The organism is Pradoshia sp. Z6_59 (assembly GCF_058267515.1).
On sequence record NZ_JBZCPP010000010.1, the window covers coordinates 115,344 to 167,319 of the forward strand.

Here is a 51,976-nt window from a genome sequence, read left to right on the forward strand (position 1 = left end):
ATCTTCTGTTACAGCATATCGTTTAAAATAACTTTTATCAGCAGGCTCTGGTAAATCCTCGGAAATTAATTTACCTCTCCTAATCTCAACCCTGCTAAAATCTAAAGGCTCAACGGTTTGTTTACCCAAGGATAATTGTAAATCGGAAAGGATAATAACTGGAACCTGATATTCTTCAGCTAAATTAAATGCTTCTACTGTATCGTAGAATGCTTCCTCCACTGTACTTGGTGCAAGAACAATTTTTGGAATTTCTCCATGAGTTCCATAAATCATTGCCATTAAATCGGATTGTTCCTGTTTTGTAGGCATACCTGTCGAAGGGCCTCCACGTTGAGTATCGACAATTACAAGAGGAGTTTCTGTAATTCCTGATAATCCGATTGCCTCCATCATCAGCGATAAACCTGGACCAGCTGAAGCTGTTAAACTGCGTACACCTGCATAATTTGCGCCAATTGCCATTGTACAAGCAGCAATCTCATCTTCTGTCTGTATGACGGTTCCACCAAACTTTGGCAGTTGCTTAATTAAATACTCCATTATCTCAGAGGCAGGCGTAATCGGATAGGCAGCCATAAAGCGAGTTCCACCAGCCAGAGCACCCATGGCAATCGCATCATTACCAATCATGAATAAACGTTTTTTTCCATCAGCTTCTACTAGCTGCAGCACTCCAGCCTTGTTACCCATTTGTTCCATTAAAAAGTCATAGCCAGCTTGAATCGCTTCTAAATTCTTTTCTACGACAGCGGCTCCTTTTCTTCCGAATATTTCATCAACCACTTCTGTAAAAACCTGAATATTTAAACCAAGTACAGCACTGGAAGCGCCGATAGCTACCATGTTCTTCATTAAAGATGTTCCTAGCTGAGAGGCTATTTCTGTAAATGGGACGGAATAAAGTACAGCTTCGGTATCTAAAGGAGCTTTGGGATCAAACTTGGTGTCAGCCAAAATAATACCGTCTTTATGTAATTCTTTATAATTCACATCAATAGTTTCTTGGTCAAATGCCACTAACACATCCAAATCGTCAGCTATTGATCGAACCTGTGTTGTGCTTACTCGAATTTTATTATTTGTATGGCCTCCTTTGATACGGGAAGAAAAATGGCGATAGCCATACAAGTAATATCCCAGACGATTTAATGCAATAGAAAAAATTTCTCCAGTACTTTCTATGCCTTCACCTTGCTGCCCTCCAACTTTCCATGAAAGTTGTTTAATCATTTCCTTTACACCCCTTCGATTCCCTTATATGAAATATTGGTTTTTCATGTCAGCTATAAAACTATTAACAATAATTTTATTATTTACTAGAATATACCATAATGTCTACACTATTAAGCTTAAGATTCTAAAAAAATACTATAAATAAAGAAATGGCCTATTCAGTCCAAACCCTGCTGGCCATATCTTGATGCAAAATTATCAAATAGGAAGTGCTTTACATCCTCTTCCTTATAATATTTCAGCAGCTCGTTAACCAGATTACTATACTGTTCCACTCTCCTGAGAGAATGTACGCTTGTTGTCGTACCATCAAAATCGGATCCAAATCCGACATGGCGGGTACCGCCAAGTGAACATACATGGTCCAGATGCCTTAATATATCAGTCAAGTTTGCCTGATCTGTACCTGTCAAAAACTCAGGAACAAATGTAAGTCCCACAACCGAATTTTTTTGTATTAAAGCTCTAATTTGATCATCTGTTAAATTTCTTGGATGAGGAACTAGCGCTCGGCAATTTGAGTGAGAAGCAATTGGCCGGTTATGTAACTCCATGCAATCCCAAAATGCTCTCTCCGATAAATGAGATACATCACACCAATTGTTCGTACCATTCAACAACTCAACTACCTTTTTCCCAAAGGCAGTTAGACCGGCTGCGCGTTTTTCCAACGCACCATCCGCGACCAGATTAGCCCAGTTCCAAGTCAACCCGACAACAGTAACACCAAGCCTCAGTAATAGCTTCAGCTTCAACATGTCGTCGCCAATACAGTCACAACCCTCCAACATGAGAATCGCACCTGTTTCTCCCTCTTTAAGTCTGCCAATATCCTTATAGTTTTGAATGAATTTTAACTTCCCTTTGCCAATTATTTGGTCATAAAAAATATCCACCATGGCAAGAGCTGCATCAAAGCGGATAGAAGGATGTACTTTTTCCGGTACATAAATAGCGAAAACTTGTACTTGTATATTAGCTGCTTTCAAACCAAGATTTGTTACCTCTAGCTCCTTGCTATGGTAAAAGTCCAATTGTGGATTACAAAATAGCTTCATCAACACATCACAATGTGCATCAAATATTCTCATTAATGCGAATCCCCCATGTTTTGTTAGCTTCGGTTAACAAAAAGGAGCATCCTCCCAATCGGAGAATACACCTACCGATCCTTAATCAGAGTCAGCTCCAGTTTCATTACTGCAGTTTCATTTTACCGTGGTTCTATAATTAGTTTTATGGCGGTACGTTCCTCACCATCAATTAAGATATCTGTAAAAGCAGGAATGCATATAAGGTCCATCCCGCTGGGTGCGACGAATCCCCTTGCAATCGCTACAGCTTTTACTGCTTGGTTTAATGCACCTGCGCCTATTGCTTGGATTTCTGCTGCTCCTCTTTCTCTAAGTACTCCAGCCAGCGCTCCAGCCACAGAGTTGGGATTAGATTTTGCTGAAACCTTTAATATTTCCATTTCTGGTCCTCCTCATCTTATTCCAGGACATGTCCCCTAGTGAGTATGTTTTTTCTGTTAACTATATTCATGATGAACAAAAGATATACCATACAAAAAAGCCAACCCCTTATAGGTTGGCTACTCTCAATCATTCTTAATAAAAAAATGGATGATCTTCATTAATTAAAATTCTCTCGGTTTTTTTCGCTTTGCCCGTTTTAGGATCCAAATCGATTATTAACCCACTAAGTACCGCTCTACCCTCTTTTGGTACTTCAAATCTCACAGGCAGGCTTGTTAAGAATTTCTTAATGACAGCATCGCGTTCCATTCCCAGAATACCATCATAAGGCCCTGTCATTCCCACGTCAGACATGTAAGCAGTTCCTTTAGGCAGAATTCGGTTATCAGCTGTTTGGACATGTGTATGAGTCCCAACTACCGCTGATACTCGTCCATCCAAATACCATCCCATTGCCTGTTTTTCACTGGTTGCTTCAGCATGCATATCAACAAATATAAATGGCGTTCGCTTACTGGCCTCTTCCACCAATTTATCTGCACATAAAAAAGGATCATCAAGCGCAGGCATAAAAGTTCTGCCCTGCAGGTTAATAACAGCCAATTCAAACTGATTCATCTTAACAAATGAAAGTCCCGTACCCGGGGTCCCCTCTGGGAAATTTCCAGGGCGCACCAGATATTTTGCTTCCCCTATGAATTCAAAAATATCACGATTGTCCCAGGAATGATTACCAAGTGTAATGATATTAGCACCGTACTCAAGCAATTCTTTATAAATTTTTTGTGTAATCCCTCTTCCGGCTGCTGCATTTTCTCCATTAATAATGACAAATTGCGGTCTATATTTTTCCTTTAACTTTCCTAAGTATTCTTTCACCATTGCTCTTCCAGGTGATCCGACAATATCCCCAATAAATAATAACCTCATTTTCGCTTTCCTTTCTTTGAAACTAATCCAAGATTATCTTTGGTATAGTTTAACTTTTTTGCTTAAAAAAGTTCCGATCTCCAAAAAAATAAAGCGGTGACGAACACCGCTTTATTTTGCATATTCAACTGCTCTGGTCTCACGAATAACCGTCACTTTAATATGTCCCGGATAATCCAGTTCATCTTCAATACGTTTTCTGATATCTCTGGCTAAACGGTGTGCCTCTAAATCATCAATACTTTCAGGCTTAACAATAATACGAACTTCTCGTCCAGCCTGGATTGCAAATGATTTTTCAACACCTTCATAGGATTCAGAAATATCCTCAAGTTTTTCAAGGCGACGAATATAGTTTTCAAGCGTTTCACTTCTAGCCCCAGGTCTAGCTGCAGATAATGCATCAGCTGCTGCTACCAGGATGGCAATTATAGATTTTGGTTCCGCGTCTCCATGGTGAGAAGCAATACTATTAATGACAACAGGGTGTTCCTTGTACTTCGTAGCAAGTTCCACTCCTATTTCCACATGGCTTCCTTCTACTTCATGATCAATCGCTTTACCAATATCATGCAATAATCCGGCACGCTTTGCCAATGTAATATCCTGACCAAGCTCTGCTGCCATCAAGCCTGATAAATAAGCTACCTCCATGGAATGTTTAAGCACATTCTGACCATAGCTTGTACGGTATCTTAAACGGCCTAGGATCTTTATTAAATCTGGGTGTAAGCCATGAACCCCAACTTCAAATGTTGTTTGCTCACCGATTTCACGGATATGCTCATCGACTTCCCTTCTTGCTTTATCAACCATTTCTTCAATACGAGCCGGATGGATACGCCCATCCTGAACAAGTTTTTCAAGGGCAAGTCTCGCAGTTTCACGTCTAATTGGGTCAAATCCAGATAAAATGACAGCTTCAGGTGTATCATCAATAATTAAATCGATTCCTGTCAACGTTTCAAGTGTTCGAATATTACGTCCTTCTCGACCGATAATTCGACCTTTCATTTCATCATTTGGAAGATTAACAACAGAAACGGTCGTTTCGGCCACATGATCTGCTGCACAACGTTGAATCGCAAGTGACAAGATTTCACGTGCCTTTTTGTCCGCTTCTTCCTTCGCTCGGTTATCGCTCTCTTTCATCATGATTGCAATATCATGTGATAGCTCTTTCTCAACACGATCAAGGATAATGGCTTTTGCTTCTTCTCTAGTCAGGCTAGAAATACGTTCAAGTTCAGAACTTTGAGCTTGAATTATCTCGTCCACTTTGCTTTCCATCTGTTCAATATGCTGTTGTCTTTGGTTCAGAGAATCTTCTTTCTTCTCCAATAAAGCCTCACGTTTATCTTGAGAGTCTGCTTTACGGTCCAGATTCTCTTCTTTTTGTAGAATTCGATTTTCCTGTCTCTGTAATTCAGTTCGTCGATCACGAACTTCCTTTTCAGCATCAGTCCGAAGCTTATGAATCTCATCCTTTGCTTCAAGAAGGGATTCCTTTTTCAAGGCGTCCGCTTCACGCTTTGCGTCCTCAATAATTTTTTCAGCTGCGTTCGTTGCGCCGGATATTTTAGATTCAGCTATAGATCTTCTTAACAAATAGCCAACAACTGCACCAACAATTAGGCCAAGCAAAATGGAGATGATAGCGATTGGATCCATCATTACACCTCCTCTTGCTATTAACTTTTTTAATCTCTTTTACTACATTGTTTTCAATTCTGGCATGTACATCATCTAAAAATATACAGCACAATCGCTTTTAGGCATGTCATAAAAAAAGATATTAATACATTTCTATTGTAAAGTTATGAAAATTTGTTGTCAAGAGCAAGTCCCGACGCTCTTTTAATCGTTTTTAGAAAATACAGACATATAAACAAATTTTGTGAACCTATCCACCTAATTCGTAGATTCCAATTAAGCCTTCCACTTTTACCATAGCTGCTTCCTATTAAGTTGTGTAATAGTACAAAATCCATAGAAATTTTTAAGTATTTCTCATCTTTGCTAATGAAGTTGCTGAATAATTTCTCTCCAGTAACAACACTTACTGATTGGATTCTTAGCTAGACACTAACTAAATCATGATTCTCTTCAGAAACAGATTAATTTTATATAAAAGCATGCCCTGAGGTCCACCTATAGAAAGGGCAAACCCATAACCAGGTTTGCCCATTACAAACTACTTATTCAGGTAAATCAAATTTATCCATTTCCTCTGCTGGTTCAACCACTTTCGCTTCACCGTTTAATCCATATGCTGAGCGAATTTTAATGGAAATTTCATCACGAACATCTGGATTCTCTTTTAAGAAGAGTTTCGCATTCTCTCTTCCCTGTCCTAAGCGATCACCATTGTATGAATACCATGAGCCACTCTTTTCAACAATATCCAACTCAGAGCCAATGTCGATGATTTCGCCTTCTTTGGAAATGCCCTCACCATACATAATATCAAGTTCTGCCACTTTGAACGGTGGAGCCACTTTATTTTTAACAACTTTAACTTTGGTTCTGTTCCCTACAATATCATTGCCCTGTTTCAGTTGTTCAGCACGTCTTACTTCAAGACGAACCGTAGAATAGAACTTAAGGGCACGACCACCTGGAGTTGTTTCTGGGTTACCAAACATAACACCAATCTTCTCACGGATTTGGTTGATAAAGATTGCTATTGTGTTAGATTTATTAATGGATCCAGAAAGTTTACGAAGAGCCTGGGACATTAAACGGGCTTGTAGACCCATATGAGAATCTCCCATTTCACCTTCGATTTCAGCTTTTGGTACTAAAGCAGCCACTGAGTCAACAACAATAATATCAATTGCACCACTTCGTACAAGTGCCTCAGCAATTTCCAATGCCTGTTCACCTGTATCTGGTTGGGAAAGTAATAATTCATCTATATTTACGCCAAGCTTTTGTGCATATGCCGGATCTAAAGCATGTTCTGCATCAATAAAGGCTGCTTGTCCACCCTTCGCCTGTACTTCAGCAATTGCATGTAAAGCTACTGTCGTTTTACCGGAGCTCTCCGGTCCATAAATCTCGATTATTCTACCTCTTGGATATCCACCCACACCGAGGGCTGAATCAAGAGCAAGCGAACCACTTGGAATGGTAGAAACCTTTCTGTCTGCTCTTTCCCCCAGCTTCATTACTGAACCTTTACCAAATTGCTTTTCAATTTGTTTTAGCGCCATATCGAGCGCAGCTTGACGTTCACTCACAGTTTATTTCCTCCCCATATCTATATAAAAACATTACATGTATAATTTAGAACTTATTTATACTATACCTCATCTGTCCCCATTTAACAAGTAAAAAAGCGAACATTTATTCGTATCATTTTAATGGTAATTTTGCTGATAAATTTAAAGAAACTCTCTAGCAAATAGGATGCTTTTAGCAGTAATTAGTGTAAAACTGAAATTATCTCGATTTTATAAACAATAGAAATCCCCAACCATATAAGTTGGGGTTTTCCATTATGCATATAACTCTCTCAGCTTTCTGATAAGAAAATGACAGCCATACTTCATGCTTCTAACCCGATTAACCTCACGCATACCGCCTAAGTCTAATCTCTTTGCGTACGTTTTCTGACCGGAAATGGCTATACCGATAAAAACAGTTCCTACCGGATGGCCTTCCAATTCATCTGGTCCAGCAACACCAGTAAAGCTAATCCCGATATCAGATTGGAGCATGGCTTTAATATTATCAGCCATTTCCATAGCACATTGCTCACTGACAACCCCATATTGGTCTATCGTTGATTGTTCGACCTTCAGTAGCTTTTTCTTTGCTTCATTGGTATAAACAACAATACCACCCTTAAGGATTAAACCTGCTCCCTGTATATCGGTCATTTTTTCCTGAAACATTCCGCCGGTTAAACTTTCTGCTGCCGATATTGTAAGCTCATTTTCTTTTAAAAGATTGATAAGTTCAGTCATGATGGTCGCATCATCATATCCGTAAAAATATTCTCCCACACGTGAAAGAATTTTTTCTTCTGTCTCTTTTAATAGTTTGTCAGCTTCTTCAATAGATTCATGTTTAGCTGTAATCCGAAGAGTTACCTCTCCATCCGAGGCAAGAGGCGCTATTGTCGGGTTACTTTGCTGATCCAGCAAATCTTCTATTTCTGTTTCAAGCTGTGATTCCCCAATACCGAAGAAACGGAGGACTCGTGAATCTATCCGCTCCACCCTGTCCATTAATCTCAACAGATAAGGAACTACAAAATTTTGGTGCATTGGCTGCATTTCACTTGGAGGTCCAGGCAGTAAAATATGAAGAATATCTCCATGAGACACCGCCATTCCGGGTGCCATCCCATTTTGATTAGGGAATACTTCTGATCCTCCAATAATCAACGCTTGCTTCCGGTTGTTTTCTGTCATCACACGTTTTATTTTCTTGAAGTACTCCTCAATATTTTCCATGGCTTTTTGATCTGATATTAATGTTTTACCGATATGGTCGGCTACAACTTCTTTTGTTATATCATCCTTTGTAGGTCCCAAACCACCAGTGTATATAATAAGATCAGCTCGGGATTCTGCAATTTTGATAGCCTTTTTTAATCGTACAGGATTATCCCCAACTACTGTATGGTAATATACATTAATACCTATCTCTGCCAGGCTTTTTGATATAAACTGAGCATTGGTATTTGCAATCTGTCCAAGTAATAACTCAGAGCCTACCGCTATTAATTCTGCATTCATTCTGTCACCCGCCAATTTAACAAGTTATAGTAAGAATGATACCCTTATTTAGAATTTAAAAACGCGTCTTTATTCTTAGCAAAGTAATCCCAGCCAGACCATATAGTAAAGAATAAAGCTACATAAAGAGCTATATCAGCAAACGGAAAATTAATCCACGCAAATGGTAGATTGTGCAATAGTAACGCAGATATAGCGATGATTTGAGTCCAGGTTTTAATTTTGCCCAATTGATTCGCTGCAACAACTTCCCCTTCACCAGCCAGAACCAGGCGAAGGCCTGTTACCGCAAATTCACGGCTGATAATTAAAATAACAATCCAAGCAGGCGCTAACTCGTATCCTACAAGTATAATTAATGCAGCAGATACAAGAAGTTTATCTGCCAACGGATCAAGAAACTTTCCAAGGGTTGTGACCAGATTATGTTTTCTAGCATAGTATCCATCAATCCAATCAGTTGTAGAAGCAATGATAAAAATAAGAGCTCCAACAAAATGAGAGACAGGCAGCTCCACATCGTTAATCATCCAGGTTCCCCAATCAATAGATGGAAGCATGATAATCATAAACACAGGGATCATGCAAATTCTAGAAATTGTTATCTTGTTCGGTAAATTCACTTGATGTTCCTCACTTTACTTTTAAATTTTATTTATAAAAGGATAGACGAGAGAAGGCCATCCATTGATGACCTTCCAATCTTACTCCTTCGTGTAATCAATCGTTATGTTTTGGACAATCAGTTCACTTTCATACTCCAGTTTTTCATCATTAACATAAATTTCAGTATCTGGAGTTTTCCCTATATTCATGACAATTTGATTATCATCTGAAAGATCAAAATCCTGGCTTTCTCCATTTTGAATCACGCCATTGAAGAGATTTTCTCCCTTGGAATTTTTAACAGATACCCATGTCTCGCCGGTAGATTTTACTGATACCTTAAATTCATCTGTATTACTTAATTCATATATTGTATTTTTTCCATTAGCAGAAGTCACTTTCAACTCAGCAGAACCTGCTTCTTCCGGTTCTTTAGAATCTTCCTCAGCATTCTCTGGATTACTTTCTTTTTCTGTTTCTGTTTCTTCTTTCTCTTTGGTATTTTCTTCTTGGTTTGTGGATTCACCCTGTTCAAGTCTTACAGGATCACCGTTTTGATTAACTGTTCCTGTGTCTTCATTATTACCAATCGCTTTTGCAACAAAGTAATAAATAATAGCCACTACTGCAACAAGGAACACAGCTATCAAAATTTTAGGAAGTACTTCCATCCACTTGGAATGCTGTACTGGCAAAGTTTTTTTCGATTGCACTCTAGATAGTTTTTGAGGAAGCTCCTCCTGCTGAACTGCCGCAGGAATATCCGTTTGATGCTCCGCAAAAAGCCGTTCAGGATCTAATCCAACTGCTTCAGCATATTGTTTAATAAACGCTCTGACATAGAATTTGCCCGGCATCATTTCATAATTGCCTTCTTCTATACCAACAAGATAACGCTTTTGTATTTTGGTTATTTGTTGAAGGTCATCCAGAGTTAATCCTTTAGACTCTCTGGCTTCCTTTAATACTTTACCTAATTCCGTCATATAAACACCTTCTAATCACTAAAAATCAAACGATCCAAATTCGGATCCTCCAAATAAAGAGGACTGTTGGTCTACTGCTTCATATGTGATCTCTTCGTTCGGGTCATTACGTAGTTCAATAATATAATCAAAATCGTTCATTGTATACTCTGAATTTTGTACAAACACGTCAGGATGTTCAACAACTTTAATCGAATCAAGTCTCATGATTTCATGTACAAGCTGCCAGTGCCTTTCATTGGCTCTGCGAGTTGAAACAATCCCATCCAGAATAAATAAGTTATCTTCATTGTATTCATCTTCAATTAATTGATTTCGAACAGTTTGTTTTAATAAGGTGGAAGAAACAAATAACCAACGCTTATTCGCACAAACACTTGCAGCAACAATCGATTCTGTTTTACCAACACGGGGCATACCCCTGATTCCAATTAGTTTATGGCCTTCCTGTTTAAAAAGCTCGGCCATAAAATCAACCAGAAGTCCAAGATCTTCTCTTACAAATCGGAATGTTTTTCGATCATCTGCATCTCTTTGTATGTAACGACCATGTCTGACTGCTAACCGATCTCTTAATTTCGGCTCTCTAAGTTTAGTTACTTTTATCGTATCCATTGTTTGCAGAATTGATTCCAGGCGTTCAATTTGGCGATTATCCTTCGCCAAAAGAAGCATACCTCTTCTTCCCTCATCCACACCATTGATGGTTACGATATTTATGGAGAGCATTCCTAACAAAGAAGAAATATCCCCTAACAACCCGGGACGGTTAATTTTAATTTCATATTCAAAATACCATTCCTTCTTGTCCATTCCGTTCCCCCTAAGAGAAATATTTGACAAATTCCTTCAATATTTTCCCTATGTCCTATCATATCTGATTTCCAGACGAGTGAAAAGCAAAATACATAGTGTAGCAGTAAATACCTATGTATTCCATCCGCCATTTACACTGATAATCTGTCCGGTTATATAACTGGAGTCTTCTGAGAGGACAAAGGAAACAACTCCAGAGATATCCTTCGGAAGCCCCAGCCGCCCCATTGGGATTTCATCTTCCAAGTCTTTAAGCTCCTCAGAATCGAATCGATCGAGCATAGGTGTAGAAATTACACCCGGCGATACAGCATTTACACGAATTCCAGAAGGTGCAAGCTCCTTCGCAAGTGCCTTGATAAAAGAATTCTGTCCACCTTTTACCATTGAATAAAGGACTTCACAGGAAGCACCCACTTCTCCCCAAATAGAAGTAATAGCAATGATGCTGCCAGCTTTTTTTTGTATTAACTTAGGAACAAGCCCCTTAGTTAATAAAAAGGGAGAGGTAATATGTAATGAAATCATCTGTTTGGCTCGGTCATCGGTTATATCTGTTATAAGACCAAAATGACTGTCACCGCTATTTAGTATAATCGTATCAATTTGATTAATTTCGTCAATAATTACTTGATGTCCGTCATCTTTACTTAGATCAGCCTGAATTACTTTAACCTGTATTTGATATGGCTTTAACTGATCCAAAAGCGAATTAATTCCGCTAAGATTACGGTTATAATGGAGATATAGATTCCAGCCCTCCTCAGCCAAACGCAATGCAATAGCTTGGCCAATTCCTCCGCTAGCACCCGTAATGAGTACATATTTTCCATTCATGATAAAAACCCCTTGCCGTAAATAACACTTACAATACTTTTCATTATAAAGCTTGAAGATGAAAAGTAAAACCACCAATTGAAAATAGTCAATAGTTTCTAATAAAAGCTTCTTAAATCCTATTAAATACTTATCGTAAAACAGTGAATCAGTTACAGCTGGATAATTGTCCGTTTTGCTTGCATATAAAGAAATTTCTATATAAAAAGAGCCAAAACCATTCCGGCTTGGCTCTTACCCATTCAGGATGGAAGTATTTGGAATACTGACATTCTATCCTCATCTATTAATTCTTGTACGGCTTTATTCACTTCATCATAAGTCAAAGATTCTAATACAGTCACAACATCAAACAGCTTCATGTTATTAAAAGCATATCGTGTAAATTGATTGGCTATTGATTCAGGTGAATTCAATGACCTGAGGAAGGCACCAATCTTTTTCTTACGAATTGAATTCAGTTTTTCCTCTGTTAAAATTTTTCCGTCCCGGGCCGCAAAAAGAATATTTTTTAATTCTTCCTCTAAACGATCCGGCTTATCTGTGTCACTACCGACCATTCCAAAGCCAAATCCATATTCCTGTGTATAATCATAGAAGAATGAATGGTCAATTAACCCTTCAGAATATAGTTTTTCATAATACTCGGAGCTTTTTCCAAACGTCATATCCAGAAAGAGGTTGATAGAAAGCTCTTGTTTTAATAAATCAATCCCCTGGAGAGTTGGATTGTTTGCCTTTAATCCAACCACACACTTAGGCGTTTGGACATGCATATTGGCTGATCGTTTTTTTGTGGCCACATTAGCCGGCTCTGCATCAAATTTCCGTTCGATTTCCCCACGGCTGTCGAAGTTTTTCTTAGCCTGATTGTCACGAACTTGCTGCATGATTGTTTCCGGATCTAATGGCCCTGTAATAAACAGAAGCATGTTGCTTGGATGATAAAATGCATTATAGCACTGATAGAGTAGTTCTTTTGTTATTCCTGAAATCGACTCAATGGTACCAGCTATATCAATTTTCACGGGATGATTATGATAGAGATTTTCAATAATACCGAAATATAATCTCCAATCAGCATTATCATCATACATGGTAATTTCCTGGCCAATAATCCCTTTTTCTTTTTCCACACTCTTATCCGAGAAATATGGTTCCTGGACAAAATCAATCAGTGTTTCTAAATTTTTCTCTACATCCGTTGTACTGGAAAAAAGATACGCTGTTCGTGTAAAAGATGTAAAAGCATTAGCCGCTGCACCTTGCTTACTGAACTGCTGGAACACATCACCATCTTCTTTTTCGAACAATTTATGCTCCAGGAAGTGGGCAATGCCGTCCGGAACTCTGGAATATTCATCTGCACCAGGCTCTTTAAAATGATTATCGATGGATCCATATTTAGTTGTAAAAGTGGCATAGGTTTTATTAAATCCTTTTTTAGGGAGGATATATACAGACAAACCATTATCCATTTTTTCGAAATATAATTCTTCTTGAAGCTGGTCAAATAGTAGTTTCTCCATTACTCACTCACCTCATCTCCACTTAAAAAATAGATTGTATCCATTTGAATTTTTTCTCCACAGGCCACTATTTCATCCTTTGTTACCCTATCAATCGAAGACAACCAATCATCAAGTGGCGTATCAACAGCGGCAACTACATTATGATAGAGAACTTCTGTCAGACCACGGGAGGTGTCGATCGTTTCGAGCAATTGATTTTTAATAATTGCTTTTGTTTGTTCCATTTCCTGATCCGAAAATTCGCCCTTTTTCATAGCTTCCATTTGTTCTTTTATAATCGTTACTGCCTGATCATAATTTTTATTATCAATGCCGGACATAACCATTAAAAGACCTTTATGACTTTCAAGGCGTGATGCAGCATAATACGCCAAGCTTGCTTTTTCACGAACATTTATGAAAAGTTTAGAGTGTGAAAACCCACCAAATATCCCATTAAACATTTGCAGAGCAAAATAATCTCGATCGCCATAAGTGATATTTGTACGGTAGCCAATATTCAGCTTACCCTGTTTGATATCCTGCGTTTCTTTCAGTTCTTTCACTTCAACAATATCATGTTTATTATGCAGAACTCGTTCCGGTTTTCTCTCCGTGAACTGAAAGTATTCACTAGACATTTGCGTTACCCTGTCTTCATCCAAATCTCCAATCACATAGAGGTCCAATTCATCTTCGGCAAATGCTTTTTTATAATAATTGTATAAGGATTCAGGAGTGATTTCATCGACTTCGCTTAAAATCCCGTTTGCTTCCAGCCGATAATTTTCTTCCATACACATTTCCTGAGTTAAGCGTAATGAAGAATAACGCATTTTGTCATCATATACAGCCTGAAGCCTTTGTTTCAGAGCACGTTTTTCCTTTGTAACTGTCTCCGAATCAAAAGCATTTCCCTTTACATTAGGATTAATTAAAACATCATGTAAAAGCTTAAATGCTTGTTCCAACAGCGGCTCAGGCTGGGATAAAAATCGTTCATTTACCATTTCCATTTGAAAACTCATAATATGATATTCGCCTTTTTTACTAACATCTGTAAAAAGACTAGCTCCATATAATTGATCTAGATGGGAGCGGAAAGCTGTAGATGTGGGATATGCAGCTGTATTACTTTGCAGGACATTGGGCAACAAAGCTCTATATGTAACGGTTTCTTCCTTTAAAGGTGCTTTCATCTTCCAAACAAGCGTCGTTGTTTTAAATTTCTTAGTTGGTACAAAATGAATAGTAATGCCAGCTTGTTTTAGTTTAATCTCATCAATAACTGCCATATTTTTGACCTCCCTTTACTCAATGTTATGCAGGTTCTTATCCATATTGTTCGTCTCAAGGATTTTTTTTAAACCTTTAGTTTGAATATACAGGTTAAATGGAAGGTAAATCAAGGATCTGACCCTGACCTTCTTTCATTCTCTCTTCTACTTTCAAGCTAAATAAAATTGACACCGATTAGATCAGAAATAAAAAAGACAAGGACTGCTCGTATAATAGAACAGCACTTGTCTTTGTTTAAATCATGAATGAGTTTAGCTTTTAACGTTTTCCTTTGATATACGGCGTACCGGATGCTTTCGGAGCATCTGCACGTCCAATAAATCCTGTTAAAGCCAGAATTGTTAATACATATGGCAAAATTAACATATATACATTCGGAATGTCACTAAAGAATGGAAGCATTGAGCTTACGATACTTAAACATTGCGCAAATCCAAAGAATAATGCTGCGCCCATTGCACCAATTGGATGCCATTTACCGAATATCATAGCTGCAAGTGCCATAAAACCTTGTCCGGATATGGTCGCATGAGTAAAGTCTAGAGCAATAGTCGAAGCATAAATAGCTCCACCCAAAGCTCCCAAGATTCCACTTAAAATAACACCAATATAACGCATTTTATTAACGTTTATTCCCATTGTGTCAGCGGCCATTGGATGTTCACCAACTGAACGAAGGCGTAACCCAAACGGTGTTTTATAAATGGCATACCAGCAAATCACAGCTATCACGATCGCCAGGATCGAGGTTAAATAAACATCTGAGAATAAAATTTTACCCAATACAGGTATATCACTTAAACCAGGTATATCAAAACTGTAAAATGGTTCAGCAATTTTATCAGTTTGTCCTTTTCCGTATACTAATTTCACAAGGAACATACAAGCTCCAAGTGCCAACATATTAATGGCTACCCCACTGACTGTTTGGTCAGCCCTGAATGTGATTGAAGCAACTGCATGCAATAGTGAGAAAATCCCACCAACTACCATAGCTACAACTAATGAAATCCAAGGAGTCCATTCATGAAATGTATCCGCAAATGATAAGTTAAATACAATGCTTGTAAAAGCACCAACTACCATTAAACCTTCTAATCCAATATTTACTACACCAGAACGCTCAGAAAATACACCACCGAGGGCTGTCAGAATAAGTGGAGAGGCGTAAACAAGTGTAGAAGGGACAAGTATCGCTAGTATCTCTAAAAAACTCACTTATTCCACCCCCTTTTTCTTGCTAAACTTTCTCAGCATGAGACGAATAATATAACTGGATGCAACGAAGAATATGATTAAAGCTATGACTACATCAATGATTTCAGTTGGTATTCCAGTTTCCATTGGCATATTCAATGAACCATATTTCAATCCACCGAATAATAAAGCAGCAAGCACAACTCCAATCGCTGTATTGGCACCTAGTAATGCAACTGCGATTCCGTCAAAACCTACTCCTGTATGTGCTCCTTTTACACCAATATACTCGAATGTTCCAAGACCTTCCATAGCACCGGCAAGTCCTGCAAAAGCACCAGAGATCAGCATGGCATATACAATATTGCGATCTACACTGATACCTGCGTATTTAGATGCATGCTGGTTAAAACCAACAGCTTTTAATTCGTAGCCTCTTGTTGTTTTTTCTAATAAAAACCACATAATAATTGCTCCAAGAATTGCTATCGCAAATCCCCAGTGTAATCTGGAGTTAATCGTCATTTCGGCTAAAAAGTCAGAACGTAAAGATGCTGATGGAGCAATCTTTTCTGTTTTGTCCATGTTATCTGTTAAAACGTAAGAGATGATATAATTGACTACATGAAGAGAAATGTAGTTCATCATAATGGTTGTTATAACTTCATGCACCCTGAATTTAGCTTTTAAGAGACCAGGGATGAAAGCCCATAAAGCACCTGCTAAAGCAGCAACAATGACTGCAAGCGGCAAATGGATGATTTTAGGAAGGTCAGTAAATAACGTTCCGATCCATACAGCACCTAACCATCCCATTAAAAACTGGCCCTCAACACCAATATTAAAAAGTCCTGTCCTAAATGCAAAGGCAACGGCTAAACCTGCAAGAATATAAGGGCTAACCTGACGAATTGTCTCACCTATTGCATAGGAATCATAGAATATACCATCCCATAAAGCACCATAACCAGCTATCGGATCATAACCGCTGACCCACATCACAATAGCACCTGCGATTAAACCGAGCAAGACAGCTATAACAGGGATTAATAAGTTCGATAATCTTTTATACATTAGCTTCGTTCCCCGCTTCCTTAACCTTACTTCCTGCCATTAATAATCCGAGCTCCTGTTCTGTCGTTTTCTTAGGATCAACAATAGCCACAATGGAACCTTCATATATAACAGCAATACGGTCACTGACATTTAAAATCTCATCCAGCTCAAAGGAAACAAGCAATACTGCTTTCCCATGATCCCGTTGCTCAATCAAACGTTTGTGAATGAACTCAATGGCTCCTACATCAAGACCGCGTGTTGGCTGAGCAGCAATTAACAAATCAGGATTACGATCTATTTCACGAGCAATGATCGCCTTTTGCTGGTTTCCTCCAGACAAAGCTCTTGCCGGAGTATACTCACTTGGAGTACGAACATCAAACTCTTTAATTAATGTACGAGCTTTATTAAAGATATTTTTATAATTTAAGATTCCCCATTTTGAAAGTGGTTGTTGATAATATGTTTGGAGAACCATATTTTCGCCAATTGAATAGTCCAATACAAGACCATATTTATGTCGATCCTGTGGAATATGCCCAAGTCCTGTTTCTGTGATTTTCCTTGGACTTTTCTTCTGAATTTCAGTCCCGTTTATGGAAATAGTACCGGATTCTGGTTTTTTCAGGCCAGTAATCGCTTCAATCAGCTCAGATTGTCCATTTCCATCCACACCTGCAATCCCCAGTATTTCTCCTGCACGGACGGATAGGTTAAGGCTTCGAATCGCTTCAACACCACGGGAATCCTTTACGACAAGATCTTGTATATTCAATACCTCTCCACTTGGTTTTGCATCCTTCTTCACAGTTGTAAAAACGACTTCGCGCCCTACCATCAAACTCGCTAATTCATTAGGATTCGTTTCACTGACATTTACAGTACCGATTCCTTTTCCTTTACGAATAACAGTACAACGGTCACAGACTTCCATAATCTCTTTCAGTTTGTGAGTAATCAGTATGATGGATTTACCTTCAGTGATCAAATTTTGCATGATCTGTATTAACTCTTTAATTTCCTGTGGTGTTAATACGGCTGTTGGTTCATCAAAAATAAGAATGTCAGCTCCGCGATACAGAGTTTTTAGAATTTCAACCCTTTGCTGCATACCAACAGAGATATCAGAAATCTTGGCATCTGGATCAATTTTCAATCCATATCTTTCTGATAACTGCCTAACTTCCTGGGCAGCCTCTTTTAAATCAATTTTTCCACCTTTGGTGGGCTCCTTACCAAGAATAATGTTTTCTGTTACTGTGAACGTATCAACAAGCATGAAATGCTGATGCACCATTCCTATGCCCAAGTCATTTGCAATATTTGGGCTTGTAATTTTTACTTCTTTACCATTTACACGGATTTCCCCTTGTTCTGGCTGGTAAAGACCGAACAAGACATTCATTAACGTGGATTTTCCTGCACCATTTTCTCCTAACAAAGCATGAATCTCACCTTTTTTTAATTGTAAGGTGATATCATCATTTGCGACGATGCCAGGGAACTCTTTACGGATGTGCAACATCTCAATAACATAGTCCACAGTTTTTTCACTCCTTTTTCCAGAGAAGATTCATAAGTAAGATGACAAAAGAAAAGTTGCCAATCTTGTTTTAGCAACCTTTCCTTTACCATATTGCTTAAAGGTCTGATGTCAGACTGACATAAGCCAGGGTAATCGTAAGGGATAAGGAACACATCCTCATCCCTTACTAGGAAGTGCTTATTTTTTTAAGAATGTTTCTAAATCTTCACGAGTAGATGGTACTTTAATTTCTCCACTCTTAATCTTTTCTTTGTATTCTGCAACTTTAGTTTTGATATCATCTGACAAGTTTTCTTGTGAAGGTGCGATATCAACCGCATCATTTTCTAAACCAAATTCAACATTTTCTCCGCCTGGGAATTTGCCTTCCTTAGCAAGATTGGATACTTCCATAACTGCCAAATCAACTCGTTTAATCATAGATGTTAATGTGACATTTTTGTCTGTACCAGGTACATCACCTAATGCTGCTTGGTCAGAGTCAACCCCAATAACCCAGATTTCTTTGCTTGGATCATTTTTAGTGATGTTAACTGCTTCTGTAAATACGCCTTTACCTGTTCCGCCGGCTGCATGGTAGATAATATCAATACCGGATTTATACATTGCTTGTGCTGTAGCTTTACCAATATCAGCTTTATTAAAATCACCTGCATATTTCACCTGAACATCTGCCTCAGGTTTAACTGATTTAACACCTGCTATAAATCCGCTCTCAAATTTTTTAATAAGTTCACTTTCTACTCCACCAATAAATCCAATTTTATTAGATTTAGTTTGCATCGCGGCTACTACACCTACCAGGAAGGATCCTTCATGCTCTTTAAATGTAATACTTGCCACGTTATCAACATCTACAACAGAATCAATTAACGCGAATTGGCTCTTAGGATTTTGCTCAGCAACTTCTGTAATGGAATCAGACAATAAGAAACCTACCCCATAAATAAGGTCAAATTTTTGTCGTACCAGCTGATTTAAGTTAGTAGTGTAATCAGCATCAGATTTGGACTGAAGGTAATCATAGCCGTTTTTGCCTTTTTCAAGATTGTTATCTTTACCAAACTGTTGTATACCTACCCAAGCAGATTGGTTAAAGGATTTGTCATCAACTCCGCCTGTATCTGTTACCATAGCAACTGTGAAATTGTCCTTACCTTCTGTTTCACTGCTGTTGCCTTTCTCTTCTTTGTTTCCACAAGCACCTAAAATTGTGCCCGCAGCCAGAACTAGTGACAATGCTATTCCAAATTTGCGTTTCTTCAAGGTCTTAACCCCCTATATTTTTTTTGGCAGTAGTTCCCTTATTTTGCGCATAAATTATGTTCTTTTGCGCAAAATATGAAAGCGAAATGTATCCGCTTTAAAGAAGTTCGCCGAGTATAGATATGGTTTGTCCTTACTATCATAGTGAGTTTGTTTTAGTAAAAGCAGAGCAGTGTCTAACTTGCAATTTAAAATAGGCGAAATCTTTTCGTGATAGCCATGTGGTTCGATATCAGCCACAGCGTATGTAATTTGTATACCGGCAGTTCTTTCCAAGACATGAAGTAATGATTCCTCTTGATAAAGAGATGGATCCGGTAACACACGAACAGGTATCTTGTCCAAGCAATAAACGACAGGTTCCCCATTAGCAGTTCTGACTCGCTCGATTACTAAAAACTTATCTTCAATTTGACAGTCGAACCTTCGCATATCTTCTTCTGTTGCACCCTCTATGAATGAGTTTAAAAAAATTGTTCCTGGTTTCATGTTTGCTTCGCGAATCATGTCTGTCACACTCTTTAATTGTTCAATTCCAGATGAGAATAAAGGAGTGGAATTCACAAAAGTACCTACCCCATGCCTGCGTATAATCACATTATCCTCTTCCAGTATTCTGAGTGCTTCTCTTAATGTCGCTCTACTCACACCGAGTATTTTGGCCCATTCAGACTCAGATGGCAATTTTTCATGCTCCTTATAGATACCGGTTCTTATGTCCTGTCTAATCTTGTCGATTACTTGCAGATATAATTGTCGGTTGTCGTGTCTGATAGACATACTCTTTTCCCCCAGGAAATTTCCCACTCTCATTCTATTGATGTTATCTACTAACCACTCATAATTTATCATGTATTACCAAAGAAAGAAATAGCTATTCACAAAAATATCATATTTTGGAAGCGTTACCTTATCCGTTTTTTTCCACAAAAATGTTGAAAAAACCACGGTATACCTGAGTTTTATTCATATAAGTCTTTTTTCCTACTAAAAAAAGTTTATATATTATAAATATTCTGTTAAAGCATAAACTGACAAAAAATTTAAAAACTACCCAATTTCCACCTAATCGTCAATCTGACCGTTTGTACATGTATCTGACTTTTACTATTTTACTAAAATACCATTCATATTCTTCTTGTCTAATTAAGAAAGACTGGCTTTCATGGTCCATCCAGAAAACTATTAGCCCTTTGCTAAGCTCCTAATACTAATAGGTCCTTTAGAGATAAAGGGATAAGGACCCAAGGCCCTTATCCCTTTATCTTATTTTTAAAATGCATCAAGTTCTTTTTGAGTAGATGGTACTTTTATGTCACCGTTCTTAATTTTCTCTTTATATTCATCAACTGTTTTAAGTATATCGTCAGATAAGTTATCTTTAGTCGGTGCAATATCAACACCGTTATTTCCAAGACCAAACTCTACGTTTTTTCCTCCTGGGAAGGATTCTTCCATCGCTTGTTTTGAAACTTCTTGTACAGCTAAGTCAACACGCTTAACCATGGAAGTGAGCGTTACGTTCATGTCTGTGCCGCTGATTTCACCTTCATCAGCTTGGTCTTTATCTACACCAATTACCCATATATCCTTTTCAGGATTACTTTTCTTAATGTTTTTTGCCTCAGTGAAGACTCCCTTACCACCATTTCCTGCCGCGTGATAAATGACATCAATACCTGATTTATACATAGCTGATGCTGTTGCTTTACCAAGAGACGCATCACTGAAACTTCCTGTATATTTCACTTGTACTTCAGCATTAGGATTTACTGTTTTAACACCAGCAATAAAGCCCTTTTCAAATTTTTGAATTAGCGGGTTCTCTATTCCACCTACAAAGCCAACTTTATTGGATTTTGTTTGCATACCAGCAATAACACCTACGATAAATGAACCTTCTTGCTCCTTGAATGTGATACTTGCAACGTTATCAGCTTCAACCACTGAGTCGATAATAGCAAATTTCCCATCCGGATTTTGATCAGCTGCTTCTTTAATCGCATCCTCCATTGTGAATCCAACACCATATATTAAATTATACTTTTGGCGTACAAGCTGGTTTAAGTTTGTGGTGTAATCAGCATCTGATTCAGATTGCAGGTAGGTATAGCCGTTTTTACCTTCTTTTAATCCATTCTCTTTACCAAAAGCTTGAATACCTTCCCATGCAGATTGATTGAAGGATTTGTCGTCAATACCACCTGTGTCACTAACCATTGCGACAGTGAAATTATTTTTCTCGTTGGCCGTGCCGCCTTCATTGCTCTCCTCTTTGTTTCCACAAGCACCAAGAAAGGTACTAGCAGCTAACACAAGAGACAAAGCCAGTCCAAATTTACTCTTTTTCAACATAACAACCTCCAAAATAATTAGTCGGTGCTCCATATAGTATGAGCTTTTCACTATCCTTTTACACATAACATCGTTTTAGATGAATCTGTTAAATGATTATAGAAAATACATACTTAAATGGTGCATTGTGTAGATGGGTACAATTTTTCGCTTTTGTATTATACAAATATGTACAATAAATCTTCTTATCCGGAAAAATTATTTCCTGATAATTATATATATGTTTCTAATTCAATTTTAATTTAACATGAATTTAAGTAAAAATAAATAAATTATCCTAATATAAAATTATTAATAACTTTTTGAAAAAAAACTCACTTATAAACTTTCTTTACAGTTTAAAATTTATTTATTTAACATACAAAAAAACCCAAAAGTTAGTTTTTAATCTAACTTTCGGGTTTGGTACCTATACTGCTCTTTTTATGAATTACTAGCCTGATCGAAGTCCTTAGGAACAAGCACAGTTCTTGGTTTGCTTCCTTCATACGGACCAACGACACCGCGAGCTTCCATCTCATCGATCAAACGTGCAGCCCTTGTATATCCAATCCTGAATCGTCTTTGGAGCATCGAAACAGAGGCGGTTTGCATATCAGCAATTAATTTGACGGCTTCATCATATAAGTCATCTGTTGATTCACTTACTGTTTCCTGAACTTCATCCGGGATCATATTCTCTTGATATTGGGCTCTTTGCTGAGAAATCACGAAGTCTACTACATCTTCCACTTCCTGATCTGATAAAAACGCACCTTGTACCCGTACCGGCTTTGACGCACCTACAGGCAGGAATAACATATCCCCGCGACCGAGAAGTTTTTCTGCCCCGCCCATATCTAATATGGTTCTCGAATCAATTTGGGAGGAGACACTAAAAGCAATCCGTGAAGGGATGTTGGCTTTTATAACTCCTGTAATAACATCTACAGATGGCCGCTGGGTTGCAATAATCAAATGTATGCCTGCAGCCCTTGCCATTTGTGCAAGCCTTGTTATTGCATCCTCCACCTCACTCGACGCAACCATCATAAGGTCTGCCAACTCATCCACAATGACAATAATATATGGCAATAAAGGATTTTTTTCGCCTTCTTCTAAATTTTGTCTCGTCACTAAGTCATTGTACCCCTCAATATTTCGAGTTCCTGAATGAGAAAACAACTCATAACGCCTTTCCATTTCCATAACAACTTTCTTTAATGCCTGAGCTGCTTTTTTTGGATCTGTTACAACTGGAGCCAATAAATGAGGGATTCCATTATAAACATTTAACTCCACCATTTTTGGATCAATCATCATCATTTTAACTTCATGTGGTTTTGCTCTCATGAGTACACTAGTAATGATTCCGTTAATACAGACACTTTTCCCGCTTCCGGTTGCTCCGGCTACGAGTAAGTGAGGCATTTTATTCAGTTCAGCAGAAACTGCTTCACCTGATATATCTCTACCTAAAGCAATTAATAGTTTTGAACCGCTTTTTTCAGAAGGCTGTACCTCGAGAACCTCTCTTAATGACACTACCGCCACATCTGAATTAGGCACTTCTATCCCAATCGCTGATTTACCTGGGATTGGTGCTTCAATACGTATATCCTTGGCAGCGAGCGCCAATGCCAAATCATCTGATAATGACACAATCTTACTAACCTTTACACCTACATCAGGATGCACCTCATATTTCGTAACTGCAGGTCCCAGATGAACTTGAGTGACCCTCGCTTTAACTCCAAAGCTTTTAAAGGTACTCTCTAATTTCTCAGCATTTGTATGTATTAATTCATATTCTCCACTTTGATCTGCTTTTTTTGGTGACTTCAATAGCGATAATTTTGGCAGTTTATAGTCCACATTTTCAACTTCTGTAAAAGTCATATGTGGCACAGATTCAGCAGGAGCTTCAGTACTATCATTTGGTTTACTGATCTGATCATCAGTTTTCTTTTCATCAATTTCCTCATCCAAATAGGCACGATCAGCAAAATTCGAAATAATTCTTTCTTCAAGTGTATCTTCTTTTTCTGGATTATTTCTCTCATCTTCCAGTACTGGAGATGCAGCTTGTACAGATTCACTTTTACTTTTCATCTTTTGATTTTTGTTTTTATTCTTTGTTGTTTTAGGCTCTCGAAGTTCTGCCATAAACGATTTCCACTGGCTGACGATAAATCTTCCAATCGCACCAAGTACTTTGCCAATTGAATCACTTAAACCTTTACCTGTTATAAGAATTAAACCTGCAACAATCAATAAAAATGAAATAAATTTACTGCCGGCATCTGCAAATAAAAAATGGAAGACGGCATAAAGGATGGCACCAATCATCCCACCGCCAAGATCAATGGTACTCGCAGTTCCCTGTAATTCCATCCAAAAGATTTCCCAGGTATTTAAAATGACACTTGGCTGGGTAAATCCATTATTAGAAGACAAATTCTCAAATAAAATAATATGTGAAGAGAGTAAGATTGCTAAAATAATGAAGTATATACCTACCAGCTGGCGTTTAAAAAAGAATGGAACCTCTCTTTTCCACATTAGGAACACACCGAAGGCCATTAAGCCAAGCAGAAGTAAAATATACCACTCCCCCATAAAGAACCTAGAAAGAAACACGAATGAAGTTCCTACTGCCCCAAGCTTTGCCATTGCAATCGCAGAAAACCCAAATATAGAAAGTCCCGATATTTCATATTTTAAGGTTGACTTTATTTGGTCACCTTTTTTGGAACGAGATTTCTTTTTTTTCTTACTCATTCAACCACCCGTATTTCATATAGAATTAAAAACGAAAAGAAAGCAGCCAACCTGGCTGCCTTTACCCCGTTCACCTTTATTATAGCATAAATAATACACACTGACCGCTATTACAGGTTGTTAATTACCGCTCCTGGCGCAAGTGTCTCAGATAAGTAATCATTTGGATCTGTACTGATAATCCGGTTAACCTTTACTGCTCCATTAGGTAATCTCTCTCCAATAAACGGGATACCATCCTTCTTAAACATTTCATGACTGGCTTGATATAATTCTTCATACATCAAAGTATCCAAAGGCATAATTGTATAAAAAGTCATACTTAATCTCCTTTCGAAGAGTCACTTTTTTCTCTTATCATTTCGTTAAGCTTGGCAATTGCAGCACCGATACCGCCAACCTCATCAATTAAGCCTGTTTTCACAGCATCTTCCCCCACTACATTTGTTCCAATATCTCTCGCAAGATTTCCTCTCGCAAACATCAAATCCTTAAAGGTGTCTTCATTGATGGCTGAGTGCTTGACCACAAAATTCACGACCCGGTCCTGCATTTTATCAAGATATTCAAATGATTGGGGTACTCCGATCACAAGTCCGGTAAGACGAATAGGATGGATTGTCATGGTAGCTGTTTCTGCAATGAAAGAATAATCACAGCTAGTTGCTATAGGGACACCGATACTATGACCTCCTCCTAAAACGATAGATACAGTTGGCTTTGATAGAGAAGCAATCATTTCAGACATAGCAAGCCCAGCTTCCACATCACCTCCAACGGTATTTAAGATAACCAATAACCCTTTAATATCAGGATTTTGTTCGATTGCCACCAACTGTGGAATAACATGTTCATATTTTGTTGTTTTGTTTTGCGGTGGCAATTGTACATGACCTTCTATTTGTCCTATAATCGTTAAACAATGTATGGTTGAATCTTTTGGTAACTGCGGTACATTGGTTTGTCCCAAAGCTTGTATCTTATCTACAAGAGCACTGGCAGCTCCCTTAGTATCATCCACTGTCTTTTCCTCATGAGGTACCTCTGACTTTTTATCCACTCTTAATCCCCCTCTACAAAAACACTCTCCCCTTTAGTATGTACAGTGGAATCTTTTCCATTCAATTTACGGGGCACTAATACATTCTAAAAAACCAAAAAAAAGAATCCTATTTTTAGGATTCTTCAGGAGAAACAATCGTTTAACACCTTAGGAGACTCAACCATGCATCAGCTGATTAAAACTTTATTACTGCCCGGTACTTCTGGTTCAAACTTTTTCAGCTGAAGTGTGTTAGTTCCGCATTATAAAGGTTTCTTTACACCTTTTACGTTACCTTAAAAACACACTGCATATTCAATTTTTATTGGTTACTCATACCCGATTTTCTATTTCGATCAATCCTGATTATGTGGAACAAAACAACCATTCCACTCTTATCCAATTGTGACCATCACCTTGCCTTTTTTTGGTTTTTCATTGGTAAGACTCCTACTATTAACTCCACCCTTTTGAAATATATCCGGTGAAAGGCTTTTGGTTAAACATATCTGGACTTTTTTATACTGAAAACTGTTTACTATCAGCATAAATCGGTCTTTCAATCCTTCCCCATTTGAGTTAATTTCTTTTAGAAGTTACCTTTAGAATTAAACCACATTATCACATTTGTTTAAGATTCACATAATCTTGTTAGAAATAGTTTCGATCATATATCGTTCACTCTTAATACTTAAGCTTCCTTCTACGGAACGAACACTATATGATTGAGTCACCTGAAGTGTTAAACTTTTTTGTTTCCTCCTTTCTTATTTATATAATACCCATTTTCAAAAGAATAAACCGCTTTCATTTAATTTTTTTTATTTTTTTTGATTGGTGTAATTACTTCATCAGTCTTAAATGTGAGCAGAAAATAAAACAAGGCGGCTTTTCAATGACAAGCCGCCTGTAACATTAACACTAAACAAGATACTTTTCATAACGTACCCTATCTTCCCCATTACTTGTATCTTGTTCACTGGCTGTATACCCATTTCTTTCCCAAAATGATTTGACTCTGTTGTCTTCACTGCTCACATTCAATCTGATTTTCTTTAATCCATGCTTGATAAACTGATCTTCCAATTCAAAGTAAGCTGTTGTACCATAACCAAATCCCTGGTAATCTGCATGAATGATTATCAGATTAATCGTAACGAACTGCTCCACTTTATGCTCCCTAAAAACAGTTAGTCCAATATACGTATCATCGGCTTTAATCAAATAATTACCTTGGTTTAGAGACAATGATTCTAATATTTCCTCCCTATTTTGCGATATACCGTACTCCTTAAAATAGGAAGAATTAGAATCCATCATTTCTTTTGCTATATATAAATTCTCTTCTGTTACTTGTTCAAATGTAATCACTATATATCACTCTCATTCTTTTTTAATTCAACCAAATAACGCTGGATTAGATTTGATATTCTTTAAGCTACATCTATCATCATTTCCAACTGATACTTAGCTGGATAAGAAAAATGGCTATCCGCTGGATAGCCATTTACGTCCTATTTATACTTCCATAATAATTGGTAAAATCATTGGGCGTCTTTTTGTTTTATCAAACAAATAATGATTTAAACTATCACGGACTTCCTGTTTCATTCCGGCCCAGTCAAAATGGTCTTTAGAAGTATTTTTAATCACAATCTCACGTACAATATTTGTTGATTGTTCCATTAATGATTCTGATTCTCGAACATATACAAATCCACGTGAAATGATTTCAGGACCTGCTACTATACTCTTGTCCCCCCGGCTTAAAGTCACAACAACAATTAGAATACCGTCCTGAGATAGTAATCGTCGGTCACGCAAGACAATATTTCCTACATCACCAACGCCGCTTCCATCTATCAAAACATTCCCAGCAGTCACTTTACCAGCGCTTTCGATTGAGTCATTTGTTATTTCAATAACCTCACCATTTTCCGGTATATGAATTTGATTTTGGTTAAAGCCAATCGATTTCGCAATGCGCATATGGGCAATTAGCATTTTATAATCACCTTGGATAGGTATAAAATACTTTGGTTTCATAAGATTAAGCATCATTTTTAGCTCTTCCTGGCTTCCATGGCCCGATACATGGATTTGGTTTTTACCAGCTACTACCTTTGCACCTGCTCTAAATAACAAATCGATAGTCCTGGACATAAGCAGTTCTCCGCCATGGACAGGGTTAGCTGCCAATAATACCGTATCACCCTGCTTAATATTAACTTGTTTATGACCATGCTTGGCCATTTTTTGCAACGCTTCAAATGGCTCTCCCTGCAATCCAGTAGCAAGGATAATAATTTCACGATCTTCATATTGGTCGATTTCAGTTATCGGAATCAACACATCCTCATGGACATCCAAATAATTAAATTCCAAGGCAATTTCCATTACTTTTTCCATAGATTTGCCGACAACCGCTACTTTTTTATGATTATCAAACGCGGCATTGAACACTTGCTGAAGACCGTTAAGATTAGATGCATAGCATGCTACAATAATTCTGCCTTTTGCATTGTAAAATTCATCAGACATATTTCTTGCAACAAGGGATTCAGAAGGTGTAAATCCAATCCGTTCTGCTCCTGAACTATCTGATAATAGACAGAGAACTCCTGACTCACCGATTGCTGCCATTTTGCCAATTTCCGCTTTGTAAAGTCCTTGGGCAGCCTGATCAAATTTAAAATCACCCGTATAAACTATTGCACCATCTTTTGTTTCAATACAGATTCCAACAGAATCAGGAATGCTGTGATTCGTTTTGAAAAATGTAATTCTTGCAGAAGAAAAACGCAGGGATGTGTTTGAATCTATTACTTCAAAGTCAACATTTAAATTTTCGTTAATTTCTGCGATTTTGGATTTTGTTAATTCTATGCTCAATCTTGTACCATAAACCGGTGCATCCAATTCCTCAATAATATAAGGTAGTGCACCAATATGATCCTCATGACCATGGGATAGAAAAATTCCCTGAATTCTTTCTTTATTTTCGATAAGGTAAGAGATATCCGGAATGACTACATCAATTCCAAGCATTTCGGTTTCCGGAAACATTAACCCGGCATCAAGTACAAAAATATCTTCGTCTACTTCAACGAGATACATATTTTTTCCGATCTCTCCTGCTCCGCCTAATGCAATTACTTTGATCTTCTGTCTAATTTGTTTAACCAATTTATTGTTCCTCCTGTTATCAACTACTCGTCCATTTTCCAGTTGAATCCATTATAACCGATAGTGTATCGGCATGCCACTGACATCATCTTTTTAGATTTATCTATGAATTCTGACTATCGTTCTTTAAGCTTTTCTTTAGGTTCATAATGTATATATACGCTATTTGTTTCCCATATGTATGACAAACAAGCAGATATCTTCAATGCTAACTAAAACATGATATATAAAAAATGAATATGTATAAAATAGTGCTAAAAAGATAGATAAGCCAATCGCATTGGATTGGCTTATCCTCAGGCAGACTCTAAAAATAGACATACTTTAATTAAGCATTATTTTAATGTATTTAATAGATTTATCAATGTGTTCCGTTCAACTTCATTCATAGGCACAAGAGGCAAACGAACAGACCCAACGCTCATTCCCTTGATTTGCAAGGCAGTTTTTAAAGGCGCTGGGCTTGGTGCCATAAATAACCCCTCAATAACTGGCATTAATCTCTGATGCATTTGGGCTGCCTCAGCCATTTCACCAGCATAGAAATGTTCTATCATTTTTTGGATGTCACGTCCGATTATATGGGATGCCACCGAAACCACACCTGCCCCTCCAATTGAAAGTACAGGCAGAGTTAAACCATCATCTCCACTGTATAAATCGAAATCATCCGGTGTATTGGCAATAATTTTTGTCATTGCATTTAAATTACCGCTGGCCTCTTTTACAGCAACAATATTCGGAATCTCTGACAGGCGAATAACGGTTTCCGGATGAATATTCGTTGCCGTTCTGCCTGGTATATTATAAATCATGCACGGCAGAGTAGTAGCCTCCGCCACAGATTTAAAATGTTGATAAAGCCCCTCTTGATTCGGTTTATTATAATAAGGCGCTACAAGCATAATTGCATCTACACCGGCCGCTTCCGCCTTCTTTGTTAAATGGATGGACGCATACGTATTATTTGAGCCAGTTCCCGCTATCACAGGTATACGTTTGTTTACAATTTTCACGACATATTCAAACAATGCCACTTTTTCTTCTGTAGATAAGGTTGGAGATTCACCAGTAGTTCCTGATACCACCAGTGAATCTGTGCCTGTTTCAATTAAGTAATCTATGAGTTTTGCTGTCTTTCCAAAATCAATATTTCCTTTATTATCAAAAGGTGTAACCATCGCGGTGGACACGCGCCCAAAAAGACCCATATTTCCACTTCCAATCTTCTATTTTTTTATTCCGCAAGTTCTTCCCATTCATACAGATCATCATCCATTAAATGGAGATTAAAGGCATTATGAAGAGCATTTACAGCCTTCACCAAATCTTCTTCTTTAACTAATACCCATATTGTTGTGTGGCTATCTGCAGATTGCAGAATCTGTATGCCTCGTTCTGATAATGGAGTGACAATTTTTGCTGTTACTCCTGGCACTCCAGTAATCCCAGCTCCAACGACAGACACTTTGGCACAGTTTGATTGGATACGAGGTTCATATCCTAATTCACGTAATACCGAAATTGCCTTATTGGCATCGTTGTTGGAGACTGTATACACAGCACCATTTGGATAAATATTAATAAAATCAACGCTTATGCCTGAATTGGCCATTGCAGTAAAGACTTCCGCCTGCAGATCATATTGATCTTCCTTAGCCTTTACTTTTATCTGAGTGATATTGCTTACATGGGCAATACCAGTAACAAGACGTTCCTGTATATCACTGCCTCGACGGTGTTTCGGATGACCTGTAACCAGCGTTCCCTCACCTTCAGCATAGGTTGAACGGATTCGCATCGGCACCTTTGCCTGCATCGCAATTTCAACAGCACGGGGATGAATGACCTTAGCCCCCTGGTAGGCCATATTACATACCTCTGTATAGGTTACTACTGACAGCGGTCTGGCTTGTTCCGCAATACGGGGATCAGCTGTCATAATTCCTTCTACATCCGTAAAAATGTCAACATACTCCGCCTTTAGTGCCGCTCCGAGGGCTGCAGCAGATGTATCACTGCCGCCGCGCCCTATCGTTGTTATATCACCGTTTTCAGCAACACCCTGAAAACCGGTCACAACGATAACGTCTGATTTTTCTAGCTCATCAATCAGTCTATCGGTCTTCATTTCCATTATTTTCGCATTTGTATAGTCATTATTTGTCCTGAAACCGGCCTGTCCGCCAGTTAAAGCAGTCGCACGAATTCCTTTTTCTAAGAGCATATTGGTAAATACAACCGCTGAAATTATCTCTCCACAAGATAATAGCAAGTCCTGCTCTCGTTCACCCAAGTACATTCCTTTTTCATTAACAAGTGAAAGTAAGGAATCCGTTGCATATGGATCACCTTTTCTGCCCATTGCAGATACTACAACTACTATTTTGTACCCTTTATCTATCCCTCTTTTTATATGTTGAAACGCATACTCTCTGCTTTCTGCATCCTTTACAGAGGTACCGCCGAACTTTTGAATGATGATCTTCACTTTTTACACCCCAAAATGAGCCTTCCTACTTTAAAGAAAATAAGAAGGCCAAGATATCTATCATTTCAATGATTATACTAGACCTAATCGAATAAGACTCTCTGCAATTTGAACAGAATTCCAGGCGGCCCCTTTTAATAGGTTATCGGAAACAACCCACATATGGAACCCAGTATCTTCGTCCAAATCTTTCCTTACTCTCCCAACAAAGACTTCATTCTTCCCAACGCAATCTGCAGGCATTGGATAGACTTGATTGGCGGGATCATCCTGAAGGACAATTCCAGGAGCATTTAGTAATAATTCTTTTACTTGCTCAGCACTGACACCATTATTTTCAATTTCAATATACACAGATTCTGAATGGCCTACTGCGATTGGAAGGCGAACACACGTTGCTGCTACCTGCAGTGACGGCAAATGCATAATTTTCTTCGTTTCATTTACCATTTTCATTTCTTCAAATGTATACCCATTCTCACCAAAAACATCAATCTGAGGAATAGCATTAAAAGCTATCTGATAATGTTTTTCCGCACCTTTAACAGGTAATATAGATGGATTAACCGTTTTACCGGCTAAAATATCGCTTGCTTGCGTATTTAATTCCTCAACAGCTGCTGCACCCGCTCCAGAAACAGCCTGATAGGTGGAAACAATAATTTTTTTAAGTCCATAGGCTTTTCTGATTGGTTCAAGCGCTGCAACCATTTGGATTGTCGAACAATTAGGGTTAGCTATGATTCCCTGATGCTTATGAAGATCATCCTCATTCACCTCAGGAACTACAAGCGGAACATTTTCGTCCATACGAAAGGCACTCGTATTATCTACAACGATAGCACCCCTTTTAACAGCCTCAGGAGCTAATGCTTTAGATATACTGCCGCCAGCACTAAACAGGGCAATGTCTACCCCTTCAAAGCTCTCTGGCTTTGCTTCCTGTACTGTTATGGTCTCTCCATTAAATTCGATTTGTTTACCTGCTGAACGAGAAGAGGATAACAGGCTTATCTTCCCAATAGGGAATTTCCTTTTTTGAAGAGTGTCAATCATTTGCTGTCCAACAGCACCAGTAGCCCCGACTACAGCTACGTGTAATTTTTTTTCATTCATGTTTGTTACCCCTTCCTATAAAATTAGGTATTTATTTTCATGTAAACTACTAGAAATAATAAGATATGCTGTCATAGCTATTTATATATTTTTTATAAAAGGAGCAACCTTCTTTTCAGAACAATGAATATATTCTTCTATAAAATATATCATAAGATATCTTTTTTTTAAATCATGCACTTTAATCTCTGTATTTTTCAATGACAATAGGCTGGATTTGTTTTGCCTCTAGAGCATATTCCACCGTTTCCACTAGACTTTCCATTCTGGCTACCATAGAGTTTGGTTTTTTTTCAGGATCATCCTGGCCAAATGGAATGAAGTATATATCCTTAGTGCTTAGGAGTCTCATTAAATTTACACCATTTAAACCTAGGGCATCATTTGTCGAGATACCGAGAACAACTGGGCGATGATTCCGAAGTGTGGCTTTTGCAGCCATTAAAACAGGGGAATCATTTTGTGCATTTGCGAATTTACTCATCGAAACACCTGTCAGGGGTGCAATCACCATGCAATCCAACGGATACTTAGGACCCAGGGGCTCTGCATCGACGATGGTATCAATCGCTTTTCGGTTTGTCAGTTTTTCTATTTTAGCTATCCAATCCTCTCCCTTGCCAAATCTGGTGTCGGTATTTTTAACTGTATAACTGACAACAGGGACAACCTCGGCTCCTGCAAGTACCAGCTTTTCAATTTCTGGATATACTTCATCATACGTACAGTGCGATCCTGTTAATCCAAACCCTATTCGCAATCCCTTAACATCCATCATGGTGTCTCCTTTCCATTTCCTAAATCGTCCAGCAGTAATTGCCCCAACACATTTGCTATAATCTGTCCGGCTGTCTTAGGCGCCACTATCCCAGGTAACCCGGGCGCTAATATTGCTTTAACCCCACGTTTTTCTGCATATCTGAAATCTGTTCCTCCCGGTTTCGATGCTAAATCAATAATTAATGTTCGGGACGGCATCCTTGAAATAATTCCTGCGGTAATGATTTTGTGAGGAACTGTATTAATACAAATATCCACATTTTCAACCACAGATTCCAAAGCGGATAAATGGAAAGGAGTTAACCCCATTTCCTCTATTCTGGCTATATGTTCTGATTTACGGGCACCTACAAGGACTTTGGCTCCCAGCCCATGGAAAGCACGCGCCACACTCATTCCCACTCTGCCTAAACCAAGAACGACCACATTTGATCCGTGTATCGTAAAATCTGTATGCTGAATGGCCATCATAATGGTACCTTCTACCGTGGGAATGGAATTATAAATCGCTACATCATCTCGTTCAAATAATTGGACTAGTTTACGGTTTGCCTGTTTCGTTATATTTATTAAATACTCATTGCTTATACCGGAATAGATTGTACAATGTGCCGGTGTCTCCTTTAAAAAAGCTTCCGTCAGGATGACTTGCATATTTGAAAAAATGGTATCCAGCTTACCTTCCATATTTGTGCCAGCAACAGGCAAAATAATCGCATCCAGCTCTTTTACCGGCAAATCTTCCAGTTTTTCCTTTACTGCTCCCGTGTATGCATGTGCTAACTGTTCAAACCCTGTCAAATATACCTTTGCGTCTAACTCCGTTAATTTCCGAATCACTTCAAGCTGTCTGGCATCTCCACCAAGAACGGCAATATTCATTCCTGTGAGCATGGAAGATTTTCACCTTCTTTATTTTTTAAAGATCAATTTATACAACTCATAGTATGAAATGCCGGAACTATCCGTGATAAAAACGAGGTAAACAAAAAAAACGCCCTGCGGCGTTTTTTACGGTTCCTTTATTGAATTTCCATCAGGGATATCAATGATGACCATATCCGTACCAATCTTTTTTATTTGACTCCATGGCACACGGACCTCATTACCATTCTTTCTAAAACCAAACCATTTTCCAGATGGAATTAAAAGTGCGGTTATTTGTCCGGTTAACTCATCGATCTCAAGGTCTGTTTGGCCTAGGACCCCTAACCGTTCTGCTTTTTTCACATCCACAATTTCTTTGCCACTTAATTCGCTCAGCTTCATTTGAGGACACCCCTATCACATTCTGCTTAATCTCACTATATGAATGGGTGACATCATTTTAGAAGAAAAAGTTGTTCCAAATAAACAAAAAACAAGCCGGCGCAAGATCCAATGGATGTTCACGCCAGCTCGCCAGAGATTTATTTTTTAATCTAAGTTCCACTTATCTTGCGGACCCAATAAAGCTGCTGCATAGGAGTCTGTAAAGATATCTTCTATACACTCATTTACGCTGTTAAGTGAAACAGTATCAATTAATTCAACTATATCATCAAGAGTTCGATGTCTACCCAATAACAGCTCATTTTTACCGTTACGGCTCATTCGGCTGTTTGTGCTTTCTAAGCTTAGCATCAAACTTCCTTTCAGCTGCTCTTTACAATTATCAAGCTCTTTGGCAGTAATGCCATCATTACGCAATTCAGCAAGAGTTTCCTGTATCGTATCATAAAGCTGATGAACTTGATTTGCCCCTGTTCCACCATAAATAACCACCATACCATTATCCTGATAGGAGGTATGATAGGAATAGACACTGTAAGCAAGCCCTTTTTCTTCTCGAACATTTTGGAATAGACGGCTGCTCATAGAGCCTCCCAGTACATTGTTCAGAGTGATTAAGCTATAAATATTTTCATTGCCTATATCATAACCGTTATACCCAAGACAAAGATGGGCTTGCTCGGTATCTTTTTTTCTGACAATCTTATTGGTATGGAAAGTTGGTTTTTCCAATTCAGGGCGCGCTGTACCGCCTTCATAGCTTCCAAATAAACCTTCAACCTGCTTGATAAAACTCTCATCCACATTTCCTGCAATCGAGATTACCACTTTATCAGGAGTATAGTGATTATAAACATATTGTTTTAATGTCTCTGAATTGATGGTATCAAGAATTTTATCCGTACCTAAAATTGGGTAACCAAGCGGATGTTTTTCGTAAACAGCCTGGCTTAGAATATCATGAACAATATCATCAGGTGTGTCTTCATACATCTTAATCTCTTCGCAAACTACATTTTTTTCTTTTTTCAATTCCTCTTCAGCAAATGTAGAATTAAAGAACATATCACCAAGAACATCCAGTGCATAAGGTGCGTGATCGTCCAATACTTTGGCATAGTAGCACGTATATTCTTTTGAGGTGAAAGCATTTACCTGACCGCCAATCCGATCAAATGATTCAGCTATTTCTTTGGCAGACCTTGTTGTGGTACCTTTAAAAAACATATGCTCCAGGAAATGCGAAATACCATTATTTAAGGAATCTTCATTTCGGGAACCGGTTTTAATCCAAATACCAATCGCCACTGACCGAACAGTAGGGATTGTTTCCAATACGATACGGACCCCATTTTGACATGTATATTTTTTTATCAACAAATGTTCCTCCTATTCATGATGCCCCTCTTTATTACCATACCCAATATGTATACATTTTTATAGCATAGAGAAACTTTCCCGCCAAAATAAAGGCAGGAAAGTCTTCAGGGACTTATACGTTCTTCTTTGAATGCCTCACTGACAGGTACAATTTTATATTCTTTCTCAATGTTCTTGATTAATATATCCATTGATTTTGATGTTGATTCTGTTGGGTGCATAAGAATAAGTGCACCTTTATGTATATGGTCAAGGACCCTTTTTGTTAAAACTTCCGGTGTCGGTTTTTTCCAATCCACTGTATCAACTGTCCATAATATTGTTTCCATTCCAAGACTTGCTGCAACCTTAACTGTACGATCATTAAAACTTCCACTCGGAGGTCCAAACAGCTGAGGAGTATGGCCCGTTACCTCCTGAATGACCCGGTTTGTTTCGCTGATTTCTTTCTCGACAGCCGCAGCTGATAATTGTTGCATATTCGGATGAGTATATGAATGATTCCCTAGTTCATGGCCGGCTGCTGCGATCCGCTTGGCTAGATTCGGATTATTTTTTACCCAGCGTCCTTCCAAAACAAATGTAGCATGCATCTTATGTTTATTTAAAGTGTCCAACATTCCTTCGATATACTCATTACCCCAAGCTACATTAATAATAAATGATACAACAGGTTTATTTGGATTCGCACGGTATATTGGCGATGGAGACAGGTCTTGTAAATGGACCTCAGGGCTGATTTCTTTAGTAATAAGTTGAGTTTCCTGGAATTTACCCTTAGTTTTCATCTTTTTATAAGATTTTTCAATGTCGACCTGAATGCCATTGTATCCAGGTGTTTTCTTCCACACCCTATCAATAACAGCGTCTACAGGCTCTTGATTATACGTTTTAGCGGCTTCTTCAATTTGTTGGTACAATTCATCATTTGTATTTGTAACATAAGCGACCGTTCCATTGGGAATACCTTTTACATATTGATCCATAAATGAGCTTTGCACCAACACCCATGATATAACGCAAATGGTACAAAATGCAAGAAATTGCAACAATTTTTTATCCATCTCTTCTCCTCCTCACACAAAATGTATGAGCGGGTAGGACAGGTTAGAACCGCTAGGCTCCATAATTAGAATTGAACATTATTAAAAGACTAGGAAACCAATGTCTCCTAGCCGACCAAGTTATGTTTATTTCTGTTCTGCTTTTTCTTTTTGTTCTTTTAGAACCGCTTTACGAGAAAGGTTGACTCTTCCTTGTCTGTCTATTTCAGTTACCTTAACAAGGATCTCATCACCAATTTTCACTACATCCTCTACTTTACCAACACGTTCTTCTGCCAGTTCAGAAATGTGGACAAGACCATCTTTTCCTTTGAAGATTTCAACGAAGCAACCAAATTTTTCAATACGTTTAACTGTACCAAGGTAAATTTGACCAACTTCAACTTCGCGTACCAAATCTTCAATAATCGTTTTAGCCTTTTCATTCATTTCCTGATTAGTGGAAGCGATGTAGATTGTACCATCCTGTTCGATATCAATTTTTACACCGGTTTCTTCAATAATTTTATTGATTTGTTTTCCGCTTGGTCCAATAACGTCTCTGATTTTATCAGGTTTAATAGCCATTGTTAAAATCTTAGGCGCATATTGTGAAAGTTCTTCTCTTGGTTGCTCCAATGTGCTTGTTAGGTGATTCAGAATATGATTCCGTCCTTTTTGAGCTTGCATCAATGCTTCCTCTAAGATTTCACGAGTCAAGCCTGCAATTTTTATGTCCATTTGAAGTGCAGTTACACCTTTTGCTGTACCTGCCACTTTAAAGTCCATATCTCCCAAGTGGTCTTCCATTCCTTGAATATCAGAAAGAACTGTATAATGTTCTCCCTTTTTAATGAGACCCATTGCAATTCCTGCTACCGGTGCTTTAATTGGAACACCCGCATCCATTAATGCCAATGTACTTGCACAAATACTTGCCTGAGACGTAGAGCCATTAGATTCAAGTACTTCTGATACAAGACGAATCGTATATGGAAAATCATTTTCATTTGGAATAACCGGCTCAAGCGCTCTCTCACCTAATGCACCATGTCCGATTTCACGTCTACCCGGTCCTCTGATAGGTCCAGTTTCACCAACGCTGAAATGTGGGAAATTATAATGATGCATGAAACGTTTAGATTCTTCAAGGCCAAGCCCGTCCAATATCTGAACATCTCCTAATGCACCCAGTGTAGCAATAGAAAGGGCTTGAGTTTGTCCACGAGTAAATAATCCGGAACCATGAGTACGAGGCAATAAGCCAACTTCAGAGGATAAAGGACGAATTTCTTCAGGGCTTCTTCCATCAGGACGGATTTTCTCTTCCGTAATTAAACGGCGGACTTCATCCTTCACCAATTTACTCAAGATTTCATTTACTTGCTTAAGCTTCTCTTCATCAGCTTCTTTTTCTTCAAAGACAGCAATAACTTTTTCTCTTACTGCTTTAATTGCATCTTCACGAGCATGCTTTTCTTGAACTTGCACAGCAGTGTTCATTTCTTCTAAACACATACCTTTAACTTCTTCGATTAATTCTGCATCTAGCTCATAAAGAGTTATTTCACGTTTTTCTTTACCAACTGCAGCCACAATTTCATTTTGGAATGCAATTAGTTTCTTGATTTCATCATGTCCAAACATAATTGCTTCGAGCATGGTTTCCTCAGGCACTTCCTGTGCTCCTGCTTCAACCATGTTAATAGCATCCATTGTTCCTGCAACAGTTAAATGAATATCACTGTTTTCAAGTTGTTCGATCGTTGGGTTAATGACAAACTTACCATCAACACGGCCAACAATAACACCGGCAATCGGTCCTTCAAACGGGATATCAGAAACACAAAGTGCCAATGAAGATCCGAACATAGCTGCCATTTCAGTTGGGCAGTTTTGATCTACACTAAGAACCATACTGACTACTTGTACATCATTACGGAATCCATCTGCGAACAACGGGCGAATTGGACGGTCAATTAGACGACTTGTAAGTACCGCTTTTTCACTTGGTCTTCCCTCACGTTTAATGAATCCTCCAGGGATTTTACCTACTGCGTATAATTTTTCTTCATAGCTTACTGTTAATGGGAAGAAATCTAAATTCTTCGGTTCCTTTGAAGCTACAGCTGTACTTAATACGGCTGAATCGCCATAACGAATCAAAGCAGCACCATTAGCCTGCTTTGCTAATTGGCCGATTTCAACCGTTAATGGACGTCCTGCCCAATCTAAAGAAAATGTGCGTTTTGTTTGCTCCATTTCTTCATTGCTCCTCTCTACTTACAATAATCTTACAAAATTTATCCTGTTTCTCATCATTTTGACAAGATCTGTTGGATTTCAATCAAATTAATATTAGTATACTCCATAGTTGTCGAGTTAAAAAGCGACATTACCCTTTAACTTTCCTCTTTCTCCTCTATGTATAACAAAAAAGCGGGAAAAATCCCGCTTTTTCTGAGTAGTTTATCGACGTAAACCAAGCTTGTTGATTAATTCGCGATAACGAGTAACGTCTTTATTACGCAGGTAAGTAAGTAAGTTACGACGTTTACCTACCATTTTCAAAAGACCGCGACGTGAGTGGTGATCTTTCTTGTGAGTGCGTAAGTGTTCGTTAAGTGTGTTGATTTGTTCAGTAAGGACAGCGATCTGAACTTCTGGAGAACCAGTGTCGCTCTCATGAGTTTTGTACTCATTAATGATCTCATTTTTACGCTCTTGCGTTAATGCCATCCTAATTCACCTCCTAAAATTTTCAAATCCCCTATTCCTGAGCGAACGTTGGTGATGCGCTTAGCCAAGGAAAGGTTCTTTTCATACGATATTAAGAATACTACTTCTCGGTTAAAAAAGCAAGTACTTAATTCACTCCAAAATATTCTATTGCGAATTGTTTATCCTTTTCAAGCTGAGTAACCAAATGTTCCACAGAACTGAATTTCTGTTCACTCCGTATGCGTTTATGCCACTCAACTACGACTCTCTCTTGATAGATATCAGCCTCAAAATCTAATAGATGTACTTCTATAGTGGGAATCTCTTCTTTTTCCGTATGAAAAGTAGGTTTATAGCCTACATTACATATACCATTATACCAATTACCGCGTACTTTCATACGTACGCAATAAACTCCGGTACCAGGAAGATAATAATCGGGGTCCACTTCTATATTGGCAGTAGGAAACCCTAATAACCTCCCGCGTTTCTCTCCATCTACAATACATCCTTTAACAGTGAAATACCTGCTTAATAATTGATTAATTGTTTCAGTATGGCCGTTAATTAATTCCTCTCGAATACGAGTTGAACTAATTTTTTCCTCTCCAAGATCCTGCTTTGACACGGTTGTTACATCAAACATACCCTTTGCATGATGCGGAAGAGTTTCCATAGTTCCTTTTCCGTATTGTCCATATGAATAATCAAAGCCGGCAACCACATGCTGAATATGCAATGAAATCAAATAATCATCCACAAATTTTTGTGGTGAAAGACTTGAAAAATCAGGTGTGAATTGGACAATAAAAAGATAATCCAACCCCATGTTCTTCATTAATTCAATTTTATCCTGCAATGGTGTTAAGAGCCTCACGTGCTTTATATGTTTATTCAAAATGACAGATGGGTGAGGATCAAATGTCATCACCGCTGTGGCCAGCCCTTTTTCTTCACCAATTTGTTTTACCGTTTCAATAACCTTTTGATGGCCAATATGAACGCCATCAAAATAACCAAGAGCTACTGCTATTGGCGGAAAGTCCCCCCGCTTATAGTCATGGGGATGTGCAATATTGATTATTTTCATCTCTATTCCCCTCTAATTTCAATCTCCATCCATATCATACTATATAAATGGAATAACTTTAACCGGTTTACACAATCCTTTTTTCTCTGGATGATGCTGATAAATTGCCATTAGTTCTTCCTGATCATTAAAAATAGCAAAAGGACTCTCCGTATTTTCGGCAGATAGGTTGTCAGAGGTTAGTACAGCACCATTACGGACTTTTTCTGCAATTTCACTGGAAACTTTAATAATTGGCAGATTTGGAACCCCTTCTTCTATAGGCTTCAGTACGTCGCTTACAGTGCCCTTCTCCGCAAGTAAAGCTAGCTCTTCAAGTGTAATTGCCTCTTGAAGGGTGAAAGCCGCTGAACGTGACCTGATGAGCTTAGACATATGGGCTGGATAGCCTAATTGGTCTCCGATCATACAGGAGAGCGTTCTGATATATGTTCCTTTCCCACATGAGACACGAAAAGAAAACGAAATCGATTCACCCTCAAAGAGTTCTCTATCGTCTAAAAGCTCGATTTCATAAATATTCACCTTACGCGAGGGGATGTCTACCTTTTCTCCCTTCAATGCGTACTCATACAGCCGCTTTCCATTTACTTTAACAGCTGAGTAGATTGGAGGTGTTTGAACAATCGTTCCTGTGAGTGAGTTCAAAATCTCGATAATTTCAGCACGCTTGATCGGCTTCTCAATTATCTTCTTATCCACTAATTCGCCCGAAGCATCTTCTGTAGTTGTGGACCAGCCAATAGTTACTTCACCTATGTATTCTTTACCAGCATCCGTTATGTACTCCGCAACCCTGGTTGCTTTTCCTAGACATATAGGCAGTACACCTGTGACATCCGGATCCAACGTTCCTGTATGTCCGACTTTTTTCATCCTCAGTATTTTTCTGACTTTCATAATACAGTCATGAGAAGTAAATCCTGCCGGTTTATTGAGAATCAGGATTCCATTTAACTCTTCCATCACTATCACCCTGTTCTCCTAAATTTTTATATAAAAAGGGGATAGACATAACGTCTATCCTAGTCCTTATTCATTGGGTTCTTTATTTTCCTGATGAATTTGATGCAATAGATTTTCAATTCTGTTTCCATAGTCAATCGACTCATCAAATTCAAAAATAATTTCCGGAGTTTTTCGCAATCGAATACGCTGGCCCAGCTCAGAACGAATAAATCCAGTTGCTTTAGCAAGACCTTTAAGTGTATCTTCTCTTTTTTCGGCATCGCCGAGAACAGATATATAGACTTTGGCTTGCTGAAGATCACCAGAAACTTCGACATCTGTGACAGTCACAAATCCAACTCGTGGATCTTTGATTTTTCTGCCAAGTATTTCACTGAGTTCTTTTTTCATTTGCTCTCCCACACGGGTAGCTCTAAGGCTCATATTTTTCACCTCTTTTAAAGCCATTCTATATTTGTCGCAATTCTCTCCAATTCAGGGAAAGAATCGAGGTAGGATAATGCTTTTTGCAATTCCCTTTCAGAACTGGTTCTGGACGATGAGACAACCACGATTGCGATAACCGTGCGTTGCCACATGTCCTGATAGTCAACCTCTGCAACAGAAACATTAAATTTTTGTTTTAATCGCGTCATAACGCGCTGCAGAACCGCTCTTTTTTCCTTTAAGGATTGAGCATTAGGAATCAAACATTCACATTCTGCCGCAGCAATCATGCTCTTTTAATTTCTTCCATTACATATGCTTCAATAACATCGCCTTCTTTAATATCATTAAAGTTTTTGATCGTTATTCCACATTCATAGCCTTGAGCTACTTCTTTCACGTCATCTTTGAAGCGTTTAAGTGTATCCAGTTCACCTTCAAAGATTACGATGCCTTCACGGATCAGACGGATTCCACTGTTACGTGTAATCTTACCATCTGTTACATAGCTTCCGGCAATTGTTCCAACTTTGGAAATTTTAATCGTTTGACGAACTTCAGCCTGACCGATGACTTTCTCCTCATACTCAGGATCAAGCATCCCTTTCATCGCTGCTTCGATTTCTTCAATTGCTTTATAAATAATTCTGTGCAGACGTACATCTACTTTTTCAGCTTCAGCAGCACGTTTAGCATTTACATCCGGACGCACGTTGAAACCAATTACAATCGCATTAGAGGCAGTTGCTAAAATAATATCGGATTCAGTAATAGCACCAACACCCGCGTGAATAATTTTAACTTTTACGCCTTCAACCTCAATTTTTTGCAAGGAAGCAGCTACCGCTTCAACAGAACCTTGAACATCACCTTTTACAATGATATTAATTTCTTTTACTTCCCCTTGTTTTAATTGATCAAACAGGTTTTCAAGTGTTACACGGGAGCTTTCATTACGTGAAGCTAAGATATGTTTTTGAGCACGAGCTTCCCCAACCTGACGTGCTGTTTTTTCATCTTCAAATACAACGAAGCGATCGCCTGCCTGAGGCACCTCGTTTAATCCGGTAATTTCAATCGGAGTGGATGGACCCGCTTCTTTAACACGGCGGCCTAAATCATTTACCATCGCACGTACTTTACCGAAAGTATCTCCAACAACAATTGGATCTCCTATGCGCAATGTTCCGTTTTGGACAAGTAAAGTAGCGACAGATCCACGTCCTTTATCCAATTCTGCTTCAATAACAGTACCAATTGCTTTACGTTTAGGATTTGCCTTATATTCATTTACTTCACTTACAAGTAAAATCATTTCAAGCAATGTCTCAATGCCTTCCCCTTTTTTCGCAGACATTGGTACAAAAATAGTATCCCCGCCCCACTCTTCTGGTACTAGGCCATTTTCAACCAATTCCTGTTTTACGCGATCAGGGTTAGCTCCTTCTTTATCCATCTTGTTAACTGCTACAATAATTGGTACCTCTGCAGCTTTAGCATGGTTAATCGCTTCAACTGTTTGTGGCATTACTCCATCGTCAGCAGCTACAACGATAATCGTAATATCCGTTACTTGAGCACCACGCGCGCGCATCGTTGTGAAGGCGGCATGTCCCGGTGTATCAAGGAACGTGATTTTCTTACCATCAACCTCAACTTGATAAGCTCCGATATGCTGCGTAATTCCGCCTGCTTCGCCTTCAGTAACTTTTGTATTTCTGATTGCATCCAACAATGTTGTTTTACCATGGTCAACGTGACCCATAATCGTAACTACTGCTGGTCTTTCCACTGTATTTTCATCTGGATTTTCATCATCCGCAATGACAGCTTCAAGATCTGTTACATCAATTTTAATAATTTCTTCTACTTCTACGCCATAATCAGCACAAATAAGTTCAATTGCATCTTTATCTAATTCTGCATTAATGTTTGCCATGACTCCAAGCATAAATAGTTTTTTGATGATTTCACTTGGTTCACGATAAATCTTTTTACTTAACTCCTGCACAGACAGAGATTCGGTGAATGTAATTTTCTCCGGTAATTCTCTTTCTTTTCTAGGTGTTGGTTGATATGTTGACTTACTTTGATGACGTTGGTTATTTTTTTTATTTCGATTATTTCTGAAGTTACCTCTTTTTTGATTATCTTGCACGCTTTTTTTCCCTTCATTACCCTTAGATGCCGGTTTATTCTTTGTATTTTGATTAGTTCCCTGGTTATTCCTCGTTGCTGTTACACCAGGATTAGGTCTTGTAGAACTTTGAGATTGCCTTGAAGCTTGCTGGCCACCTCTTTGCTGGTTATTATTTGGTTGCTGTTTTTGTTGTTGCCCGTTTATATTTCCTCGGTTTTGGTTCTGGTTCTGATTTTGACTAGTTCTAGTTTGGTTAGTATTTTGAGGTTTTTCGGTATTTATCTTTTCCGATTTAGGATTAAACAGTTTTTCTAATTTTTCTACTGCCTGATCCTCTAGAGCCGTCATATGATTATTGACGTCAATCCCCATATCTTTAAGTTTATTAATTACCACTTTACTAGAAACATTGTTCTTCTTCGCATATTCATATACACGTACTTTACCCATTCCTTCACCCCCGAATTAGTTAATCGAGCAAGGAGATTAATTTCTTTGCAAATCCATCATCCAGTACAGCGACTACCACTCTTGAATCCTTGCCTATTGCTTGACCAAGCACGGTTCGGTTTTCAACTCGGCATATCGGTACTTTGTAAAAATGACATTTGTCGGTGATTTTCTTTTCCGTATTTAAAGAAGCATCATTTGATAATAAAACTATTTTCGCTCGACGAGAGCGTATTTCTTTTATAACCAATTCTTCCCCGGAAATAACTTTTCTCGCTCGATATGCGAGTCCCAATAGGGACATCCATTGTTTTTGCATCATGGTCGTGACTTGTTCTCCTTAGCAGCCAGCTTTAAAAGTTCTTCGTATATAGAAGAATCTACATCTGCCTCCAGATGATTAGATAGGCTATTCTTCTTTTTGGCAGCGTTAATGGCTTCCTCAGATAGGCTTAAATAGGCCCCGCGGCCAGATTTCTTGCCGGTCGGATCTATAGAAACCTCTCCTTCCTTGGAGCGAACAATCCGGATCATTTCTTTTTTTGGTTTCATTTCACCGGTGCCGATACATTTTCTCAGCGGTACTTTCTTTCGGTTGTTCACCATTTTCACCTCACCAATAGGATCATTCTTCTGTTTCATCATCAAGTCCGAATGTAAAACCTTTAAATTCGAGCTCGTCTTCATCACTTTCTTCAGTCAGGCGATTAACAGGATAGATTCCCGCTTCACGCGCATCTGTTTCACTCTTAATATCTATCTTCCACCCAGTAAGCTTTGCAGCAAGGCGAGCATTTTGCCCACGTTTACCAATTGCCAGGGAAAGTTGATAGTCAGGTACAATAACTGTTGTTGCTTTCTCTTCTTCATTCACAATGACTTCAAGTACTTTTGAAGGACTTAAAGCATTAGCTACGAAAACAACAGGGTCATCTGACCATTTTACGATATCAATTTTTTCACCTTTTAGTTCGTTAACAATCGCTTGAACACGTTGGCCTTTAGGACCTACACAAGCACCTACCGGATCCACCTCATGATTATCGGTATGAACTGATATTTTAGAGCGGTCTCCTGCTTCACGGGCAACAGATTTAATTTCAACTGTGCCGTCAAAAATCTCAGGCACTTCAAGCTCAAATAATCTCTTTAAAAGGCCTGGATGCGTACGTGAAACGAAAATTTGTGGACCTTTTGAGGTTTTTTCCACTTTAGTTAAGTATACTTTGTAACGTTCATGCGGTTGGTAGGATTCATTCGGCATCTGCTCACTAGCTGGCAGCAATGCTTCTGTTTTACCGAGAGCTACATATATATATTTAGAATCACGGCGTTGGACAATACCAGTCATAATGTCTTCTTCACGGTCAATAAACTCATTGTATACGATGCCTCTTTCAGCTTCACGAACCCGTTGAGTTACAACTTGCTTAGCTGTTTGAGCTGCGATACGACCAAAGTTTTTTGGCGTAACTTCAAGCTCTAGAACATCTTCTACTTCATAGTTTGGATTGATGCTTTTTGCTTCTTCCAAAGAGATCTCAAGGCGGGAATCAAAAACTTCATCAACAATTTCTTTACGAGCAAATACACGCATGGATCCATTCACCAAATTAAAATCCACACGGACATTTTGAGCCTGGTTAAAATTTCTCTTATAGGCTGATACAAGAGCGGCTTCAATCGCCTCAACGAGCACATCCCTTGAAATTCCTTTTTCCTTTTCTAAAATGGTCAGTGCATCGAGTAATTCATTACTCATTTTACTAATCCCCTCCTTACAATCTTAAACCCTTATGAAAAACTTATCGCTAATCTTGCCTTGGCAATCTTATCATAAGGAATAGTTATTTCCTTTTTACGTGTTTTAATTTTAATTTCGATTATAACGGTGTCACCATTAAAATCTTTTAAGATACCTTCAAACTCTTTTTCGTTATCAATCGGTTCATATGTTTTAATATGTACATTTTTACCGACTGCCTTCATAAAATCGCTATCTTTTTTTAATGGGCGTTCAGCACCCGGAGAAGAAACCTCCAGGAAATAATTATTGGAAATTGGATCTTTTTCATCGAGCTTTTCGCTCAATCTTTCAGAAACAATACCGCATTCTTCAATGTCCACACCGTTTTCCTTATCGATATACACTCTAAGAAACCAGTTTCTGCCCTCTTTTACATACTCTACTTCAACGAGCTCGAGGTTTAATTCTTCGAGGATCGGGGCAGCCATTTCCTCGACAATCTCAGTGACTTTCTTGCTCATGCTTTCACTCCTTTACGTCTATGTAAACGACTGAATATCATCCTAATACAAACGAAAGAGTGGGTTTCCCCACTCTTTAGCACATACGTATCAGCAGTAATTCTTACTTGAATATAACATAAAGAGTTGGTTTTTGCAAACAAGCGATTCTGTATCAGAATAAAGAAAGTTGGTTTTGATCAGGCATATCGCCCAAGCAACCGTGATTATCCAAGTATTCTAATATAGTTTTGGAAACTTTACCTCTTTGCTGCAAATCTTCTTTAGATAAAAATTCGCCGTTTTCTCTAGCTTTTACAATATTGAAAGCTGCATTCGTTCCAAGTCCTGGGATTGCATTGAACGGTGGAATTAAAGTATTTCCATCAATAATAAATTCATTTGCACTGGATCGATATAAATCAACTTTTTGGAAGCTGTATCCACGCTCACACATTTCAAGCGCTATTTCGAGAACGGTCATCAAGTTTTTCTCTTTAGTAGAGGCTTCAAGACCCTTTTGATTGATTTCATCAATGCGGGAACGAATCATTTCTGATCCTTTCACCATCGCATCAAGATCAAAATCATCTGCACGAACCGTAAAATAAGCTGCATAATACAAGAGTGCATGATGCACTTTAAAATAAGCAATTCGGACAGCCATTAATACATATGCTGCCGCATGGGCTTTCGGGAACATATATTTAATCTTTTTACATGAGCCAATATACCATCCAGGTACATTGTTCTTTAGCATTTCTTCTTCCATATCCTCGGAGAGTCCTTTCCCCTTACGGACAGACTCCATAATTTTGAAGGCAAGTGATGGATCTAGGCCCTGATAAATTAAATACACCATAATATCATCACGGCAGCCAATTACCTGGCTTAGATTACAGATATTATCCTGAATCAATTCCTGAGCATTTCCAAGCCACACATCCGTACCATGTGAGAGTCCGGATATTTGAACAAGCTCTGCGAAAGTGTTTGGCTTAGTATCCTCAAGCATTTGCCTTACAAAACGAGTACCAAATTCCGGTACACCCAGTGTGCCTGTTTTACAATTGATTTGTTCTGCAGTAACACCAAGCACTTCCGGTGTACTGAAAATCTTCATCACTTCAGGATCATCTGTAGGAATCGTTTTTGGGTCAATTCCGCTTAAATCCTGCAGCATCCGGATTACGGTTGGATCATCATGACCCAGAATATCAAGCTTCAAAATATTATCATGGATGGAATGGAAGTCGAAGTGAGTCGTTTTCCATTCAGAGTCACTCGCATCAGCCGGGAACTGGATAGGCGAGAAATCATAAATATCCATATAATCAGGAACTACAATAATTCCGCCCGGATGCTGTCCGGTTGTACGCTTAACACCGGTACATCCGCTTACTAAACGATCTGTTTCTGCTGAACGGAAATGAAGATTGTTTTCCTGAGCATATCCTCTAACATATCCATATGCCGTTTTTTCAGCTACCGTACCAATCGTTCCTGCTCGATATACATAATCTTCACCAAACAGAACTTTTGTGTAATTATGAGCCTGCGGCTGATATTCACCTGAGAAGTTTAAGTCGATATCTGGAACTTTGTCCCCCTTGAAGCCAAGGAATGTTTCAAACGGAATATCATGTCCGTCTTTCACATAGCTTACTGCACAGTCCGGACAATCCTTATCAGGGAGGTCAAAACCTGATCCGACAGATCCATCATTAAAGAACTCAGATTTCTTGCACTTAGGACATACATAATGAGGAGGTAATGGATTTACTTCCGTTATTTCAGTCATCGTTGCCACAAAGGACGAACCGACGGAACCACGGGACCCAACCAAGTATCCATCATCAAGTGACTTCTTAACTAACTTATGCGAAATTAAATAAATAACCGCAAATCCATGTCCAATGATACTCTTCAGTTCTTTTTCAAGACGAGCTTCCACAATCTCCGGCAAATTTTCACCGTAAATCATCCGTGCTCTTGTATAGCTCATTTCCCGGATATCCTCTTCGGCACCCTCTATTTTTGGTGTATATAAATCATCTTTAATCGGTTTGATTTCATCAATTAAATCGGCAATTTTATTTGTGTTTGTTACAACAATTTCTTTTGCTTTTTCTTGCCCAAGGAACGAGAAGCAATTCATCATCTCATCTGTTGTACGGAAATGTACATCGGGTAAGCTGTGGCGATTCAGAGGGTTTGCTCCCCCCTGTGAGTTGATCAATATTTTTCGATAGATTTTATCATTCGGATTCAGGTAATGAACATTGCCTGTCGCCACGACTGGTTTGTTTAATTTCTCTCCCAGCTTTACAATATTGGCGATTATCGATTCAAGAGCCTTATCGCTTTGAACCAGTTCCATTTCAATGAGAGGAGCGTAAACTTCTTTTGGATGCACTTCAAGATAATCATAGAATTCAGCGACATCCTCTGCCTCTTCAAATGATTTTTGCATCATATTTTCAAATACTTCGCCGCGATCACAGCCGGAACCAACCAAAATCCCTTCACGATATTGCATTAGGACGGATCTTGGAATCCTTGGGACACGGTAAAAATAATCAATATGAGCAATGGAAACAAGCTTAAATAAATTCTTTAAGCCTTCCTGTGTTTGCGCGAGCAAGGTACAATGATATGGACGCGCTCTCTGGAATGCCTTTCCTTTTCCCATATTGTCATTTAATTGATTATGATTCTTAATACCTTTTTCATCGGCATCCTTTAACATTTTCATTAACAGATGACCAGTTGTTTCAGCATCATAAATCGCACGGTGATGCTGAACAAGCTCAACATCAAATTTTTTCGCCAAATTGTTCAGGCGATGATTTTTCATATCCGGATAGAGGAAACGAGCCAGCTCCAATGTATCTATGACCGGGTTGGTAGCTTTACCAAACCCAAGCTTTTTATAACCCATATTCAAGAAGCCCATATCAAAGCTCGCGTTATGTGCAACAAAAATTGCATCCTCAGACCAATCCCTGAACTTCGTCAAAACTTCATCGACTTCAGGAGCATTCTCTACAAGGTCATCGGTAATCCCTGTTAAATTAATAGTGGTCGATGATAATTTATGATGTGGATTAGCAAAAGACTCAAAGCGATCTATAATCTCACCATTCTTCATCTTAACTGCCGCAAGCTCGATAATGGTGTCATATATGGCAGAAAGTCCTGTTGTTTCCACGTCAAATACAACATATGTGCTTTCTTCCAAATTTAAATCTGCCGTATTGTAAGCAATCGGCACACCATCATCCACTAAATTTACTTCTACACCATATAAGATTTTAATATTATTTTTCTTTCCGGCAGCGTAAGCCTCAGGGAATGACTGTGCGACCGCATGATCTGTTATAGCAATCGCTTTATGCCCCCACTTAGCTGCCTGGGACACTAATGTAGAGACAGGTGTAACAGCGTCCATTTGGCTCATTGGTGTATGCAAATGTAATTCAACACGCTTTTCATCTTCAGGGGCTGTATCCTTACGATTTTTACCTGCTATCTCATTAATATCATTTGCAATCATTACTAAGTCACGGACGAATGTATCATTTTGTACACTTCCCTGTACACGTACCCACATACCTTTTTTCACACGTGCTAATTGGCTTGCATCTTCTCTGTCGCGTGAAAACATTTTAACAAGAATGCTATTTGTATAATCCGTAATTTTAAAGGTTAATAAGGTACGTCCGCTCTTTAACTCTCTTGTTTCAGCATCAAAGACATATCCTTCAACCGCAATTCGGCGTTCTTCTTCAACAATCTCATCGAGTGTCTTAAAGTCAGCATCTGGCTTGATTTTGTACCCAATCACCAATGGGCCTTCAGGTACTCCGCCATCATCTTTAGCCTCCGCAGCCCTCTTCATATCCTGAACTGCCTGCAGAGCTTTTTCTTCATCCTCTATTTGCTTTTGCTTTTTGAATGTCTCCATTGCCTCACTGTATGCATCCTTATCCACAATGGCATCAAGCTGCAATGGCGGAAAACCAAAACGCTGATAAACTTCCGAAATTAAGCCGGTATATTTCCGTTTAAGCTGGCCAGCCTCTGCATCGTTACGAGCAGTTACAATCAGCTTATTTCCTTCTACTTTTGGAGCTTGTCCATGCAATAACCCGAGGATCGCCGGAGAAATTCCATCAATTTCGCTAATACAGTTTTTCCAGTAATCCATAATCAGTTCATTCGTGATGATTGGATTCCTGACCTCAATCGAATACCCGACAGTCGCGATTGGAGAAAAGACCTGCATTAATTGTGTCGTGAATCTGGTCCAAATACTGCAAGGAATTATATGTTCAAATCTGAAAAAGAAATGCCACTTGCGGGCAACTTTTTCAATGACTACTTTATCGATTTCCGCATTGGAAAAATGCACAACAACCGCATCTTCCGTCAGCTGAAGTTGCTGGAGCAACGTTCTGAATTTATCTTGTTTAATACGAGAATTCTCTTCCATTTCTATCTCTCCCAAACGTCATTCTCCTTTTCCGTCTTGTAATTATAACACAACTCTTTTTTATTCAAATCCCTTCTTGCAAAGATTAATGCTTTTATCAATTCAGAAAACACCTTTAGGCCATACCTTTTAAAGACTGTAAAAAGGAAGTAAAAAGCATTAACAAAATTTCAAACAGCTTGTCAGGAAAATTTGTCACGTAAAAAACAAGCTCTCCCCATTGCAAAAGGGAGAGCTTGTACTTTTATCATTTACAGGATTTCTTTTAATCGATCAGCAAGTTCAGCAACAGGTACTTCAAAACTTTCGCCTGTCCGTCTCACTTTAACTTCTACGATTCCATCAGCAGCTTTTTTACCAACTGTTACTCGAACAGGAAGACCAATTAAATCAGAATCAGCAAATTTTACACCAGCACGTTCATTACGATCATCCATTAATACATCATATCCAGCTTGCATAAGCTCGTCATATAATTTCTCACCAAGATTCCGTTGA

Annotated in this window: 45 protein-coding genes (1 of these 45 running past the window's edge); all 45 read right to left on the bottom strand. The window is 38.5% G+C overall.

Going from position 1 to position 51,976, the window contains the following annotated elements:
• Positions 1 to 1,233: the 5' portion of a 2-oxoacid:acceptor oxidoreductase subunit alpha gene (locus AC4D4B_RS12250; RefSeq protein ID WP_491000027.1), read on the bottom strand. It extends 504 nt beyond the left edge of the window; the window shows 1,233 of its 1,737 coding nt (coding positions 1–1,233); it begins with the start codon at positions 1,231 to 1,233; its stop codon lies beyond the left edge, outside the window.
• Positions 1,234 to 1,394: 161 nt separating this feature from the next.
• Positions 1,395 to 2,327, bottom strand: coding sequence for a dipeptidase (locus AC4D4B_RS12255; protein WP_491000028.1), 933 nt, complete (start codon positions 2,325 to 2,327; stop codon positions 1,395 to 1,397).
• 122 nt (positions 2,328 to 2,449) lie between these two features.
• Positions 2,450 to 2,710 (bottom strand): stage V sporulation protein SpoVS, encoded by a 261-nt coding sequence (spoVS, locus tag AC4D4B_RS12260; RefSeq protein ID WP_066100252.1) that lies wholly within the window; start codon positions 2,708 to 2,710, stop codon positions 2,450 to 2,452.
• A gap of 136 nt (positions 2,711 to 2,846) precedes the next feature.
• Positions 2,847 to 3,644, bottom strand: a complete 798-nt coding sequence (locus AC4D4B_RS12265) for a TIGR00282 family metallophosphoesterase (protein WP_066100255.1) — start codon at positions 3,642 to 3,644, stop codon at positions 2,847 to 2,849.
• 111 nt (positions 3,645 to 3,755) lie between these two features.
• Positions 3,756 to 5,315, bottom strand: a complete 1,560-nt coding sequence (rny, locus tag AC4D4B_RS12270) for a ribonuclease Y (RefSeq protein WP_066100258.1) — start codon at positions 5,313 to 5,315, stop codon at positions 3,756 to 3,758.
• A gap of 527 nt (positions 5,316 to 5,842) precedes the next feature.
• Positions 5,843 to 6,886 carry a recombinase RecA gene (gene recA / locus AC4D4B_RS12275; RefSeq protein ID WP_491000029.1) on the bottom strand — a complete coding sequence of 348 codons (1,044 nt, stop codon included), beginning with the start codon at positions 6,884 to 6,886 and terminating at the stop codon, positions 5,843 to 5,845.
• A gap of 258 nt (positions 6,887 to 7,144) precedes the next feature.
• Entirely contained in the window at positions 7,145 to 8,392 is a 1,248-nt protein-coding gene (locus AC4D4B_RS12280; RefSeq protein WP_491000030.1) for a competence/damage-inducible protein A, read from the bottom strand.
• 44 nt (positions 8,393 to 8,436) lie between these two features.
• Positions 8,437 to 9,015, bottom strand: a complete 579-nt coding sequence (gene pgsA / locus AC4D4B_RS12285; protein ID WP_490995825.1) for a CDP-diacylglycerol--glycerol-3-phosphate 3-phosphatidyltransferase — start codon at positions 9,013 to 9,015, stop codon at positions 8,437 to 8,439.
• Positions 9,016 to 9,096: 81 nt separating this feature from the next.
• Positions 9,097 to 9,984, bottom strand: a complete 888-nt coding sequence (locus AC4D4B_RS12290) for a helix-turn-helix domain-containing protein (protein ID WP_490995826.1) — start codon at positions 9,982 to 9,984, stop codon at positions 9,097 to 9,099.
• Between the two features lie 18 nt (positions 9,985 to 10,002).
• Complete coding sequence (locus AC4D4B_RS12295) at positions 10,003 to 10,797, bottom strand: DUF3388 domain-containing protein (RefSeq protein ID WP_491000031.1); 795 nt, start codon at positions 10,795 to 10,797, stop codon at positions 10,003 to 10,005.
• A gap of 114 nt (positions 10,798 to 10,911) precedes the next feature.
• Complete coding sequence (gene ymfI, locus AC4D4B_RS12300) at positions 10,912 to 11,637, bottom strand: elongation factor P 5-aminopentanone reductase (RefSeq protein WP_491000032.1); 726 nt, start codon at positions 11,635 to 11,637, stop codon at positions 10,912 to 10,914.
• A 242-nt stretch (positions 11,638 to 11,879) separates the two neighbouring features.
• Positions 11,880 to 13,166 (bottom strand): EF-P 5-aminopentanol modification-associated protein YfmH, encoded by a 1,287-nt coding sequence (yfmH, locus tag AC4D4B_RS12305; protein WP_491000033.1) that lies wholly within the window; start codon positions 13,164 to 13,166, stop codon positions 11,880 to 11,882.
• Positions 13,166 to 14,443: an EF-P 5-aminopentanol modification-associated protein YfmF gene (gene yfmF / locus AC4D4B_RS12310; RefSeq protein WP_490995830.1), complete on the bottom strand. Its 1,278-nt coding sequence runs from the start codon at positions 14,441 to 14,443 to the stop codon at positions 13,166 to 13,168. Before yfmF ends, yfmH begins: the two co-directional genes overlap by 1 nt.
• A gap of 262 nt (positions 14,444 to 14,705) precedes the next feature.
• Complete coding sequence (locus AC4D4B_RS12315; protein WP_490995831.1) at positions 14,706 to 15,665, bottom strand: ABC transporter permease; 960 nt, start codon at positions 15,663 to 15,665, stop codon at positions 14,706 to 14,708.
• Complete coding sequence (locus AC4D4B_RS12320; protein WP_490995832.1) at positions 15,666 to 16,718, bottom strand: ABC transporter permease; 1,053 nt, start codon at positions 16,716 to 16,718, stop codon at positions 15,666 to 15,668.
• Complete coding sequence (locus AC4D4B_RS12325) at positions 16,711 to 18,246, bottom strand: ABC transporter ATP-binding protein (protein WP_490995833.1); 1,536 nt, start codon at positions 18,244 to 18,246, stop codon at positions 16,711 to 16,713. The genes AC4D4B_RS12320 and AC4D4B_RS12325 overlap by 8 nt, the downstream gene beginning before the upstream one ends.
• A gap of 180 nt (positions 18,247 to 18,426) precedes the next feature.
• Positions 18,427 to 19,515: a BMP family lipoprotein gene (locus AC4D4B_RS12330; protein WP_490995834.1), complete on the bottom strand. Its 1,089-nt coding sequence runs from the start codon at positions 19,513 to 19,515 to the stop codon at positions 18,427 to 18,429.
• A 54-nt stretch (positions 19,516 to 19,569) separates the two neighbouring features.
• The gene (locus AC4D4B_RS12335) at positions 19,570 to 20,295 is read right to left on the bottom strand and encodes a GntR family transcriptional regulator (RefSeq protein ID WP_490995835.1); all 726 of its coding nucleotides are present in this window, start codon (positions 20,293 to 20,295) and stop codon (positions 19,570 to 19,572) included.
• A 492-nt stretch (positions 20,296 to 20,787) separates the two neighbouring features.
• The gene (locus tag AC4D4B_RS12340) at positions 20,788 to 21,867 is read right to left on the bottom strand and encodes a BMP family lipoprotein (RefSeq protein ID WP_491000034.1); all 1,080 of its coding nucleotides are present in this window, start codon (positions 21,865 to 21,867) and stop codon (positions 20,788 to 20,790) included.
• 426 nt (positions 21,868 to 22,293) lie between these two features.
• Positions 22,294 to 24,630 carry a DNA translocase FtsK gene (locus AC4D4B_RS12345; protein WP_490995837.1) on the bottom strand — a complete coding sequence of 779 codons (2,337 nt, stop codon included), beginning with the start codon at positions 24,628 to 24,630 and terminating at the stop codon, positions 22,294 to 22,296.
• A 110-nt stretch (positions 24,631 to 24,740) separates the two neighbouring features.
• Entirely contained in the window at positions 24,741 to 24,950 is a 210-nt protein-coding gene (locus tag AC4D4B_RS12350; RefSeq protein WP_139891216.1) for a YlzJ-like family protein, read from the bottom strand.
• A 2-nt stretch (positions 24,951 to 24,952) separates the two neighbouring features.
• Positions 24,953 to 25,651 carry a ClpP family protease gene (locus AC4D4B_RS12355; RefSeq protein WP_490996021.1) on the bottom strand — a complete coding sequence of 233 codons (699 nt, stop codon included), beginning with the start codon at positions 25,649 to 25,651 and terminating at the stop codon, positions 24,953 to 24,955.
• Positions 25,652 to 26,593: 942 nt separating this feature from the next.
• Positions 26,594 to 27,043, bottom strand: a complete 450-nt coding sequence (locus AC4D4B_RS12360; RefSeq protein ID WP_491000035.1) for a GNAT family N-acetyltransferase — start codon at positions 27,041 to 27,043, stop codon at positions 26,594 to 26,596.
• Between the two features lie 147 nt (positions 27,044 to 27,190).
• Complete coding sequence (locus AC4D4B_RS12365; RefSeq protein ID WP_491000036.1) at positions 27,191 to 28,858, bottom strand: ribonuclease J; 1,668 nt, start codon at positions 28,856 to 28,858, stop codon at positions 27,191 to 27,193.
• A gap of 335 nt (positions 28,859 to 29,193) precedes the next feature.
• Positions 29,194 to 30,069, bottom strand: a complete 876-nt coding sequence (gene dapA / locus AC4D4B_RS12370; RefSeq protein WP_491000037.1) for a 4-hydroxy-tetrahydrodipicolinate synthase — start codon at positions 30,067 to 30,069, stop codon at positions 29,194 to 29,196.
• Positions 30,070 to 30,095: 26 nt separating this feature from the next.
• Positions 30,096 to 31,349, bottom strand: a complete 1,254-nt coding sequence (gene dapG, locus AC4D4B_RS12375; RefSeq protein ID WP_491000038.1) for an aspartate kinase — start codon at positions 31,347 to 31,349, stop codon at positions 30,096 to 30,098.
• Positions 31,350 to 31,421: 72 nt separating this feature from the next.
• Complete coding sequence (gene asd, locus AC4D4B_RS12380) at positions 31,422 to 32,465, bottom strand: aspartate-semialdehyde dehydrogenase (protein WP_490995842.1); 1,044 nt, start codon at positions 32,463 to 32,465, stop codon at positions 31,422 to 31,424.
• 181 nt (positions 32,466 to 32,646) lie between these two features.
• Entirely contained in the window at positions 32,647 to 33,240 is a 594-nt protein-coding gene (locus tag AC4D4B_RS12385; RefSeq protein ID WP_490995843.1) for a dipicolinate synthase subunit B, read from the bottom strand.
• A complete protein-coding gene (gene dpaA / locus AC4D4B_RS12390; RefSeq protein WP_491000039.1) occupies positions 33,240 to 34,139 on the bottom strand; it encodes a dipicolinic acid synthetase subunit A in 900 nt (299 codons plus the stop codon). Before dpaA ends, AC4D4B_RS12385 begins: the two co-directional genes overlap by 1 nt.
• Positions 34,140 to 34,256: 117 nt before the next feature.
• A complete protein-coding gene (locus tag AC4D4B_RS12395) occupies positions 34,257 to 34,514 on the bottom strand; it encodes a YlmC/YmxH family sporulation protein (protein WP_490995845.1) in 258 nt (85 codons plus the stop codon).
• 147 nt (positions 34,515 to 34,661) lie between these two features.
• Entirely contained in the window at positions 34,662 to 35,894 is a 1,233-nt protein-coding gene (locus AC4D4B_RS12400) for a M16 family metallopeptidase (RefSeq protein WP_491000040.1), read from the bottom strand.
• Between the two features lie 107 nt (positions 35,895 to 36,001).
• On the bottom strand, positions 36,002 to 36,961 hold the full coding sequence (locus AC4D4B_RS12405) for a polysaccharide deacetylase family protein (RefSeq protein ID WP_491000041.1): 960 nt from the start codon (positions 36,959 to 36,961) through the stop codon (positions 36,002 to 36,004).
• Positions 36,962 to 37,087: 126 nt separating this feature from the next.
• Positions 37,088 to 39,202: a polyribonucleotide nucleotidyltransferase gene (gene pnp / locus AC4D4B_RS12410; protein WP_490995848.1), complete on the bottom strand. Its 2,115-nt coding sequence runs from the start codon at positions 39,200 to 39,202 to the stop codon at positions 37,088 to 37,090.
• Positions 39,203 to 39,409: 207 nt separating this feature from the next.
• Positions 39,410 to 39,679, bottom strand: a complete 270-nt coding sequence (gene rpsO, locus AC4D4B_RS12415) for a 30S ribosomal protein S15 (protein WP_066100335.1) — start codon at positions 39,677 to 39,679, stop codon at positions 39,410 to 39,412.
• Between the two features lie 127 nt (positions 39,680 to 39,806).
• Complete coding sequence (gene ribF, locus AC4D4B_RS12420; protein ID WP_490995849.1) at positions 39,807 to 40,751, bottom strand: bifunctional riboflavin kinase/FAD synthetase; 945 nt, start codon at positions 40,749 to 40,751, stop codon at positions 39,807 to 39,809.
• A 39-nt stretch (positions 40,752 to 40,790) separates the two neighbouring features.
• On the bottom strand, positions 40,791 to 41,717 hold the full coding sequence (truB, locus tag AC4D4B_RS12425) for a tRNA pseudouridine(55) synthase TruB (RefSeq protein ID WP_490996022.1): 927 nt from the start codon (positions 41,715 to 41,717) through the stop codon (positions 40,791 to 40,793).
• A 66-nt stretch (positions 41,718 to 41,783) separates the two neighbouring features.
• The gene (rbfA, locus tag AC4D4B_RS12430; protein WP_490558275.1) at positions 41,784 to 42,143 is read right to left on the bottom strand and encodes a 30S ribosome-binding factor RbfA; all 360 of its coding nucleotides are present in this window, start codon (positions 42,141 to 42,143) and stop codon (positions 41,784 to 41,786) included.
• A gap of 14 nt (positions 42,144 to 42,157) precedes the next feature.
• Entirely contained in the window at positions 42,158 to 42,436 is a 279-nt protein-coding gene (locus AC4D4B_RS12435) for a DUF503 domain-containing protein (RefSeq protein ID WP_491000042.1), read from the bottom strand.
• Positions 42,433 to 44,736 carry a translation initiation factor IF-2 gene (infB, locus tag AC4D4B_RS12440; protein ID WP_490995851.1) on the bottom strand — a complete coding sequence of 768 codons (2,304 nt, stop codon included), beginning with the start codon at positions 44,734 to 44,736 and terminating at the stop codon, positions 42,433 to 42,435. The genes AC4D4B_RS12435 and infB overlap by 4 nt, the downstream gene beginning before the upstream one ends.
• Before the next feature lie 19 nt (positions 44,737 to 44,755).
• Positions 44,756 to 45,058, bottom strand: coding sequence for a YlxQ family RNA-binding protein (locus tag AC4D4B_RS12445; protein WP_491000043.1), 303 nt, complete (start codon positions 45,056 to 45,058; stop codon positions 44,756 to 44,758).
• Positions 45,055 to 45,378 carry an RNase P modulator RnpM gene (gene rnpM, locus AC4D4B_RS12450; protein ID WP_302621333.1) on the bottom strand — a complete coding sequence of 108 codons (324 nt, stop codon included), beginning with the start codon at positions 45,376 to 45,378 and terminating at the stop codon, positions 45,055 to 45,057. The genes AC4D4B_RS12445 and rnpM overlap by 4 nt, the downstream gene beginning before the upstream one ends.
• The gene (gene nusA / locus AC4D4B_RS12455; protein WP_490995852.1) at positions 45,362 to 46,498 is read right to left on the bottom strand and encodes a transcription termination factor NusA; all 1,137 of its coding nucleotides are present in this window, start codon (positions 46,496 to 46,498) and stop codon (positions 45,362 to 45,364) included. The genes rnpM and nusA overlap by 17 nt, the downstream gene beginning before the upstream one ends.
• A 32-nt stretch (positions 46,499 to 46,530) precedes the next feature.
• Entirely contained in the window at positions 46,531 to 47,004 is a 474-nt protein-coding gene (gene rimP, locus AC4D4B_RS12460) for a ribosome maturation factor RimP (protein WP_490995853.1), read from the bottom strand.
• Positions 47,005 to 47,158: 154 nt separating this feature from the next.
• On the bottom strand, positions 47,159 to 51,478 hold the full coding sequence (locus AC4D4B_RS12465; protein ID WP_491000045.1) for a PolC-type DNA polymerase III: 4,320 nt from the start codon (positions 51,476 to 51,478) through the stop codon (positions 47,159 to 47,161).
• Between the two features lie 251 nt (positions 51,479 to 51,729).
• On the bottom strand, positions 51,730 to 51,976 hold a 247-nt coding region (locus AC4D4B_RS12470; protein WP_491000044.1), incomplete at its 5' end, for a His/Gly/Thr/Pro-type tRNA ligase C-terminal domain-containing protein.

Excerpts from the sequence above, each read along its gene's own strand:
- AC4D4B_RS12255 (WP_491000028.1), bottom strand. The coding sequence starts at position 2,327 with ATGAGAATATTTGATGCACATTGTGATGTGTTGATGAAGCTATTTTGT.
- spoVS (WP_066100252.1), bottom strand. The coding sequence starts at position 2,710 with ATGGAAATATTAAAGGTTTCAGCAAAATCTAATCCCAACTCTGTGGCT.
- AC4D4B_RS12265 (WP_066100255.1), bottom strand. The coding sequence starts at position 3,644 with ATGAGGTTATTATTTATTGGGGATATTGTCGGATCACCTGGAAGAGCA.
- rny (WP_066100258.1), bottom strand. The coding sequence starts at position 5,315 with ATGGATCCAATCGCTATCATCTCCATTTTGCTTGGCCTAATTGTTGGT.
- AC4D4B_RS12280 (WP_491000030.1), bottom strand. The coding sequence starts at position 8,392 with ATGAATGCAGAATTAATAGCGGTAGGCTCTGAGTTATTACTTGGACAG.
- AC4D4B_RS12290 (WP_490995826.1), bottom strand. The coding sequence starts at position 9,984 with ATGACGGAATTAGGTAAAGTATTAAAGGAAGCCAGAGAGTCTAAAGGA.
- AC4D4B_RS12295 (WP_491000031.1), bottom strand. The coding sequence starts at position 10,797 with ATGGACAAGAAGGAATGGTATTTTGAATATGAAATTAAAATTAACCGT.
- ymfI (WP_491000032.1), bottom strand. The coding sequence starts at position 11,637 with ATGAATGGAAAATATGTACTCATTACGGGTGCTAGCGGAGGAATTGGC.
- yfmH (WP_491000033.1), bottom strand. The coding sequence starts at position 13,166 with ATGGAGAAACTACTATTTGACCAGCTTCAAGAAGAATTATATTTCGAA.
- yfmF (WP_490995830.1), bottom strand. The coding sequence starts at position 14,443 with ATGGCAGTTATTGATGAGATTAAACTAAAACAAGCTGGCATTACTATT.
- AC4D4B_RS12320 (WP_490995832.1), bottom strand. The coding sequence starts at position 16,718 with ATGTATAAAAGATTATCGAACTTATTAATCCCTGTTATAGCTGTCTTG.
- AC4D4B_RS12335 (WP_490995835.1), bottom strand. The coding sequence starts at position 20,295 with ATGTCTATCAGACACGACAACCGACAATTATATCTGCAAGTAATCGAC.
- AC4D4B_RS12345 (WP_490995837.1), bottom strand. The coding sequence starts at position 24,630 with ATGAGTAAGAAAAAAAAGAAATCTCGTTCCAAAAAAGGTGACCAAATA.
- AC4D4B_RS12350 (WP_139891216.1), bottom strand. The coding sequence starts at position 24,950 with ATGACTTTTTATACAATTATGCCTTTGGATACTTTGATGTATGAAGAA.
- dapA (WP_491000037.1), bottom strand. The coding sequence starts at position 30,069 with ATGGGTCTTTTTGGGCGCGTGTCCACCGCGATGGTTACACCTTTTGAT.
- asd (WP_490995842.1), bottom strand. The coding sequence starts at position 32,465 with ATGAATGAAAAAAAATTACACGTAGCTGTAGTCGGGGCTACTGGTGCT.
- AC4D4B_RS12385 (WP_490995843.1), bottom strand. The coding sequence starts at position 33,240 with ATGGATGTTAAGGGATTGCGAATAGGGTTTGGATTAACAGGATCGCAC.
- dpaA (WP_491000039.1), bottom strand. The coding sequence starts at position 34,139 with ATGCTCACAGGAATGAATATTGCCGTTCTTGGTGGAGATGCCAGACAG.
- AC4D4B_RS12395 (WP_490995845.1), bottom strand. The coding sequence starts at position 34,514 with ATGAAGCTGAGCGAATTAAGTGGCAAAGAAATTGTGGATGTGAAAAAA.
- AC4D4B_RS12405 (WP_491000041.1), bottom strand. The coding sequence starts at position 36,961 with ATGGATAAAAAATTGTTGCAATTTCTTGCATTTTGTACCATTTGCGTT.
- pnp (WP_490995848.1), bottom strand. The coding sequence starts at position 39,202 with ATGGAGCAAACAAAACGCACATTTTCTTTAGATTGGGCAGGACGTCCA.
- rpsO (WP_066100335.1), bottom strand. The coding sequence starts at position 39,679 with ATGGCATTAACGCAAGAGCGTAAAAATGAGATCATTAATGAGTACAAA.
- ribF (WP_490995849.1), bottom strand. The coding sequence starts at position 40,751 with ATGAAAATAATCAATATTGCACATCCCCATGACTATAAGCGGGGGGAC.
- truB (WP_490996022.1), bottom strand. The coding sequence starts at position 41,717 with ATGGAAGAGTTAAATGGAATCCTGATTCTCAATAAACCGGCAGGATTT.
- rbfA (WP_490558275.1), bottom strand. The coding sequence starts at position 42,143 with ATGAGCCTTAGAGCTACCCGTGTGGGAGAGCAAATGAAAAAAGAACTC.
- AC4D4B_RS12435 (WP_491000042.1), bottom strand. The coding sequence starts at position 42,436 with ATGATTGCTGCGGCAGAATGTGAATGTTTGATTCCTAATGCTCAATCC.
- infB (WP_490995851.1), bottom strand. The coding sequence starts at position 44,736 with ATGGGTAAAGTACGTGTATATGAATATGCGAAGAAGAACAATGTTTCT.
- AC4D4B_RS12445 (WP_491000043.1), bottom strand. The coding sequence starts at position 45,058 with ATGATGCAAAAACAATGGATGTCCCTATTGGGACTCGCATATCGAGCG.
- rnpM (WP_302621333.1), bottom strand. The coding sequence starts at position 45,378 with ATGAAACAGAAGAATGATCCTATTGGTGAGGTGAAAATGGTGAACAAC.
- nusA (WP_490995852.1), bottom strand. The coding sequence starts at position 46,498 with ATGAGTAATGAATTACTCGATGCACTGACCATTTTAGAAAAGGAAAAA.
- rimP (WP_490995853.1), bottom strand. The coding sequence starts at position 47,004 with ATGAGCAAGAAAGTCACTGAGATTGTCGAGGAAATGGCTGCCCCGATC.
- AC4D4B_RS12465 (WP_491000045.1), bottom strand. The coding sequence starts at position 51,478 with ATGGAAGAGAATTCTCGTATTAAACAAGATAAATTCAGAACGTTGCTC.